Source organism: Kitasatospora sp. NPDC002551, from assembly GCF_040296005.1.
In the GTDB taxonomy this organism is placed as follows: Bacteria; Actinomycetota; Actinomycetes; order Streptomycetales; family Streptomycetaceae; genus Kitasatospora.
Genome location: NZ_JBEOWI010000048.1, coordinates 1 through 57,671, shown reverse-complemented (window position 1 = coordinate 57,671; position 57,671 = coordinate 1). Strand labels below are relative to the sequence as shown.

At 73.0% G+C, this 57,671-nt stretch carries 41 protein-coding genes, 2 pseudogenes and 1 riboswitch; of the genes and pseudogenes, 10 read left to right on the top strand and 33 right to left on the bottom strand.

Annotated elements, in window-relative coordinates; translation table 11 throughout:
* Positions 1-135: 135 nt before the first annotated feature.
* The 17 genes and pseudogenes from ABT093_RS31230 to ABT093_RS31150 form a co-directional block, all read right to left on the bottom strand.
* Positions 136-297: a hypothetical protein gene (locus ABT093_RS31230; RefSeq protein WP_350570152.1), complete on the bottom strand. Its 162-nt coding sequence runs from the start codon at positions 295-297 to the stop codon at positions 136-138.
* A 319-nt stretch (positions 298-616) separates the two neighbouring features.
* Positions 617-2,200 (bottom strand): phosphoglycerate dehydrogenase, encoded by a 1,584-nt coding sequence (gene serA / locus ABT093_RS31225; protein WP_350570151.1) that lies wholly within the window; start codon positions 2,198-2,200, stop codon positions 617-619.
* A 239-nt stretch (positions 2,201-2,439) separates the two neighbouring features.
* The gene (ilvC, locus tag ABT093_RS31220; protein WP_350550163.1) at positions 2,440-3,438 is read right to left on the bottom strand and encodes a ketol-acid reductoisomerase; all 999 of its coding nucleotides are present in this window, start codon (positions 3,436-3,438) and stop codon (positions 2,440-2,442) included.
* Positions 3,439-3,594: 156 nt separating this feature from the next.
* Entirely contained in the window at positions 3,595-4,119 is a 525-nt protein-coding gene (ilvN, locus tag ABT093_RS31215) for an acetolactate synthase small subunit (RefSeq protein WP_030302941.1), read from the bottom strand.
* 35 nt (positions 4,120-4,154) lie between these two features.
* On the bottom strand, positions 4,155-6,008 hold the full coding sequence (locus ABT093_RS31210) for an acetolactate synthase large subunit (RefSeq protein ID WP_350570149.1): 1,854 nt from the start codon (positions 6,006-6,008) through the stop codon (positions 4,155-4,157).
* A 308-nt stretch (positions 6,009-6,316) separates the two neighbouring features.
* Positions 6,317-9,226: a putative bifunctional diguanylate cyclase/phosphodiesterase gene (locus ABT093_RS31205; RefSeq protein WP_350570165.1), complete on the bottom strand. Its 2,910-nt coding sequence runs from the start codon at positions 9,224-9,226 to the stop codon at positions 6,317-6,319.
* Positions 9,227-9,845: 619 nt separating this feature from the next.
* Positions 9,846-12,893 carry a helix-turn-helix transcriptional regulator gene (locus ABT093_RS31200; RefSeq protein ID WP_350570148.1) on the bottom strand — a complete coding sequence of 1,016 codons (3,048 nt, stop codon included), beginning with the start codon at positions 12,891-12,893 and terminating at the stop codon, positions 9,846-9,848.
* Positions 12,894-13,012: 119 nt separating this feature from the next.
* Entirely contained in the window at positions 13,013-13,174 is a 162-nt protein-coding gene (locus ABT093_RS31195) for a hypothetical protein (RefSeq protein WP_350570147.1), read from the bottom strand.
* A gap of 222 nt (positions 13,175-13,396) precedes the next feature.
* Complete coding sequence (gene gatB, locus ABT093_RS31190; RefSeq protein ID WP_350570145.1) at positions 13,397-14,905, bottom strand: Asp-tRNA(Asn)/Glu-tRNA(Gln) amidotransferase subunit GatB; 1,509 nt, start codon at positions 14,903-14,905, stop codon at positions 13,397-13,399.
* Between the two features lie 92 nt (positions 14,906-14,997).
* Positions 14,998-15,258 (bottom strand): hypothetical protein, encoded by a 261-nt coding sequence (locus ABT093_RS31185; RefSeq protein WP_350570143.1) that lies wholly within the window; start codon positions 15,256-15,258, stop codon positions 14,998-15,000.
* On the bottom strand, positions 15,255-16,748 hold the full coding sequence (gene gatA, locus ABT093_RS31180; RefSeq protein ID WP_350570141.1) for an Asp-tRNA(Asn)/Glu-tRNA(Gln) amidotransferase subunit GatA: 1,494 nt from the start codon (positions 16,746-16,748) through the stop codon (positions 15,255-15,257). Before gatA ends, ABT093_RS31185 begins: the two co-directional genes overlap by 4 nt.
* 5 nt (positions 16,749-16,753) lie before the next feature.
* Positions 16,754-17,050, bottom strand: a complete 297-nt coding sequence (gene gatC / locus ABT093_RS31175; RefSeq protein WP_035845952.1) for an Asp-tRNA(Asn)/Glu-tRNA(Gln) amidotransferase subunit GatC — start codon at positions 17,048-17,050, stop codon at positions 16,754-16,756.
* Positions 17,051-17,259: 209 nt separating this feature from the next.
* Positions 17,260-18,912, bottom strand: a pseudogene (locus tag ABT093_RS31170) (putative bifunctional diguanylate cyclase/phosphodiesterase); the annotation flags it as partial.
* Positions 18,913-19,286: 374 nt separating this feature from the next.
* A complete protein-coding gene (gene ligA / locus ABT093_RS31165) occupies positions 19,287-21,668 on the bottom strand; it encodes an NAD-dependent DNA ligase LigA (RefSeq protein ID WP_350570163.1) in 2,382 nt (793 codons plus the stop codon).
* A 25-nt stretch (positions 21,669-21,693) separates the two neighbouring features.
* Complete coding sequence (locus ABT093_RS31160; RefSeq protein ID WP_350570137.1) at positions 21,694-22,722, bottom strand: methionine synthase; 1,029 nt, start codon at positions 22,720-22,722, stop codon at positions 21,694-21,696.
* 36 nt (positions 22,723-22,758) lie between these two features.
* Complete coding sequence (locus ABT093_RS31155) at positions 22,759-23,448, bottom strand: SDR family oxidoreductase (protein ID WP_350570135.1); 690 nt, start codon at positions 23,446-23,448, stop codon at positions 22,759-22,761.
* A 13-nt stretch (positions 23,449-23,461) separates the two neighbouring features.
* Positions 23,462-23,986 (bottom strand): LOG family protein, encoded by a 525-nt coding sequence (locus ABT093_RS31150; RefSeq protein WP_350570134.1) that lies wholly within the window; start codon positions 23,984-23,986, stop codon positions 23,462-23,464.
* A 109-nt stretch (positions 23,987-24,095) separates the two neighbouring features.
* Between ABT093_RS31150 and ABT093_RS31145 the strand changes: the two genes are divergently transcribed.
* On the top strand, positions 24,096-24,476 hold the full coding sequence (locus tag ABT093_RS31145) for a hypothetical protein (RefSeq protein ID WP_350570132.1): 381 nt from the start codon (positions 24,096-24,098) through the stop codon (positions 24,474-24,476).
* A 127-nt stretch (positions 24,477-24,603) separates the two neighbouring features.
* Here ABT093_RS31145 and mnmA read toward each other — a convergent pair whose 3' ends face one another.
* Together mnmA and ABT093_RS31135 are read right to left on the bottom strand one after the other, a co-directional pair.
* Positions 24,604-25,743 (bottom strand): tRNA 2-thiouridine(34) synthase MnmA, encoded by a 1,140-nt coding sequence (gene mnmA, locus ABT093_RS31140; protein WP_350570130.1) that lies wholly within the window; start codon positions 25,741-25,743, stop codon positions 24,604-24,606.
* A gap of 62 nt (positions 25,744-25,805) precedes the next feature.
* Entirely contained in the window at positions 25,806-26,987 is a 1,182-nt protein-coding gene (locus ABT093_RS31135) for a cysteine desulfurase family protein (RefSeq protein ID WP_350570128.1), read from the bottom strand.
* Positions 26,988-27,210: 223 nt separating this feature from the next.
* On the opposite strand from ABT093_RS31135, the gene ABT093_RS31130 reads away from it, so the two are divergent.
* Complete coding sequence (locus ABT093_RS31130) at positions 27,211-27,966, top strand: IclR family transcriptional regulator (protein ID WP_350570126.1); 756 nt, start codon at positions 27,211-27,213, stop codon at positions 27,964-27,966.
* Here the strand turns inward: ABT093_RS31130 and ABT093_RS31125 are convergent.
* The 8 genes from ABT093_RS31125 to ABT093_RS31090 all read right to left on the bottom strand — a co-directional run bounded on the left by ABT093_RS31125 (position 27,902) and on the right by ABT093_RS31090 (position 37,180).
* A complete protein-coding gene (locus tag ABT093_RS31125) occupies positions 27,902-28,561 on the bottom strand; it encodes a trimeric intracellular cation channel family protein (protein ID WP_350570125.1) in 660 nt (219 codons plus the stop codon). The two genes, ABT093_RS31130 and ABT093_RS31125, sit on opposite strands and share 65 nt — an antisense overlap.
* Before the next feature lie 94 nt (positions 28,562-28,655).
* Positions 28,656-29,729 carry an ABC transporter ATP-binding protein gene (locus ABT093_RS31120; RefSeq protein WP_350570124.1) on the bottom strand — a complete coding sequence of 358 codons (1,074 nt, stop codon included), beginning with the start codon at positions 29,727-29,729 and terminating at the stop codon, positions 28,656-28,658.
* Between the two features lie 34 nt (positions 29,730-29,763).
* Entirely contained in the window at positions 29,764-30,834 is a 1,071-nt protein-coding gene (locus ABT093_RS31115) for an ABC transporter ATP-binding protein (RefSeq protein WP_350570123.1), read from the bottom strand.
* Entirely contained in the window at positions 30,831-31,841 is a 1,011-nt protein-coding gene (locus tag ABT093_RS31110) for an ABC transporter permease (protein ID WP_350570121.1), read from the bottom strand. The genes ABT093_RS31115 and ABT093_RS31110 overlap by 4 nt, the downstream gene beginning before the upstream one ends.
* Positions 31,842-31,939: 98 nt before the next feature.
* Positions 31,940-33,718, bottom strand: coding sequence for an ABC transporter substrate-binding protein (locus tag ABT093_RS31105; protein ID WP_350570120.1), 1,779 nt, complete (start codon positions 33,716-33,718; stop codon positions 31,940-31,942).
* A 56-nt stretch (positions 33,719-33,774) separates the two neighbouring features.
* Positions 33,775-34,764 carry an ABC transporter permease gene (locus ABT093_RS31100; RefSeq protein WP_350570118.1) on the bottom strand — a complete coding sequence of 330 codons (990 nt, stop codon included), beginning with the start codon at positions 34,762-34,764 and terminating at the stop codon, positions 33,775-33,777.
* 489 nt (positions 34,765-35,253) lie between these two features.
* Complete coding sequence (locus tag ABT093_RS31095) at positions 35,254-36,201, bottom strand: enhanced serine sensitivity protein SseB (RefSeq protein ID WP_502884354.1); 948 nt, start codon at positions 36,199-36,201, stop codon at positions 35,254-35,256.
* A 175-nt stretch (positions 36,202-36,376) separates the two neighbouring features.
* Positions 36,377-37,180: an enhanced serine sensitivity protein SseB gene (locus tag ABT093_RS31090; RefSeq protein WP_350570117.1), complete on the bottom strand. Its 804-nt coding sequence runs from the start codon at positions 37,178-37,180 to the stop codon at positions 36,377-36,379.
* 178 nt (positions 37,181-37,358) lie between these two features.
* Positions 37,359-37,465: riboswitch (glycine riboswitch) on the top strand.
* Between the two features lie 216 nt (positions 37,466-37,681).
* Here ABT093_RS31090 and gcvT point away from each other — a divergent pair.
* The 5 genes from gcvT to ABT093_RS31065 all read left to right on the top strand — a co-directional run bounded on the left by gcvT (position 37,682) and on the right by ABT093_RS31065 (position 42,957).
* Positions 37,682-38,803, top strand: coding sequence for a glycine cleavage system aminomethyltransferase GcvT (gene gcvT / locus ABT093_RS31085; protein ID WP_350570116.1), 1,122 nt, complete (start codon positions 37,682-37,684; stop codon positions 38,801-38,803).
* A gap of 86 nt (positions 38,804-38,889) precedes the next feature.
* Positions 38,890-39,273: a glycine cleavage system protein GcvH gene (gene gcvH / locus ABT093_RS31080; protein WP_350570114.1), complete on the top strand. Its 384-nt coding sequence runs from the start codon at positions 38,890-38,892 to the stop codon at positions 39,271-39,273.
* 125 nt (positions 39,274-39,398) lie between these two features.
* A complete protein-coding gene (gene glyA / locus ABT093_RS31075) occupies positions 39,399-40,667 on the top strand; it encodes a serine hydroxymethyltransferase (protein WP_350570112.1) in 1,269 nt (422 codons plus the stop codon).
* A gap of 186 nt (positions 40,668-40,853) precedes the next feature.
* Positions 40,854-42,221: an L-serine ammonia-lyase gene (locus ABT093_RS31070; RefSeq protein WP_350570110.1), complete on the top strand. Its 1,368-nt coding sequence runs from the start codon at positions 40,854-40,856 to the stop codon at positions 42,219-42,221.
* 157 nt (positions 42,222-42,378) lie between these two features.
* Positions 42,379-42,957, top strand: coding sequence for a CAP family protein (locus tag ABT093_RS31065; RefSeq protein WP_350570109.1), 579 nt, complete (start codon positions 42,379-42,381; stop codon positions 42,955-42,957).
* Here ABT093_RS31065 and ABT093_RS31060 read toward each other — a convergent pair whose 3' ends face one another.
* The 6 genes from ABT093_RS31060 to ABT093_RS31035 all read right to left on the bottom strand — a co-directional run bounded on the left by ABT093_RS31060 (position 42,958) and on the right by ABT093_RS31035 (position 52,698).
* Positions 42,958-46,749, bottom strand: a complete 3,792-nt coding sequence (locus ABT093_RS31060; protein WP_350570108.1) for an nSTAND1 domain-containing NTPase — start codon at positions 46,747-46,749, stop codon at positions 42,958-42,960.
* Between the two features lie 201 nt (positions 46,750-46,950).
* Positions 46,951-47,415, bottom strand: a complete 465-nt coding sequence (locus ABT093_RS31055) for a VOC family protein (RefSeq protein WP_350570106.1) — start codon at positions 47,413-47,415, stop codon at positions 46,951-46,953.
* A gap of 466 nt (positions 47,416-47,881) precedes the next feature.
* Positions 47,882-48,379 carry an ATP-binding protein gene (locus ABT093_RS31050; protein ID WP_350570104.1) on the bottom strand — a complete coding sequence of 166 codons (498 nt, stop codon included), beginning with the start codon at positions 48,377-48,379 and terminating at the stop codon, positions 47,882-47,884.
* A gap of 183 nt (positions 48,380-48,562) precedes the next feature.
* Positions 48,563-49,831, bottom strand: coding sequence for a L,D-transpeptidase (locus ABT093_RS31045; RefSeq protein ID WP_350570103.1), 1,269 nt, complete (start codon positions 49,829-49,831; stop codon positions 48,563-48,565).
* Between the two features lie 173 nt (positions 49,832-50,004).
* Complete coding sequence (locus tag ABT093_RS31040; protein ID WP_350570102.1) at positions 50,005-51,294, bottom strand: L,D-transpeptidase; 1,290 nt, start codon at positions 51,292-51,294, stop codon at positions 50,005-50,007.
* Positions 51,295-51,471: 177 nt separating this feature from the next.
* On the bottom strand, positions 51,472-52,698 hold the full coding sequence (locus ABT093_RS31035; RefSeq protein WP_350570100.1) for a L,D-transpeptidase: 1,227 nt from the start codon (positions 52,696-52,698) through the stop codon (positions 51,472-51,474).
* Between the two features lie 611 nt (positions 52,699-53,309).
* On the opposite strand from ABT093_RS31035, the gene glgX reads away from it, so the two are divergent.
* The 3 genes and pseudogenes from glgX to ABT093_RS31020 form a co-directional block, all read left to right on the top strand.
* The gene (gene glgX, locus ABT093_RS31030; protein WP_350570098.1) at positions 53,310-55,565 is read left to right on the top strand and encodes a glycogen debranching protein GlgX; all 2,256 of its coding nucleotides are present in this window, start codon (positions 53,310-53,312) and stop codon (positions 55,563-55,565) included.
* A gap of 84 nt (positions 55,566-55,649) precedes the next feature.
* Complete coding sequence (locus tag ABT093_RS31025; protein WP_502884353.1) at positions 55,650-57,572, top strand: ABC transporter ATP-binding protein; 1,923 nt, start codon at positions 55,650-55,652, stop codon at positions 57,570-57,572.
* 5 nt (positions 57,573-57,577) lie between these two features.
* Positions 57,578-57,671, top strand: a pseudogene (locus ABT093_RS31020) (ATP-binding protein); the annotation flags it as partial.

The following is a 57,671-nucleotide window of genomic DNA, read 5'->3' as shown; positions in this document are numbered from 1 at the left end:
AATATCGCGCCGGTCGGGGCGAGCAACCTCCCCCGAACGGTGGCAAGTTGCACCCTTCAGGGTGATGCTCCGTCAGCCCGTTCGGCCCATTCGGCGGATGAACGCCACCGTGCGCGGCGGCCCGGCGGCGACCGGTCAGTGGTGGCCGGTCACGCCGCCGTTGTCGCGGCGGTCCAGCGCCCGCTGGAGCGCGGCGGCGGCGAAGGGGTTCCGCTCGGCGGCCCGGCGGCGGCGCGGGACGCGGGTCTGCGGGGTCGCGGGGGCGGAAGCGGCGTGGCGGTCGGCAGTCGGGGGCATACCGGGGCTCCTTGGTGCGATACGCGCCGTGGGAACGGACGCGGCGGTTGGGGAGGAGGGAGGGGTACACCGGGCGGGGGTCGCCTGCCCATCGGGCGTACGCGCACGCACGGGCCGCTCACCCTGGCTACAGGGGCGGCGCACCGTACGGCTTCCACCACCGTACGGCCCCGGCCCGGCGGTGTCTGCACGAATACTTGGATTTCCTACTATCTGAGACGGCCGTCACCCGGAGGAACGCAAATGTCCGACACGCCCAAAGGCCCGGACCGCCGTGGGGACGGCGGTCCGGGCCCTGGTCAGGGGCCTTGCGGGGCGGTCAGGCGCCCAGGTCGACCGAGCGGGCGAAGCGGGCGCCGATCTCGGCGGCGATGGCCGACAGCACCTCCTGCGGGATCTCGCTGTCCACCGTGAGGGAGGCCAGCGCGCCGCTGCCGTCGCGGGCGACCTGCATGCCGGCGATGTTGATGCCGGCGTCGCCGAGGTGGCGGCCGAGGACGCCGACCACGCCCGGGCGGTCCTCGTACTTGAAGAAGGCCATGTGGTCGGTGAGCGCCACGTCCACGTCGAAGGCGTCCACGCCGACGATCTTCTGGACCTGCTTGGGGCCGGCCAGCGTGCCGGAGATGGCGATCTCCTCACCGTTCGCGAGGGTGCCGCGCACGGTGATGACGTTGCGGTGCTCGGGGCTCTCGCTGGAGGTGGTCAGCCGGACCTCGACGCCGCGCTCCTGGGCGAACAGCGGGGCGTTGACGTAGGACACCGTCTCCGCCACGACGTCCTCGAACACGCCCTTGAGCGCGGACAGTTCGAGCACCTTGACGTCGTGCTGGGTGATCTCGCCGCGCACCTCGACGTCGAGCCGCACGGCCACCTCGCCGGCCAGCGCGGTGAAGATCCGGCCGAGCTTCTCGGCCAGCGGCAGGCCCGGGCGGACGTCCTCGGCGATCACGCCGCCCTGGACGTTGACCGCGTCCGGCACCAGCTCGCCGGCCAGCGCCAGGCGCACCGAGCGGGCGACGGCGATGCCGGCCTTCTCCTGGGCCTCGTCGGTCGAGGCGCCCAGGTGCGGGGTGGCCACCACGTTGTCGAGGGCGAACAGCGGGGAGTCGGTGCACGGCTCCTTGGCGTACACGTCCAGGCCGGCGCCGGCCACCCGGCCGTCGCGCAGGGCACTGAGCAGCGCGTCCTCGTCGACGATGCCGCCGCGGGCGGCGTTGACGATCCGGACCGACGGCTTGACCTTGTGCAGCGCCTCGTCGCCGATCAGGCCGATGGTCTCCGGGGTCTTCGGGAGGTGGACGGTGATGAAGTCCGAGACCTCCAGCAGCTCCTCCAGCGAGACCAGCTTGACGCCCATCTGCGCGGCGCGGGCGGCCTGGATGTAGGGGTCGTACGCGACGATCTTCATGCCGAACGCGGACATCCGCTGGGCGACCAGCACGCCGATCCGGCCGAGGCCGACCACACCGAGGGTCTTCTCGCTCAGCTCGACGCCGGTGTACTTGTTGCGCTTCCACTCGCCGCCCTTGAGCGCGGCGTTGGCCGGCGCGATGTTGCGGGCGACGGAGATCAGCAGGCCGCAGGCCAGCTCGGCGGCGGTGACGATGTTGGAGGTCGGGGCGTTCACGACCATGACGCCGGCCTTGGTGGCGGCGGAGACGTCGACGTTGTCGAGGCCGACGCCGGCCCGGGCGACGACCTTGAGCCTGCGGGCGGCGGCCAGCGCCTCGGCGTCGACCTTGGTGGCGGAGCGGATCAGGACGGCGTCGACGTCCGCGATGGCGGTCAGCAGTTCGGTGCGGTCCGCGCCGTTGCAGTGGCGGATCTCGAAGTCGGGGCCAAGGGCGTCGACCGTGGCGGGCGAGAGCTCTTCGGCGATCAGAACTACGGATTTGCTCACGACAGTGGTCCTTAACTGTCCGGTTCCCCCGGGCACGAAGGTGGCGTGGAGGGCGGGGGAAGGTGGCATGCCGCGTAGGTAGACGCACGACGCTGTGGGCCTGACGCGCACTCGGAAGTGTATCGACGGGCTGGGTACCGGGCTGCTCCCGTCCGGCGAAATCACCCGGACGGGAGCAGCCTAGTTGTACAAGGGCGTTACAAAATCGAGAGGGTCCGATTCCGCGCGCCCGGCGTGGATCAGGCCTCTTCCTTGACCCAGCTCATCAGCTTGCGCAGCTTCTTGCCGGTGGTCTCCAGCAGGTGGTCCTCGTCGGCCTTCTTGTACTCGTTGTACTTGGGCAGACCGGCCTTGTACTCGGCGATCCAGGTGTTGGCGAAGGTGCCGTCCTGGATCTCGGCGAGGACCTTCTTCATCTCGGCCTTGGTGGCGTCGGTGATGATCCGCGGGCCGGTGACGTAGTCGCCCCACTCGGCGGTCTCGGAGACCGACCAGCGCATCTTCTCCAGGCCGCCCTCGTACATCAGGTCGACGATGAGCTTCAGCTCGTGCAGGCACTCGAAGTAGGCGATCTCCGGCTGGTAGCCGGCCTCGACCAGGGTCTCGAAACCGGCCTTCACCAGGGCGGCGGTGCCACCGCAGAGGACGGCCTGCTCACCGAACAGGTCGGTCTCGGTCTCCTCGGTGAAGGTGGTCTTGATGACGCCGGCCTTGGTGGCACCCAGGCCCTTGGCGTAGGACAGCGCCAGGTCGAAGGCCTTGCCGGAGGCGTCCTGCTCGACGGCGACGATCGCCGGGACGCCGCGGCCCTCCTCGTACTGGCGGCGGACCAGGTGGCCCGGGCCCTTCGGGGCGACCATGCAGACGTCGACGTCGGCCGGCGGCTTGATGAAGCCGAAGCGGATGTTCAGGCCGTGGCCGAAGAACAGGGCGTCGCCGGCCTTCAGGTGCGGGGCGATGTCCGCCTCGTAGACGTCGGCCTGGATCGGGTCCGGGACCAGGATCATGATGACGTCGGCCTCGGCCGCGGCCTCGGCGGGGGTGACCACGCGCAGGCCGGCCTCCTCGGCCTTCTGGCGGGACTTGGACTCCGGCTTCAGGCCGACCCGGACGTCCGCGCCCGAGTCGCGCAGGGACAGCGCGTGGGCGTGGCCCTGGCTGCCGTAGCCGATGACCGCGACCTTGCGGCCCTGGATGATGGACAGGTCGGCGTCGTCTTCGTAGAACAGCTCGGCCACGGGGGCACATCTCCTTGCGAGTGGTTTGCCTGGGTCTGCGTCGGTTCCTACCGTATGCGGACCCGGTGAAGGGGTGGAGCGGTGATTCGGAAAGGGGTGCCGCGCACCAGCGCGCCGTTGGAAGGGCGGTGGTGGGCGACGGGTGGGCGGCGGCTGCTAGGCGCTGCGGTCGAGGGCGCGCAGCGAGCGGTCCGTGATCGAACGGGCGCCGCGTCCGATGGCGACCAGGCCGGACTGGACCAACTCCTTGATGCCGTAAGGCTCCAGCATCCGGAGCATGGCCTCCAGCTTGTCCGAGCTGCCGGTGGCCTCGATGGTCACCGCGTCCGGGGACACGTCGACCGTCTTGGCGCGGAACAGCTGGACGATCTCGACGATCTGCGACCGGGTCTCGTTGTCGGCGCGGACCTTCACCAGGACCAGTTCCCGCTGGATCGCAGCGGACTGGTCGAGTTCGACGATCTTTATCACGTTGACGAGCTTGTTGAGCTGCTTGGTGACCTGTTCCAGCGGGAGGTCCTCGACGTTGACCACGATGGTCATCCGGGACACGTCCGGATGCTCGGTGGGGCCGACGGCGAGGGAGTCGATGTTGAAGCCCCGACGGGAGAACAGCGCGGCGATCCGGGCGAGCACGCCGGGCTTGTTCTCGACCAGGACGGAGAGGGTGTGCTTGGACATGGGGCGTGGGTTCCCTTGGTCGTTCCGGAAGGGGCTCAGTCGAGGTCGTCGCCGAAGTCGGGGCGCACCCCGCGGGCGAACTGGATCTCGTCGTTGCTGGTGCCGGCCGCGACCATCGGCCAGACCATGGCGTCCTGGTGGACGATGAAGTCGATGACCACCGGGCGGTCGTCGATCGCCATCGCCTGCTCGATCACCGCGTCGAGGTCCTCGGGGCGCTCGCAGCGCAGGCCGACGCAGCCCATCGCCTCGGCGAGCAGGACGAAGTCGGGGATCCGGGTGCCCTGGGCGGGCGGCTCGATGCCGTCGTGGCCGGGGCCCGCGTGCAGCACGGTGTTGGAGTAGCGCTGGTTGTAGAACAGCGTCTGCCACTGCCGGACCATGCCCAGCGAACCGTTGTTGATGACCGCGACCTTGATCGGGATGCCGTTCAGGGCGCAGGTGACCAGCTCCTGGTTGGTCATCTGGAAGCAGCCGTCGCCGTCGATCGCCCAGACCGCGGCGTCCGGGCGGCCCGCCTTGGCGCCCATCGCGGCCGGCACGGCGTAGCCCATGGTCCCGGCGCCGCCGGAGTTGAGCCAGGTGCCCGGCTTCTCGAAGCGGATGAACTGCGAGCTCCACATCTGGTGCTGGCCGACGCCCGCCGCGTAGATGGCGTCCGGGCCGACCAGCCGGCCGATCCGCTCGATGACCTGCTGCGGGGAGAGCTGGCCGCCCGCCGCGGGGTCGTAGCCCAGCGGGTAGGTCCGCTTCCACTCGTCGAGCCGCTCCCACCAGTCGCTGTAGTCGCCCTTGTGGCCGGCGTCGAACTCGGCCTGGACCGCGACGATCAGGTCGGCCAGCACCTCGCGGGCGTCGCCGACGATCGGCACGTCGGCCGGGCGGTTCTTGCCGATCTCGGCCGGGTCGATGTCGGCGTGGACGACCTTGGCGTACGGCGCGAAGCTGTCCAGCTTGCCGGTGACCCGGTCGTCGAAGCGGGCGCCGAGGGTGAAGAGCAGGTCCGCCTTCTGCAGCGCGGTGACGGCCGGGACGGAGCCGTGCATGCCGGGCATGCCCAGGTGCTGCGGGTGGCTGTCCGGGAACGCGCCGAGCGCCATCAGGGTGGTGACCACCGGGGCGCCGGTCAGCTCGGCGAGGATCCGCAGCTCGGCCGTGGCGCCGGCCTTGATGACGCCGCCGCCGACGTACAGCACCGGGCGCTTGGCGGTGACCAGCATCTTCGCGGCCTCGCGGATCTGCTTGGCGTGCGGCTTGGTCACCGGGCGGTAGCCGGGCAGCGAGGTCTCGACCGGCCAGCGGAAGGTGGTGGTGGCCTGCAGGGCGTCCTTGGCGATGTCGACCAGGACCGGGCCCGGGCGGCCGGTGGCGGCGATGTGGAACGCCTCGGCGATCACCCGGGGGATCTCGGCCGGGTCGGTGACCAGGTAGTTGTGCTTGGTGATCGGCATCGTGATGCCGCAGATGTCCGCCTCCTGGAAGGCGTCCGTGCCGATCGCCTGGGAGGAGACCTGGCCGGTGATCGCGACGATCGGCACCGAGTCCATGTACGCGTCGGCGATCGGGGTGACCAGGTTGGTCGCGCCCGGGCCCGAGGTCGCCATGCAGACGCCGACCCGGCCGGTGGCCTGCGCGTACCCGGTGGCGGCGTGGCCGGCGCCCTGCTCGTGACGGACCAGGATGTGGCGCACCTTGGTGGAGTCCATCAGCGGGTCGTACGCGGGAAGGATGGCCCCGCCGGGGATGCCGAAGACGGTGTCCGCGCCGACGGCCTCCAGCGAGCGGATGAGCGACTGCGCGCCGGTCATGGTCTCGACGACGTGCTGCGGAGCGGGAGCGTGGGCGGCCGGGGTGTCCCCGCGGCGGGGGGCTGCGGCGTGCTCAGTCATCTGCCTGTCTCTTCTCGGTTCTGGCCGGCCCGGAGGTTGCGGGCCCCGGGGTCGAGGGATGGGGTCCCGCTTGCGGGCCGATCGCCGGCTCTGCCCCAATCGTCCCTTTCGAGGGGCCACGGGGCCAGGGGTATTGCAGTGGTGGAACGGCGTCAGTGCAACAAAAAACCCCTCGTGCCCAAGGGCATGCGAGGGGTGGCGCGTCGGTCTGTCACAAGCGGGGCATGGCCCGCTCAGCCGACGCGCCCGCCAAGTACGAGAATTCGGGTGCGCATGGCAACGACCTTCCTCCCGTCAAGGCCCGGCTGTCAAGCAGGTGGGACGACCGTCTCGCCATGCGGACCCGCTCCCGGACCGCTCACGGCCTGGTGTTCGGGCAGGTCGGAGGGGTTGTGGTGAGCTGCGACACGTCCCTGCCCGGCCTCGGCGCGCCCACTCGTCCGGGTGTCCGCGGCCGGATAGGCTCGCCGGGCCGGCGGCGGGCCGGGCGGTCGCGGCACGGGGTAGGCGCGGCGGGCCAGGGCGCGCCGCAGCCTGGTCTCGTCCAGTGGCGCGGAGAAGGCCGAGCCCTGCACCTGGCGGCAGCCCAACTCCTGCAGCACGGCCACCTGTCGCGGCAGGTCGACGCCCTCGGCGCCGGTGACCAGGCCGAGGTCCCGGCCGAGCCGCAGGGCGTGCCCGGCGAGCGTGCGGGCGAGCGCGGAGTCGCCCAGGTCGTGCACCAGCGAGCGGTCCAGCTTCAGGCCGTCGAAGGGCAGCCGGGCGAGCGCGCCGAGCGAGCCGCCGCCGGCCCCGAAGCCGGCCAGCGCGGTGGAGACGCCGAGCCGGCGCAGCGCGGCGAGCCGGCGGCCGAGTTCGTCGGCGAACTCGTCCGGGCCCATCCGGGCCACCTCGACGATCAGTTGGCCGCCGGGCAGCCCGCTGTCGCGCAGCGCGGCGGCGACCGTCTCGTACAGGCCGGGCGCGCAGAGCCGTTCGGCGGAGAGCCGGACGGACACCGGGACCGGCGGCGGGGCGGGGCGGCCGCGGGCGGGCATGCCTCGGCGCAGGGCGGCGGCGGAGACCGCCTCGCGGACCAGCCAGCGGGAGAACCGGGCGGCGGCGTCGCCGTGTTCGGTGGAGCGCAGGAACTCGGCGGGGGTGAGCAGCAGCCCCTGCGCGGAGCGCCAGCGGGCCTGCGCCTCGACGGCGGTGACCGCGCCGCTCGCGAGGTCCACCACGGGCTGGTGGAGCAGCGCGAAGCCGCCCTCCCGGACGGCCGCCCGCAGCCGCTCGTCCAGTTCGGTACGGCGCTCCAGGTCGGCGCGCATGGCGGGGGTGTAGAGCATCACCCGGCCCTTGCCCTCGGACTTGGCGCGGTACATCGCGAGGTCGGCGTTGCGCATCAGCTCGTCGGCGGCGGCGCGCGGGTCGGCGGCGGGGCCGCGTTCGGGGCTGCCGAAGGCGATGCCGATGCTGGCGGCGACGCTGAGCTCACTGCCGCCGATCCAGTACGGCTCGGAGAGCGCGGTGCGCAGCCGTTCGGCGAGCTCCTGGACCTGGAGGCGGCCGAGCGGGCCGCAGACCAGGGCGGCGAACTCGTCGCCGCCGAACCGGGCCACGGTGTCGCCGCAGCGGACGGCGGCCTGGAGCCGGCGGGCGGCCTGGACCAGCAGTTCGTCGCCGACCTGGTGGCCGGCGGAGTCGTTGACCGCCTTGAAGCCGTCCAGGTCGAGGAAGAGCACGGCGACCCCGGTGCCGGCCTCCTCCTGCGGGCCGCGGGCGGCCAGGGCCGCCCGCAGCCGCTGGGTGAACAGCGCCCGGTTGGGCAGGTCGGTGAGCGGGTCGTGGAAGGCGTTGTGCTGCAACTGGGCCTGCAGCATGACCCGTTCGGTGACGTCGCGGCTGTTCAGGATGAGGCCGTCGCGGTACCGGTCGACGGTCGACTCGACGTGCAGCCACTCGCCGGCGCCGGAGCCGATCCGGCACTCCACCCGGGCGGCGGGCAGCGGTTCGGCGCCCGGGTCGCGGTGGGCGGCCAGCCGGCCGCGGGCCAGGAAGCGGCGGACTTCCAGCAGCACCCGGTCGACGTCCTCGGGGTGGATGAGGTCCAGCAGGTTGCCGCCGACCAGTTCCTCCGGGTCGCGCCCGTAGACGCCGAGCGCGGCCGGGGAGACGTAGGAGAGCACGCCGTTGGCGCCGGCGATCATGATGACGTCGCTGGAGCCCTGCACCAGGGAGCGGAAGTGCGCCTCCTTGTGGGCGAGTTCCTGGGCCAGCGAGAGGTTGTCGAGCAGCATGATGCCCTGGCGCAGGATCAGCGCGAGGCCGACGGTGCAGGCCGCGGCGGCCACCACCCGGTCCAGCGAGCGCCCGCCGAGGGCGTTGTAGAGGATCCCGGCGGTGCAGACGGCGGCGGCCGCGTACGGGGTGAGCGCGCTGAAGGTGGTGGCGACCCGGCGGCGCGGCAGGCCGCCGAGCGCGGGGTGCTCGCGCAGCGGGCGGCGCCAGCGCGGGGACCACGGCGCCCAGGCGAGCAGCAGGCTGCCCGCGAACCAGCCGGCGTCCAGCAGTTCGCCGGAGTGGTAGCTGCTGCGCAGTTCGGGCGAGGTGAACAGGGCGTCGCAGAGCACGGTGACGGCGAGGCCGACCATGGCGGTGTGGACGGCCGCCCGGTTGCCGTCCCGGCCTCCGAAGCGCAGGCCGACGACCAGCGAGACCAGCAGGATGTCCAGCACCGGGTAGGCCAGGTTGAGGGCCAGCCGCAGCGGGGAGCCGGCCTCGCCGGCGGCGGTGCGGCCGAGCGCGAGGCTCCAGCTGAGGGTGAACAGCGAGCCGGCCACCAGCCAGCCGTCGAGCAGCAGGCAGAGCCAGCCGGCGGCGGTGCGCGGGCGCTGGGCGAGCACCAGGACGCCGGTGATGGCGAGCGGGGCGAACAGCAGGAAGGCGTACTCGGCGAGCGAGTCGGGCGGCAGCGGCTTGCGTTCGACCAGCTCGTACCAGCCCCAGGTGCCGTTGCCGAAGGCGACCATGAGCGAGGAGAGGCCGAACAGCAGCCAGGCCGGGCGGGCGTGGCCGCCGACCGTGCAGCCGTACGCGAGACAGGAGAGCGCGGCGGCGAGGGCGGCCGCGGCCAGGCCGAAGTCGCCCATGAAAACCGCCACTTGGCGCGATCCCCAGCCGAGCGCCGCGCCGAGGACGTAGGCCAGGCAGAGCACTCCGAGGACGGCTCCGGGCAGCTTGCGGCTGTAGAGCGCGCGGCGGAGCGGCCCGGGTCTGCCGCCGCCGGACGGCGGGGCGGGTACGCGGTCGGCGGGGCGGGACGGGCCGCGCGGGAAGGGGCCCGGCGGGCGCGGGGTGTCGGCGGGCGGACCGGCCACGGGCGGCGGTCCGCCCGCGAGCAGGTCGGTGTCCGGCGCCTGCGGCCGTCCGGCTCCGGGCAGCACCGCGTCGGTGGAGCTCACTCGGCCTCTCCCCCTCCGGCCCGGGACCTCGCGCCCCGGTCACGGACCACCGGCCGCGCGCCTGGTGGCCGTACGCGGTGACCTGGCGCCCCGTCGGGGCGGTGGCCCAGGGGGCGGGGGGCCTGCCGGCCGTCCCGCCACACCGATGTTCCCGCTCGGGACCCTACACCACTTCGGTCACTCAATGACACGCACACTCAACTTAGAGTAATGGCCTTGAGGTGGGGAATTGCGCCCGATTCCACCGGAACGGGCCGGTTGGCGGGGGCGCGCGGGCGGGGGCTCACGCGGCGCGCACGGGAGCACGGGGCGGCGCCCGGGCGGCGCCGGCCGGACCGGCGGCGCGGCGGCCGGCCCCGCGGCGCCACGCGGCCGGCCGGCGGGCGGCGGGCGCTCAGCGGCCGGCCGGGGCCAGATCCTCGGGGAACAGCCGCAGACGGTGGGCCAGCGCGGCGGCTTCGCCCCGGCCGGCGACCGCGAGCTTGCCCAGGATGTTGGAGACGTGCACGCTCGCCGTCTTCGGCGAGATGTACAACTCCTCGGCGATCTGCCGGTTGGTGCGCCCCCGCGCGAGCAATCGGAGCACGTCCCGCTCACGGGGGGTGAGGCCGAAGGAGTCCCCGGCCGGCGCCCCCGCGGCGGGGGCGGGACGGCCCGCGACGAGGGCCAGGCCCGCCCGCTCGGCCAGCGCGTCCACCTCGGCGCGCAGCCCGGCGTCGCCCCGGACGGACGCCAGTTCCCGGGCCTCGCGCAGCAGTTCCACCCCCGCCTCGCGCCGTCCGGCCAGCACCTCGGCCTCGCCCGCCCGCAGCAGGGCGAGCGCCAGCGGGTACGGCAGCCCGGTCGGGCGCAGCCACTCGATCGCGGCGGCCCAGTGCGCCGGGGTGTCCGCCCCCTCGGCCCGGGCCAGTTCGCCCTCCAGCAGCCGGGCCCAGCCGTGGTGCAGCGGTACCGTCGGGGTCAGCCCGGCCGCCACCTCGACGATCCTGGCCAGCACCGCGGCCCGGCCCGCCTCGGCCTCCGGCAGGCCCCGGCTGTCCGCCTCGGCCCCCGCGCCGTCGACCAGCAGCGGGAAGAAGTCGGCCAGGTAGCCGCAGGGGAACTCCCCCGCCAGGGCGGCGAGCAGTTCGGCGCGGGCCTCCAGCGGCCGGCCGGCCAGGGCGGCGGTGCGCACCGCGAGCCGGCTGATCGGCACCGAGTGCTGGATCTGGCCGACCCGGTTGGCCGCCCGGGCCTGGGCGAGCAGCGCGGCGGCGCCGGCCAGGTCGCCGCGCAGCAGGGCCAGCTCCCCGCGCAGGCGGTCCAGGAACTCGGCGTGGGTGCCGGTCGGGCTGGTCAGGTCGCCCTCGGCGAGCACCTGTTCGGCCTCGCCGATCCGCCCGAGGTCGATCAGCGCCTCGGCGAGGTTCCCGGTCAGGATGGTGCCGATGTTGCGCTGCAGGCCGTTGCGGCGGGCCGAGTCCAGCCCCTCGCGGGCCAGTTCCGCGGCCTGCTCGGCCCGGCCGAGGCCGCGCAGCAGCGAGGAGAGGTTGTTGAGGCCGCGCAGCAGCAGGTCCGTGGCGCCGAGCCGGCGGGTGGCCGCCACCGCCGCGGTCAGCTGGGCCACCGCCGCCTCCGGGTCGGCGTCCAGGTCGTTGCGCAGCCCGCCGAGGGTCATCAGGGCGTGCTGCTCGACCGCGTGCGCACCCACCTCACGGGCGATCCGGGCGGCCCGCTCGGCGAGCACCACCAGCTCGGGGCGGGGGTTGGCGAGCATGCCGGCGCCGGCCCCGAGGGCGAACACCTCGGCCTGCACCGCGGACGGCGGCAGGTGCTCGACCAGCCGGTGCGCGTAGGCGATCTCCTCCTCGTCACCGGAGCGGCGCAGGTGTCCGAGCATCCGGGCGCGGTTGATCCGGAACCAGGCGGCGCGGGCCGGGTGCTCGGTCTCGTCGACGAGCTTGAGCGCCCGCTTGGCCAGGCTCAGCCCGCGCTCCCGGTCACCGCTGCGGCGGGCCGCGACCACCGCCTCGGCGAGCACGTCGATCAGGCAGAGCCGGTGACAGTCCTCGCCGTGCCGGTCGTCGTCGCAGGAGCAGGGCGGATAGGTCTCGGCCCAGTCGTACGGGCGCAGGGTGCCGGCCAGCTGCTCGGCGGGCACCTCGTCCCACAGTTCCAGGGCCCGCTCCAGCATGCGCAGTTGCTCGGCGAAGGCGTTGCGGCGACGGGCGGCGCGGGCGGCGTCCAGCGCGGTCGGCAGGGCCCGGGCCGGGTCGTGCGCGTGGTACCAGTAGTTGGCCAGCCGGGCCGGCCGGACGTCCGCGCCGACCAGCTGCGGCTCGGCCTCCAGGGCCTCGGCGAACCGGCGGTTGATCCGGTGCCGTTCGCCGGGCAGCAGGTCGTCCGAGACGGCCTCGCGGACCAGGGCGTGCCGGAACCGGTAGCCGTCGCCGTCGGGGTCCGGGCGCAGGATGTTGGCGCCGACGGCGGCGCGCAGCGAGGCGATCAGCTGCTCCTCGTCCTCCAGGACGGCGGCGAGCAGGGCGTGTTCGACGAGCGAGCCGCCCTCGGCGGCGATCCGCAGCACCCGCTGGGTCTCCTCGTCCAGCGCCTCGACCCGGACCAGCAGGATGTCCCGCAGGGAGTCGGTCAGCCCGGTCGAGCAGCCCTCCCGCAGGGCGGTGGCCAGCTCCTCGACGAAGAACGGGTTGCCCTCGGAGCGGCGGTGGATGCGCTCGACCAGCTGCCGGTCGGGAGTGGCGGTGCCGAGGATGCCGGCCAGCTGGGCGGCCACCTCGCCGGGGCCGAAGCGCTCCAGCTCGATCCGGCGCACGGTGCGCAGCCGCTCCAGCTCGGCCAGGAAGGGCCGCAGCGGGTGGCGGCGGTGCAGGTCGTCGCTGCGGTAGGTGGCGACCAGCAGGACCCGGGCCCGGTGCAGGGTGCGGACCAGGTAGGCGAACAGCTCCCGGGTGGAGCGGTCGGACCAGTGCAGGTCCTCGACGGCGAGCACGAAAGTACGGTCCGTGCCGAGCCGTTCGAACAGCCTCGCGGTGTGCTCGAACAGCCGGGCCCGGCCGTACTCGTCGTTGGGTTCGCCGTCGGCCTCGCCGATGTCGGGCAGCAGCCGGGCGAGATGGCCCTCCATCCCGGCGGCGGCGGTCTCCAGCCCGGTGCCCAGGCAGCGGTGCAGCCGGCGCAGCGCGGTGGCCAGCGGCGCGTACGGCAGCCCCTCGGCGCCGACCTCCAGGCAGCCCCCGTCGGTGGTGAGCACGCCCTGGGCGTCCGCCATCCGCAGGAACTCCTCCAGCAGCCGGGTCTTGCCGACGCCCGCCTCGCCGCCGATCAGCACGGTCTGCGGCTCGCCGCGCCCGGCGCGGTGCAGCGCGTCCGTCAGGTCGGTGAGCTCCGGGTCGCGGCCGACGAAGACGGGACTCACCGAGGTCTGCTGCATGGAGGCGAGCATGCCACAAAGGTCCGGCGCCCTCCGAGGGGTTATCGCCGCCGGCGAACGCCCGGAGGGGGAGGCGCTCCCCCGTCGCGCCTCCCCCTCCGTTCCCCGCACGGCACCGTGGTGCCGGTCCGTCAGCATTCGCCGGGACGCACGGCGCGGCGCTGGGTGCGCAGGCCCACGTCGGGGCGCCATCCGGTGCGCTTGGCGGTCCTCGCCGCGCGGACCAGGCGCTGGTGCTCGGCCTGGGCCTGGAGTTCCCGTCCCTGCTGCTTGATGAGCTCGTACTCGATCACGGTGGTTCCCCTCGTGGGTTTCGGTGTCTCTCTCGTTCTGAGTAGAGACTCCTCTCCCAGGGGGGTGGGCGGCATCGGCAGCCTGCCGGATCTTCCCGGGCCGGTGGACCTTAGGCACCCGGGCCCGGGAACGACGAAGGCCCGATCCCACCCCTTATCAAGGGTGAGACCGGGCCTCAGACGACTAAGTAGGCCTTAGATCGCCTTAGACGCCTTGGAAATTCAGGCGGAGACGCCCAGCTTCTCCAGGATCAGATCCTTCACGCGGGCCGCGTCGGCCTGGCCGCGGGTGGCCTTCATGACCGCGCCGACCAGCGCGCCGACGGCCGCGACCTTGCCGTCGCGGATCTTGGCCGCGATCGCCTCGTTCTCGGCGATGGCCTGGTCGACGGCGGCGCCCAGCGCGGAGTCGTCCGAGACGACGGCCAGGCCGCGCTTCTCGACGATCTCGTCCGGCTCGCCCTCGCCGGCCAGCACGCCCTCGATGACCTGGCGGGCCAGCTTGTCGTTCAGCTTGCCCTCGGCGACCAGCGCGGTGACCCGGGCGACCTGCGCCGGGGTGATCGGCTGCTCGGTCAGCTCGGTGCCGGTCTCGTTGGCGCGGCGGGCCAGCTCGCCCATCCACCACTTGCGGGCCTGGTCGGCCGGGGCGCCGGCGGCGATGGTCTCCTGGATCGGCTCGACGGCGCCGGCGTTCAGCACCGCCTGCATGTCCTTGTCCGACAGGCCCCACTCGGCCTGCAGCCGGGCCCGGCGCACCCGCGGCAGCTCGGGCAGCGCGGCGCGCAGCTCCTCGACCCACGCGCGGGACGGCGCGACCGGGACCAGGTCCGGCTCCGGGAAGTACCGGTAGTCCTCGGCGTTGTCCTTGATCCGGCCGCTGGTGGTGCTGCCGTCGTCCTCGTGGAAGTGCCGGGTCTCCTGGACGATCGTGCCGCCGTCGGTCAGCACCGTGGCGTGCCGCTGGATCTCGAACCGGGCGGCCCGCTCGACGCTGCGCAGCGAGTTGACGTTCTTGGTCTCCGAGCGGGTGCCGAAGGTCTCGGTGCCGTTCGGGCGCAGCGACAGGTTGACGTCGCAGCGCATCTGACCCTTGTCCATCCGGGCCTCGGAGACGCCCAGCGAACGGATCAGCTCGCGCAGCTCGGCGACGTACGCGCGGGCGACCTCGGGGGCCCGCTCGCCGGCGCCGGTGATCGGCTTGGTGACGATCTCGATCAGCGGGATGCCGGCCCGGTTGTAGTCCAGCAGCGAGTGGGTCGCGCCGTGGATGCGGCCGGTGGCGCCGCCGACGTGGCTGGACTTGCCGGTGTCCTCCTCCATGTGGGCGCGCTCGATCTCCACGCGGAAGGTCGAGCCGTCCTCCAGCTGCACGTCGAGGTAGCCGTTGAAGGCGATCGGCTCGTCGTACTGCGAGGTCTGGAAGTTCTTCGGCATGTCCGGGTAGAAGTAGTTCTTCCGCGCGAACCGGCACCACTCGGCGATCTCGCAGTTCAGTGCCAGGCCGATCTTGACGGCCGACTCCACGCCCACCGCGTTGACCACCGGCAGCGAGCCCGGCAGCCCCAGGCAGGTCGGGCAGACCTGGCTGTTCGGCTCGGCACCCAGCTCGGTCGAACAACCGCAGAACATCTTGGTCTTGGTACCCAGCTCGACGTGGACCTCCAGGCCCATCACCGGGTCGTACGACGCGAGAGCGTCCTCGTAGGAGACCAGGTTCTTGACGCTCACAGCGTCCCCTTCACTCAAAAAGTCTTCGGTGGTGCGGGCCCGGCCCGTACCCCTTCGTACGGCGGGTACAGGCCGGGGCCCCACAGGCTGGGTCAGCCCAGCAGGACGTCGTCGTCGCCGAGGCGGCGCAGCTCGCGCACCAGCAGGGCGGTGCCGGTGACCAGGGCGGCGGCGCCGACCAGGGCGTTGACCAGCTTGAGGGTGTCGCTCTCGTCGCGGGCCTTGCGGACGTCCTTGACGATGGAGATCGCGCCGAACGCGCTGGTCCCGATGGACAGCCAGAGCCCGGGCTTGGAGTGCTTCCACCCCTTCAAAGAAGTGGACTGGGCCTTCGCCTTGTCGATCTTGCTCACAGTGCCGGTGCCTCCTCCAGCAGGGTGTGCCCCCACTTGTCGTTGAGCGCGGCCTCGACGGCGCCGCCCACGCGGTACAGGCGGTCGTCCGCCATCGCGGGTGCGATGATCTGCAGGCCGACCGGGAGATTGTCCTCCGGGGCCAGGCCGCACGGCAGCGACATGGCCGCGTTGCCCGCCAGGTTGGACGGAATCGTGCAGAGGTCGGCCAGATACATCGCCATCGGGTCGTCGGCGCGCTCGCCGATCGCGAAGGCGGTGGTCGGGGTGGTCGGCGACACCAGGACGTCCACGCCGGCGAAGGCGGCGTCGAAGTCGCGGGAGATCAGCGTGCGCACCTTCTGGGCCGAGCCGTAGTAGGCGTCGTAGTAGCCCGAGGAGAGCGCGTAGGTGCCCAGGATGATGCGGCGCTTGACCTCGGGGCCGAAGCCGGCCTCACGGGTCAGCGCGGTGACCTCCTCGGCGGAGCGGGTGCCGTCGTCGCCGACCCGCAGGCCGTAGCGCATCGCGTCGAAGCGGGCCAGGTTGGACGAGGCCTCGCTGGGCGCGATCAGGTAGTACGCGGGCAGCGCCAGGGTGAACGACGGGCAGGAGACCTCGACGACCTCGGCGCCCAGCTCGCGCAGCAGCTCCACCGACTCGTTGAAGCGCTGCATCACGCCGGCCTGGTAACCCTCGCCGGCGAACTCCTTGACCACGCCGATCCGCATGCCGCGGATGTCGCGCATCCGGGCGGCCTCGACCACGGCCGGGACCGGCGCGTCGATCGAGGTGGAGTCCAGCGGGTCGTGGCCGGCGATGGCCTCGTGCAGCAGCGCCGCGTCCAGCACGGTGCGGGCGCACGGGCCGCCCTGGTCCAGGCTGCTGGAGAAGGCCACCAGGCCGTAGCGGGAGACCGAGCCGTAGGTCGGCTTCACGCCGACGGTGCCGGTGACGGCGCCGGGCTGGCGGATCGAGCCGCCGGTGTCGGTGCCGATCGCCAGCGGGGCCTCGAAGGCGGCCAGCGCGGCCGCCGAGCCGCCGCCGGAGCCGCCGGGGATCCGGGAGAGGTCCCACGGGTTGCCGGTGGTGCCGTAGGCGGAGTTCTCGGTGGAGGAGCCCATCGCGAACTCGTCCATGTTGGTCTTGCCGAGGATGACGACGCCGGCGTCCTTGAGCCGCGAGGTCAGGGTGGCGTCGTACGGCGGGATCCAGCCCTCAAGGATCTTCGAGCCGCAGGTGGTCGGCACGCCCTTGGTGGTGAAGACGTCCTTGAGCGCCAGCGGGACACCGGCCAGCGGGCCCAGCTCCTCGCCCTTGGCGCGCTTCTCGTCGACGGCCCGGGCCGCGCTCAGCGCGCCCTCGGTGTCGACGTGCAGGAAGGCGTTGACCTTCTGGTCGACGGCCTCGATGCGGTCCAGGTGCGCCTGCGCGACCTCGACGGCGGAGACCTCGCCCTTCGCGATGGCGGTGGCCGTCTCGGCGGCGGTGTAACGGATCAGGTCGGTCATCTCGGTCAGTCCTCCCCGAGGATCTGCGGCACACGGAAACGCTGCTCCTCGGCGGCCGGGGCGCCGGCCAGCGCCTGCTCCGGGGTGAGCGACGGCCGGACCTCGTCCGCGCGCATGACGTTGGTCAGCGGCAGCGGGTGGGAGGTGGGCGGGACGTCCTGTCCGGCGACCTCGGAAACGCGGGCGACCGCGCCGATGATCACGTCGAGCTGCTCGGCGAAGTGGTCCAGCTCTTCGGCCTGCAACTCAAGACGCGACAGCCGAGCGAGGTGGGCGACCTCCTCGCGCGTGATGCCAGGCATGCAGCGATCCTCAGGGTGAGTTCTGGTGAGGCCCGGCTCCGCCTTCCGGCGGCACCGGGCCCGGGCCGGGAGCGGCCGGTCCGGCACTCCCGTCCTCGTGGTCTGTGGTCCCCATCCTATGGGGCGCGGCCCGGCCACCGGCCAACGACCAGCGGCGGCCCGGGGTCACCCCCGCCGCACGGCCCGGTCCGCGGCGGCCCGCGGCCGTCCTACTGCGGGCGGGTCGGCGCCCAACTCTGCTGCGGGGACGCCTGGATCTCCAGCGCGGCGGCCTGCACCGCCTGGACCACCGGCGGCAGGGCGGGCTTGATCACCGGCGGCAGCCGGTCGGCGGTGGCGGCGAGCCGCTCCACCGGCGGGGCGCCGGTGCGGTGCACCCGCAGCCAGGCGGTGGCCTGCTCGGCCGGCAGCGCGGCGGAGACCAGCCAGCCCTGCACCGCGTCCACGCCCATGCAGTTCAGCCGCTCCCAGGTCTCGTCGTCCTCGACGCCCTCGGCGACCACGGTCAGGCCGAGCGAGTGCGCCAGCTCGACCGAGCAGCGGACCACCGCCGCGTCGTGGTCGTCGGCGACCATCCGGGAGACGAAGGAGCGGTCGATCTTCAGCTCGCCCACCGGCAGGCTGCGCAGCCGTACCAGCGAGGAATGACCGGTCCCGAAGTCGTCCAGGGACATCCCGACCCCGTAGCCGCGCAGCTCGGCGAGGGTGTCGGCGGCCCGCCGGGAGTCGTCCAGCAGCAGCCGCTCGGTGATCTCCAGCTGGAGCGCGTGGGCCGGCACCTGGTGGCGCACGAGGTGGCCGGCGACCCGCTGGGCGAAGCCGGGGTTGAGCACGTCGCGCGGCGAGACGTTCACCGCGACCTGCACCTGCAGGCCCTGCTCGCGCCAGTGGGCGAGCTGGCCGACGGCGGCCTCCAGTACGTAGTCGGTCAGCCGGGGCATCAGCCCGCTGGACTCGGCGAGGCCGACGAACTCGTCCGGCGAGACCCGGCCCTGGCCGGGGCGCTCCCAGCGCAGCAGCGCCTCCAGCCCGACCACCCGGCCGTCGAAGGCGACCTTGGGCTGGTAGTGCAGCTGCACCTCGCCGGTCTCCAGGGCCCGCCGCAGGTCGCCCAGCAGGCCGATCCGGTACGGGGTGTCGGCGTCCTGCGCCTCGTCGTACTGCTCGACCGAGGTGCGGCCGCGCTGCGCGTGACCCATCGCGACGTCGGCGCGGCGCAGCAGCGACTCGGCGTCCTGGGCGTGCTGGGGGAAGACGCAGACGCCCGCGCTGGCCTCCAGGACGAGCAGCAGGCCGTCGAGCCGGATCGGCGCGGCCAGTTCGGCGATCAGCGCCTTGGCCACCTTCTCCAGCGAGTCCGGGCAGCCGATGCCGGGCAGCAGGACGGCGAACTCGTCGCCGCCCATCCGGGCCACCATCGGGCGGCCTCGGTAGTGCCGGGGCAGGCCGGCGAAGACGTCGTCGATGGACTCGCGGGTGGCGCTGCCCGCGGCCCCGCCGGAGCGCAGGGCGCGGTGCAGCCGGCGGGCGATGTGGACGAGCAGCCGGTCGCCGGCGGTATGGCCGAGGGTGTCGTTGAGCGACCGGAAGCGGTCGAGGTCGAGCAGGATCAGACCGACGCTGTACCCCTCGGAGTGCTCGGCGATCGACTCCTGGGCGGCGAGGAGTAACGCCTGGCGGTTGGGCAGGTCGGTCAGCGGGTCGGTGAGCTGGTCGCGCGCCCGGTCCCGGGCGATCCGCCAGGCGGCGACCAGGACGGCCAGCGGCACCGCGAACAGCGGCAGCAGTTCCGCCTCGTAGCGGTAGACCAGCACGGCCAGCGGGATGAGCGGCGCCGCGCCGGCCAGCAGCACGCCGAGCAGCAGGACGGCCCCCGCCACCCCCTGCGGCGGGCGAGTGGGCGCGCCGCCGGTCGTACGATCCATAAGCCCTGTCCTCCGTCGGGCCCGCCCCGTCAGGCCGCCTAGCGGTGAGGCACCGTACCGGTACCGGCAGCCTGCCGGGCATGGAGCGGCCCCGCGAAGTCCGGCTCGGCCGGTACCCCCACCCCTGCTGACACTCTGTTGCGCTCCAGGGTATGCGCGGCTTCACCCGACGGGCAGACTTTCGGACAACCGGACGGACGCCACCGTGCCCCGGTACCGCACCGTGGCACGATGCCCGGTACCACTGTGCGGCACCCGGTGACGTTGCATCAGGACGATAACAAGCCGGATTCGGGGCTTCCGCGCGCGGGTCAGTCCTCGGCGGGCTCCTCGGGGGCCGTTCCGGCGGCGGGCTCCTCGGCGGGCTCCGTCACGGGAGCCTCCCCCTCCGCGGCCTTCCCGGCGGCGGCCTTCTTGCGCGCGGGCGCCTTCTTCACCGGCTCCTCCTCCGGCTCCGGCGGCAGCCCCAGGTGGACCCGGGCGGCGGCCGGTCCCTGCTCCAGCAGGATCGCGAAGCCCGCGTCGTCGAGGACCGGCAGCCCCAGCTGGACGGCCTTGTCGTACTTGGACCCGGGGTTGTCACCGGCGACCACGAAGTGGGTCTTCTTCGACACCGAACCGGTCACCTTCGCACCCCGCGAGGTCAGCGCCTCCTTGGCGCCGTCCCGGGTGTGCCCGGCCAGCGTGCCGGTGACGACGACCGTCAGCCCCTCCAGCGGACGCTCGCCCTCGTCCTCGGCCGCCTCCTCGGTGAAGCGGACGCCGGCGGCGCGCCACTTCTCGACGATCTCCCGGTGCCAGTCCACCTGGTACCACTCGATGATCGACCGCGCGGTGCCCGCGCCGACGCCCTCGGTGGCGGCCAGCCGCTCCTCGCTCGCCGCGAAGATCGCGTCCAGGTCGCGGAACTCGCGGGCGAGGTCCTGGGCGGCCACCGGGCCGACGTGCCGGATGGAGAGGCCGTTGAGGAAGCGCCAGAGCGGGCGGTCCTTGGCCTTCTCGATGTTCTCCAGCATCAGCCCGGTGTTCTTCTTCGGCGCACCGGTGGTGGTGGCGAAGAAGAACACCTCCTTCTCCTCGCCGGTCTCGTCGTCGAGCTTCGGCATGCCGGTCTTCTGGTCGCGCACCAGCACCTTGATCGGGAGCAGTTGCTCGACGGTGAGGCCGAAGATGTCGCCCTCGTTGCCCACCGGTGCCTCGGCCGGCTCCAGCGGCTGGGTCAGCGCGGTCGCCGCGACGTAGCCGAGGCCCTCGATGTCCAGCGCCGAACGGCCGCCGAGGAAGGCGATCCGCTCGCGGATCTGGGCCGGACAGAACTGCGCGTTGGGACAGCGCAGGTCGATGTCCCCCTCCGCCATCGCCCGCAGTTCGCTGCCGCACTCGGGGCAGTGCGAGGGCATCACGAAGGCCTGCTCGGTGCCGTCGCGCAGGTCGTACACCGGGCCGAGGATCTCCGGGATCACGTCGCCGGCCTTGCGCAGCACCACGGTGTCGCCGAGCAGGACGTCCTTGGCCTTGACGACCTCCTGGTTGTGCAGCGTCGCGTACTGCACCATCGAGCCGGCCACCTTCACCGGCTCGGCGAGCACCGCGTACGGGGTGGCCCGGCCGGTGCGGCCGATGCCGACCTTGATCGCGGCCAGCCTGCCGGTGACCTCCTCCGGCGGGTACTTCCAGGCGACCGCCCAGCGCGGGGACTTCGAGGTGGAGCCGAGCCGGCCCTGCAGGGCGATCTCGTCCACCTTGACGACCACGCCGTCGATCTCGTGCTCGACCGAGTGCCGCTGCTCGCCGAAGTGCTCGATGAACGCCCGCACCTCGTCCAGCGTGCCGACCACCCTGTTGTGCCGGGCGGTGGGCAGCCCCCACTCGCGCAGCAGGTCGTAGGCGTGCGACTGGTTGTCGATGTCGAAGCCGGAGCGCGCGCCGATGCCGTGCACCACCATGTGCAGCGGGCGGGAGGCGGTGACGTGCGGGTCCTTCTGGCGCAGCGAGCCGGCGGCGGCGTTGCGCGGGTTCATGAAGAGCCGGATCATCGCCCGGGGCCGCTTGCCCTCCTTGGCGCGCTCCTCGTTCTCCACCCGGCGGCGCTCGTTCTCCTCCGAGAAGGAGGCGTTGAGCGCCTCGAAGGCCTCGGTCGGGAAGTAGACCTCGCCGCGGATCTCCACCAGCTCCGGGACGTCGTCGCCCTTGAGCCGGTGCGGGATCTCCTTGATGGTGCGGACGTTGGCGGTGATGTCCTCGCCGACCCGGCCGTCGCCGCGGGTCGCCGCCTGCACCAACTGGCCGTTCTCGTAGGTGAGGTTGACGGCCAGGCCGTCCACCTTGAGCTCGCACAGGTAGTGGTACTCGATGCCGGCCAGCTCGGTGGCGACCCGCTCGGCCCAGGCGGCCAGCTCCTCGTCGTCCATCGCGTTGTCCAGGCTGAGCAGGCGCTCGCGGTGCTCGACCGGGGCGAACAGCGGGGTCGGCGCGCCGCCGACCTTCTGCGAGGGGGACTCCGGGGTGACCAGCGCGGGGTGCTCGGCCTCCAGCCCCTCCAGCTCGCGCATCAGCGCGTCGAACTCGGCGTCGCTGACGACCGGCGCGTCCTGCTCGTAGTAGCGGGCCCGGTGGTCGGTGATCTCGGCCGCCAGCTCCGCGTGCCGCTTGCGCACCTCCGCGGGGACGTCCTCCCAGCCCTCGACAGCCACCACCGCAAGCTCCTCCGTCAATCTCTCATTCCGGGTTGTCCACCAGGCTCTGGCCCGCCCTCACGCTGAGTGACAGCGCCTTGCGCGCATGGGCCGGGGAGGCCCCGGCCAGCCCGCAGGTGGGCGTCACCAGCACGCGGCGGCCCAGCAGCTCCGGGGCGAACCCGAGCCTGCGCCACAACGTCCTGACACCCTGGACACTACCGGCCGGGTCCGACAGTGCCCTTGATTGAGCAGGGGCGCTGTCCGTGGGGGGAACGACGCCGGCGAGGATCACGAGGCCCGCCTCGACCGCCTCGCCGAGGTCGTCGTCCTCACGCTCGGTCAGCAGCGAGAAGTCCAGCGAGACACCCGCCACCCCGGCCCGGCGCAGCAGCGCCAGCGGCACCCGGGGGGCGCAACTGTGCACCACGACGGGCGCGTCGAGCCCGCGGATCACCTCGCGCAGCGTCTCCTCCGCCACCTGCCGGTCCACGGCGCGCAGCCGCTGGAAGCCGCTGGCGGTCTTCACCTCGCCGGCCAGCACGGCGGGCAGCGAGGGCTCGTCCAGCTGCAGCACCACCTCGGCGCCGGGCACCCGCTTGCGGACGTCGGCGAGGTGGCGGCGCAGGCCCTCGGTGAGCGAGCCGGCGATGTCCCGGCAGGCGCCGGGGTCGGCGAGCGCCTTCTCGCCGTGCTTGAGCTCGACGGACGCGGCCAGCGTCCACGGGCCGACCGCCTGCACCTTCAGCGCGCCCCGGTAGTCCTGGGTGAACTCCTCCAGCGCGTCGAGGTCCTCGCCGAGCCAGGAGTGGGCGCGCCGGGTGTCCCGGCCGGGGCGGTCGGTGAACCGCCAGCCGCTCGGCTCGGTCTGCGCGAACAGCTCGACCAGCAGGCCGGCGGAACGCCCGATCATGTCGGCGCCCGGCCCGCGGGCGGGCAGCTCCGGGAGGAACGGCAGGTGCTCCAGCGCACCGGTGGACGTCTTGGCGGCCTCCCGGGCGTCGGTGCCGGGCAGCGAGCCGACGCCGGTGGCGGCGCCGACCAGGTCGGGGAAAAGGTGTCCGTTGCTCACCCGCCCGAGCCTAGTGCGCGCGCCGCCCCTCCTCGCTCAGCGTCCCGGGCGGACCGTGATGTCGGTGATCTCCGCGTCCCGGGAGGCGTCCAGCGCCGCCAGGACGGCCTTGGCCACCGACTCGGGCTCGATCCACTGCCCGGCGTCGTACTGCTTGCCCTCCTGCTGGTGGACCTTGACCTGCATCGCGGTGGCGGTGCGGCCCGGGTACACCGAGGTGACCCGCACGCCGTTGCCGTGCTCCTCCAGCCGCAGCGAGTCCGCGAGCGCCTTCAGCCCGTGCTTGCTGGCCGCGTACGCCGACCAGTCGGCGCTCGCGCGCAGCCCGGCGCCGGAGTTCACGAACACCACGTGCCCCTTCACCAGCCGCACCGAGGGCAGCAGCAGCCGGGTCAGCTCGGCGGGGGCGACCAGGTTGACGTTCAGGGTGTCCTGCCAGGCCTTGACCGGCAGCTCGCCGACCGGGCCCAGCTCGACCACGCCGGCCACGTGCAGCAGGGAGTCCAGCTCGACCGGCAGCGCCTGGTGCCCGAAGGCCCAGGAGAGCTTCGCCGGGTCGCCGAGGTCGCCGACCAGGGTCCTCGCGCCGGGGAACCGCTCGCGCAGCTCGGCGGCGCGGCGGGCGTCGCGGGCGAGCAGCCAGAGTTCGTCGCCGCGCGCGGCGAGACGTTCGGCGAGGACGGCGCCGATGCCGGAGCCGGCGCCGGTGATCAGATGAGTGGCCATGGTCCCGATCCTCTCAGGCCTTCAGCTGCTCGAAGACCCGGGCCGGGGTGTCGGCGAAGGTGATCAGCTCGGCGAGCGGGCGCGGGAGGAAGCCCTCCGTCTCCATCCGCTCCATCTGGGTGCGCAGGCCCGCGTAGAACCCCTCGGTGTCCAGCACGACGACCGGCTTGTCGTGCAGCGCGTGCTTCTTGAGCTCCAGCACCTCGGTGACCTCGTCCAGCGTGCCCAGCCCGCCGACCAGTACGACCACCGCGTCCGCGCGCGAGAGCAGCATCGCCTTGCGCTCCGCGAGGTCGGCGGTGACGACCAGCTCGTCGGCCCCCTCGTACCCCTTGTGCCGCAGGAACTCGACGGAGATCCCGACCAGCCGGCCCCCGGCCGCCTTGACCCCGTCCGCCAGCTCGCCCATCAGCCCGGTGTTCGATCCGCCCCACACCAGCGTGTGCCCACCCTCCCCGAGGAGCCGGGCGAACTCGGCGGCGGGCACGGAGTAGCGGTCGTCGAGCGAGTACGCGGAGCAGAAGACGCAGATATTCATAGTGGGAACCGGTCTATCACGATGGCCGATTCGCCCACTACCCAATTGGTCCAGTCCTCCCGCTTACTTGTCATAGACACATCATGTCCTGCCGACTTGAAAGGACCGCATGATGAAGCGTTTCAAGGCCATGCTCGGGACCGCCGCCGCCACCGCCACCCTCGCCGTCGGCCTGCTGGGCACCGCCGGCACCGCCGAGGCGGCCACGACGGGCAGCTGGCTCGGCTGTGACGACGGCTGGGTCTGCGTCTACGCCGAGGGGCAGGAGCCCACCGCCGGCACGGTGACCTCCGGCTACTACACCTACGGAGCGCACAACTTCGTCAACGAGCTCAACTTCCACTGGGTCACCAACAACCAGACCGGCGGCGCGACCGCCACCCTGTGCTACGGCTACGACGGCACCAACTGCACGGGCCCGACCATCCCGGCGGGCGTCGCCATCAACGTGAACCTGACCGACTTCAACTCGATCGTCCTCAACCCGTAGCACCCGGGCCCTCGGCGGACGGCATCGTCGTCCGCCGGGGGCCGGTCCTCGTAGGGCACGAGTGCCGCGGTGCTGCCCGTAGCAGCTCGTGCCGCCCCCTCCGGGCCTTTCACACCGCCCGCTGCGGTCAGGCGGTGACGGCGGGGCGGTGGGTGGTGGCGATGGTGGCGGAGCCGACGACGCGGGGGCCGTCGTAGAGGACGACGGCCTGGCCGGGGGCGATGCCGCGGGCGGGGGTGTCGAGGGTGACGTGGAGGGTGCCGTCGACGACGGCGGCGGAGACGGGGACCTCCTCGCCGTGCGCGCGGAGCTGGGCGGTGTAGCGGCCGTCGGCCAGCGGCTCGGTGCCGCACCAGCGGGGGCGGATGGCGGTGAGGCCGGTGACGTCCAGGCCCTCGACCGGGCCGACGGTGACGGTGTTGTTCACCGGGGAGATGTCCAGCACGTACCGCGGCTTGCCGTCGGGGGCCGGGCGGCCGATCCGCAGGCCCTTGCGCTGGCCGATGGTGAAGCCGTACGCGCCGTCGTGCTCGCCGAGCTTGGTGCCGTCGACGTCCAGGATGTCGCCGGTCGCGGTGCCCAGGTGCCGGGCCAGGAACCCCTGGGTGTCGCCGTCCGCGATGAAGCAGATGTCGTGCGAGTCCGGCTTCCTGGCGACGGCCAGGCCGCGCCGCCCGGCCTCCTCGCGGATCACGTCCTTGGTGGTGTCGCCCAGCGGGAACAGCGAGTGGGCGAGCTGCTCGGCGTCCAGCACGCCGAGCACGTAGGACTGGTCCTTGGCCGCGTCCACCGCGCGGTGCAGCTCGCGCGAGCCGTCCGGCAGGTCGACGATCCGGGCGTAGTGGCCGGTGCAGACGGCGTCGAAGCCGAGGGCGATCGCCTTGTCCAGCAGGGCGGCGAACTTGATCTTCTCGTTGCAGCGCAGGCACGGGTTGGGCGTGCGGCCGGCCGCGTACTCGGCGACGAAGTCGTCGATGACGTCCTCGCGGAAGCGCTCGGCGAGGTCCCAGACGTAGAACGGGATGCCGATCACGTCGGCCGCGCGGCGCGCGTCCCGGGAGTCCTCCAGGGTGCAGCAGCCGCGCGCGCCGGTCCGGAAGGACTGCGGGTTGCTCGACAGCGCCAGGTGCACGCCGGTCACCTCGTGCCCGGCTTCGACGGCGCGGGCGGCGGCGACGGCGGAGTCCACCCCGCCGGACATCGCCGCGAGCACGCGCAGGCGGCCAGTGGCGGACGGAGCGGTCGGGGCACCCGGGAAGTCAGTCATGATGCGTCCAAGCGTACGTGGTGCCGCCCGGCATTCCGCCGGGGTTTCCCCGCGGCCCGCGCTCAGCGCCGGACGGCCGCCAGACCCGCGTTGCGGGCCCGCTGCACGGCCGGGGCGATGGCCTCGGCGAGGGCGGTGACGTCGGCCCGGACGGAGGTGTGGCCGAGCGAGAAGCGCAGCGACGCGCGGGCCAGCAGCGGGTCGACGCCCATCGCCAGCAGCACGTGGCTGGGCTGCGGGACGCCGGCCGAGCAGGCCGAGCCGGTGGAGCACTCGATGCCCCTGGCGTCGAGCAGCATCAGCAGCGCGTCGCCCTCGCAGCCGGGGAAGGAGAAGTGCGCGTTGGCGGGCAGCCGCCCCTCCCCCGCCGGGTCGCCGTTGAGCACCGCGTCCGGGACGCCGGCGAGCACCGCCGCGACCAGCTCGTCGCGCAGCGCGCCCAGCGTGACGGCGTGCTCGGCCCGCCGCTCGACGGCGACGGCCGCCGCCGCGGCGAAGCCGGCCGCGCCGGGGGCGTCCAGGGTGCCGGAGCGGACGTCGCGCTCCTGGCCGCCGCCGTGCAGCAGCGGGACGGGCGTCGCGCCGCGCGACAGCAGCAGCGCGCCGATGCCGAACGGGCCGCCGATCTTGTGGCCGGTGACGGTGAGCGCGGTCAGCCCGGAGTCGGCGAAGGAGACCGGGACCTGGCCGAGCGCCTGCACCGCGTCGGCGTGCACCGGGATGCCGTACTCGGCGGCCACGGCGGCGAGTTCGGTGACCGGCTGGACGGTGCCGACCTCGTTGTTCGCCCACATCACGGTGACCAGCGCGACCGAGGCCGGGTCGCGCTCGATCGCCTCGCGCAGCGCCGCCGGGTGGACCCGGCCGAACGCGTCCACCGGCAGGTAGTCGACGGTGGCGCCCTCGTGCTCGGCCAGCCAGTGCACCGCGTCCAGCACCGCGTGGTGCTCGACCGGGCTGCACAGCACCCGGGTGCGCGCAGGGTCGGCGCCGCGGCGGGCCCAGTACAGGCCCTTGACGGCCAGGTTGTCGGACTCGGTGCCGCCGCCGGTGAGGACGATCTCGCTGGGCCGGGCGCCGAGCGACTCGGCCAGCGACTCGCGGGCCTCCTCGACCACGCGCCGGGCCCGGCGGCCGGACGCGTGCAGGGAGGAGGCGTTGCCGACGACCCCCAGGTGCGCCGTCATCGCGGCGATCGCCTCGGGCAGCATCGGCGTGGTCGCCGCATGGTCCAGGTATGGCATAACCATCCGATTGTAGAGGTCCCCCGGGCCGCACCCCACCGGCACGGACGGACGCGGTCCACCGCACCGAACCGATCCGGCCAGCGCCCGCACGTGATCCGGCCAGCGGACGCGGTGCACCGGCCCGCTGCCCGTCCGGGCAACCCCGGTACGGCGTGCCGCCCGCGAGCGGTTAGCCTGACGGCCACCACCACGCGGCCGGAACCACGAGTTGGGGGGCGGAATGTCACAGTCGGTCGATCGCGCGCTGACCCTGCTCGGCTCGCTCGGCGACGGCCCGGTCACCCTGGAGCGGGCCGCCGGCTCGATCGGCGTGCACAAGTCCACCGCGCTGCGCCTGCTGCGCACGCTGGAGGAGCACGGGTTCGTCCACCGGCTGTCCGACCGCCGCTACCGGCTGGGCGGCCGGGTGCTGTCGCTGGCGCAGCAGGCCCTGCAGGAGATCGACGTCCGGCAGGTCGCCGCGCCGTACCTGGCCTCGCTGCACGAGCGCTGCGGCTGCACGGTGCAGCTGGCGGTGCTGCAGGACGACGAGGTGCTCTACCTGGACGAGCTGACCGGGCGGTGGAGCGCCGCGGCGCGCCGGCCGACCCGGATCGGGCGGCGGGCGGCGGCGGCCGGGACGGCGATCGGCCGGGTGCTGCTGGCCGGGCTGCCGCAGGACGGCCGGGCGGAGGAGGAGCTGCCGGCCGAGCTGGCGGCGGTGCGCCGGCGGGGCTGGGCGGCGGAGTCGGCCGAGCACCCGGAGGCGGTGATCTCGGTGGCGGCGCCGGTGGCGGGCAGCGACCGGCGGACGGTCGCGGCGTGCGCGATCTCGGCGCCGGCGGACCGGGTGTCGCCGGCCGAGCTGGTGAAGCTGGTGCCGGAGCTGCTCTGCACGGCGGAGGCGATCTCGCTCGCGTACGGCGGCTCGCCTACTCCTCGCTGGTGCGAGAACCGTTGCGGTGCCAGGCCCGCGGTGCGCGCCAGCCGTACCTGAGGGCGCACATCCGCAGGCCGAAGGCGGTCAGGGCGGCGGCGGTGCCGGTGGCGGCGGTGAGGCTGTCGAGGGCGATCAGGAGCGCCACCAGCGCGGCGCCGACCAGGGCGGGCACGGCGTAGATCTCGCGGTCCCAGCGCAGCAGCGAGGGGATCTCGCCGGCCAGGACGTCGCGCATGACGCCGCCGCCGGCGGCGGTGACCATGCCGAGGGCGACGGCGGCGACGGCGCCGAGGCCGAAGTCGTGGGCCTTGGCGGTGCCGGTGACGCAGAACAGGCCGAGGCCGAGGGCGTCGAGGGTCTGCACGGCGCGGTTGATCCGTTCGACCTCGGGGTGCAGGAAGAAGACGACCAGGGCGGCGACCATCGGGGTGACGAAGTAGCCCAGGTTGGTGAAGGCGGCGACCGGGGTGGCCCCGATGACGAGGTCGCGCATCACACCGCCGCCGAGCGCGGTGACCTCGGCGAGCACACAGATGCCGAAGATGTCCATGTTCTTGCGGACGGCGAGCAGCCCCCCGGAGAGGGCGAAGACGAAGATGCCGACGAGGTCCAGCGACTGCTGCACGTCGGAGGGGAAGATCTGCGAGGTCACCGCACCAGTGTGACCCGGCCGAGCCTCCCCTCCGGTCCAGCGGTCACGCGGTGGCGAGCGTCTCCTCTCCCGCGACGGCGTCCTCCGGGCCGTGCTAGTCGTTGCCCTCGTTGCCCTCGTTGCCCTCGGGGAAGTGGCACGCGACCTGGTGCCCCGCCGAGGCGGCGGCGAGCGGCGGCTCCTGGCTCGCGCAGATCTCCTGGGCCTTCCAGCAGCGGGTGCGGAAGCGGCAGCCGCTGGGCGGGTTGATCGGCGAGGGCACGTCGCCCTTGAGCAGGATCCGCTCGCGCCCGGCGCGCTGGCGCCGGCGCGGGTCGGGCACCGGCACCGCGGACATCAGCGCGGTGGTGTACGGGTGCATCGGGCTGCGGTAGAGCGAGTCCCGGTCGGCGATCTCGACGATCTTGCCGAGGTACATCACCGCGACCCGGTCGGAGACGTGCCGGACCACCGAGAGGTCGTGCGCGATGATCAGGTAGGTCAGCCCGAGCTCCTTCTGGAGGTCGTCGAGCAGGTTGACCACCTGGGCCTGGATGGAGACGTCGAGCGCGGAGACCGGCTCGTCCGCGACGATCATCTTGGGCCGCAGGGCGAGCGCCCGGGCGATGCCGATGCGCTGGCGCTGGCCACCGGAGAACTCGTGCGGGTAGCGGTTGTAGTGCTCGGGGCTGAGCCCGCACAGCTCCAGCAGCTCCTGGACGGCCTTCTTGATCCCGCCCGCGGGCTCCGCCTTCTGCAGCTTGAACGGCGCGCCGACGATGGTGCCGACGGTGTGCCGGGGGTTCAGCGAGGAGTACGGGTCCTGGAAGATCATCTGGATGTCGCGGCGCAGCGGCCGCATCGCCCCGGTGCCCAGGTGGGTGATGTCGGTGCCCTCGAACTCGACCGTGCCGCCGGTGGGTTCGTCGAGGCGGGTGACCAGCCGGCCCATCGTCGACTTGCCGCAGCCGGACTCGCCGACGACGCCCAGGGTCTCGCCGGCGTGGACGGCGAAGTCGATGCCGTCGACCGCCCGGACGGCGCCGGTCTGGCGCCGCAGCAGGCCGCTGTGGATGGGGAAGTGCCGGGTCAGCCCGGTCACCTTGAGCAGCGGCTCGCGGTCGGAGGCGGGCGCCGGCGCGGGCACCTTCTTCAGAGGTTCGGGGCTCGCCGCCCGGGTGTCCGTCATCGGTTCTCTCCAGAATGGTGGTACGAGGCCGGGCTCACAGCCGGGGCGCGATCTCTTCGGCGAAGATGCGGTGCCGCTCGGCGAGCGCGAGGTGACAGGCTGCGTGGTGTCCGGGCGTGACCTCGGTGAGCTTCGGGGTCTCCTCGGCCGAGCGCCCGCCGGTCAGCGCGGCGTAGGGGCAGCGCGGGTGGAAGGCGCAGCCGGACGGCACGTTGATCAGGCTGGGCGGGGTGCCCTTGACCGGGACGAGGCGGTCCTGCAGCTCGCGGTCCAGGCGCGGCATCGAGCCCAGCAGGCCCCAGGTGTAGGGGTGCTCGGGCGCGTCGAAGAGGGTCTCGGCCGGGCCGCGCTCGACGCACTTGCCGCCGTACATCACCAGGATGTCGTCGGCGAGTTCGGCGACCACCCCGAGGTCGTGGGTGATGATGATGACGGCCGAGCCGAACTCCTCCTGGAGGTCCCGGATGAGGTCCAGGATCTGCGCCTGGACGGTGACGTCCAGGGCGGTGGTGGGCTCGTCGGCGATCAGCAGGGAGGGGTCGTTGACCAGCGCCATGGCGATCATGGCGCGCTGGCGCATGCCGCCGGAGAACTGGTGCGGGTAGTCGTCGACCCGGCGGTCGGGCTGCGGGATGCCGACCCGGTCGAGCATCTCGACGGCGCGGGCGCGGGCCTGCTTCTTGTTCGCCTGCGGGTGGTGCACCCGGTAGGCCTCGACGATCTGCTGCCCCACCGTGTAGTAGGGGTGCATCGCGGTGAGCGGGTCCTGGAAGATCATCGCCATCTGCCGGCCGCGCAGTTCGCGCACCCGGTCCGGCCCGGCCGCGATCAGGTCCTCGCCGTCGAGCCGGATCTCGCCGCTGATCCGGGCCCGCTTGGAGCGGTGCAGGCCCATGATGCCGAGCGAGGTGACGGACTTGCCGGAACCGGACTCGCCGACGATGCCCAGGGTGCGGCCCTTGGCGAGGTCGAAGCTGACCCCGTCGACGGAACGGACCAGGCCGTCGTCGGTGTCGAAGTGGATCCGCAGGTCCCGCACGGAGAGGAAGGCGTCCTGGCCGCCCAGGGCGGCCGCGCGGGCCGGGGTCTTCTGGAGCTCGGTCACGACAGCCTCACCCGGGGGTCGACAGCGGCGTACAGGAGGTCAACCACGAGGTTGCAGAGGACGATGAAGAAGGCGGCGAGCAGGGTGACGCCGAGGATCTTCGGCAGGTCGTTGTCGGAGATCGCCTGGACGGCGAACTGGCCGACGCCCTGCAGCGAGAAGACCTGCTCGGTGATCAGCGCGCCGCCGAGCAGCAGGCCGAGGTCCATGCCGAAGATGGTGACGATCGGGGTGAGCGCGGCCCGCAGTCCGTGCCGGGTGACGACCTTGGACTCGGCCAGGCCCTTGGCCCGGGCGGTGCGGATGTAGTCCTCGCTCATCGTCTCCAGCATTCCGGCGCGGGTGAGCCGGGCGTAGAGCGCGGAGTAGAGGAAGGCCAGCGAGATCCACGGCAGGATCAGGTTGCGGGCCCACATCACCGGGTTGTCGGTGAAGTTGACGTACTGGAGGTTGTCCAGGATCGGCCACTCGTAGCTGAACACCGTGAGCAGCAGCGCGCCGGTGAAGAAGACCGGCAGCGAGACGCCGGCGAGCGCGATGCCCATGGAGAGCCGGTCGAAGATCGAGCGCGGCTTGAGGGCCGAGATCACACCGGTGGTGACGCCGGAGGTCAGCCAGATCACGGCGGCGCCGATGGCCAGCGAGATGGTCACCGGGATGCGCTTGGTCAGCTCGGGCCAGACCTCCAGGTGGTTCTTGAAGGAGTAGCCGAAGCAGGGCACGTGGCAGGTGGCCGGCTCGGGGCCGAACTTGTACTCGGCGCCGCTGACCAGCGCCTTGAGGAAGTTCCAGTACTGCGTGTACAGCGGCTGGTCGAGGCCGAGGTTCTGCTTGACCGCCTTGATCGCGTCCGGGGAGGGGTTCTTCCCGATGTACTGGGTGGCCAGCTGGTCGGCCGTCTGTCCGGCGAGGCGCGGGAGCAGGAAGAAGATCGCGAAGGTGACCGCGCTGACGACCAGTAGCAGCACCACGGCCGCGAGGATCCTGCGGATGATGTAGGCAAACACAGTTGGTCGGCTCCGGCCGCCCGCCGCCGTCCGGGGTCCTCCGGACGGCGGCGGGCGCCGCTGCCTTCACCTGCCTTCAGGGATGCGGAGCCAGGCTCTTACTTGGTGGTGCCGATGTTCAGGTAGTCGTACTCACCCGAGAAGGCCGCCGTGGACACGAGGTTGGTGGCGCTGTCCGGGCGGTACAGGAAGACCTTGAAGTCGGTCAGCGGGACGTAGACCGCCTGCTCCATGACCTTCTTGTCGATGTCGCCGTAGATCTTCTCGCGGGCCGCCCGGTCCGGGTTGGTGGCGGCGTCGTCGAGCAGCTTGTTGACCGCGGGGTCGTTCAGCGAGGGCAGGTTGCTGTTGCCGGAGGCCTTGATCGCGCGGCCGTCGACGATCTGCTGCAGGAAGCCGTAGCCGGTCGGCCAGTCGGCGCCCCACTGCATCATCATCAGGCCGATGTTGTGGTCCTTGGCGAACTGCGGGGCGCCGGCGCTGTCGGCCAGGTACTTGCCCTGCGGGAACTGCTGGATCTCGGCGTTGATGCCGACCTTCTTCAGCGCGGCCTGGATCGAGGTGGCGGCGGCGACCTCGGTGGCGCGCTCGGTGCGGGCGGAGAGCACGGTGGTGATGCTGTCCTTGCCGCAGGCCTTCAGGGCTTCCTTGGCCTTGGCCTCGTCACCCTTGTTGTCCTTGGTCTCCCAGACGTTGAAGTCCTGGTGGCCCGGGATGTCCGGCGGGAGCATGGTGTTGGCGACCTGGCCGCGGATCGGACCGCCGAGCGCGGTCTGCACCGAGACCTTGTCGACCGCGAACTGGACGGCCTTGCGGCACTCGATGTTGTCGAACGGCGCGACCTGGGTGTTGATCGCCATGTAGACCTTGCGGCCGCCGTAGGCGTTGTCGGTGTTGGCCTTCAGCTTCGGGTTCTGCAGGATCTGCGCCTGGGTCTGCGGGTCGACACCGCCGCCCACCAGGTCGACCTGGGCGTTGCCGGCCAGCAGGTCCTTGTCGATGGTGGCCTGGTCGATGTTCATCCGCAGCACGATCTTGTCCGGCAGCTGCTTGCGGATCGGGTCGGTGGCCGGGTCCCAGTTGGTGTTCGGGACCAGGACGGCCTGCTTGCCGTCCTCGTAGGACTCGAACTTGAAGGAGCCGGAGGAGACGATCTTCTTGACGTACTCGGAGCCGGTGTCCTTGGCCTGCGGGACCGGAGCCGTCTGCGGGGCGCTGACCAGGTAGTCGAAGTCGGCGAAGGCGTGCTTCAGGTGGAAGACGATCGTGGTGTCGTCGGGCGTCTCGATCGACTTCAGGTCGCCGGTCTTGTCCTTGTACGGACCCGCGTACGGCGCGTCCGGGTTGTCGACCAGCAGCTCCTTGAAGTACGTCGGGCCGTTGGAGTTGACCTCCGGCGCGAAGTTGGAGCGCTCGACGGCGTACTTGACGTCCTTCGAGGTGATCGGGGTGCCGTCGTCGTACTTCAGGCCCTTGCGCAGCTTGTACGTCCAGGTCAGGCCGTCCGGGCTGACCTGGCCGAGCGACTCGGCGAGGTCCGGGACGAGCTTGTTGCCCGCCTCGCCGGCGCCCGGCTGGAAGGTGGTGAGCGGACGGCCGTACAGGCGCGAGAAGTTGTAGATGTAGGCGTAGTACGTGTTGCCCGGGTCGAGCGAGTCCGGGGCGCCCTTCATCTCGAAGGTGACCGTCCCGCCCTTCTTGTCCGAGGCGTTGACGATGTTCTTGGTGGCCGCGTTGGCCCCGGAGCCGCCGGCGGCCTCGGTGCCGGTGGCGGTGGACTTGGCGTCGTCGCTCTTCGTGCTCGACGAGCAGCCGGTGACGACCAGGACCGCGGAAGCGGCCATGGCGGTCAGCGCGACGGTACGGGACCTACGCATGGGTGAGATCAACCCCTTGAGGAAGTTGTGGCTGTACGAGGGATCCTGACGCTTTGTCAGTTGCTCTTGGGATCGAGGGCGTCACGCAGCCCGTCGCCGAGCAGGTTGAAGGCGAGCACGGTGAGGAAGATCGCCAGACCGGGGACCACCATGTACTGGGGGTCCACCTGGTAGTACCGGATCGCGTCCTGGAGCATGCCGCCCCAGGAGGCCTGCGGGGGCTGGATGCCGACGCCGAGGAAGCTCAGCCCGGCCTCGAAGAGGATGTTGGTCGGGATCAGCAGGGTCGAGTAGACCAGGATCGGACCGACCAGGTTGGGCAGCAGTTCCCTGAACAGGATGAACGGCCCCCGGGCGCCCAGGCTGCGGGCCGCGTAGACGAACTCGCGCTCGCGCAGCGAGAGGGTCTGTCCGCGCACGATCCGGCCGATGTAGGGCCAGTTGAAGAAGCCGATCACGAAGATCAGCACCATGATGTGCAGCGGCAGGCCGTGCAGGCCGAACGCGCCGCCCTGCAGCGACGTGGAGATCGCGATGGCGAAGAGCAGCAGCGGGAAGGCGAGGAAGACGTCCATCACCCGGCTGATCACGGTGTCCACCCAGCCGCCGTAGTAGCCGGCCATGATGCCGAGCACGGTGCCGATGGTGTTGGACAGCACGGTCGCGCCGAAGGCGACCAGCAGGGAGACCCAGGAGCCCTCGATCACGCGGGTGAGCAGGTCACGGCCCTGCAGAGGGTCGACGCCGAGCGGGTGGTCCCAGCTCATGCCGCCCCAGTCGCCCAGGGGCAGGCCGCCGAGGTCGGCGTCCAGCAGGTCCTGGTGGAGGGCGTCGGGGTCGAGGCCGAAAACCGATTCGATCGGCTTGGCCAGCACGGCGAGCAGGATCAGCAGGATCACCACGACGCCGCCGGCGACGGCGGCCTTGTCCCGCTTGAAGCGGGTCCAGGCGATCCGGCCGAGCGAGCGGCCCTCGATCTTCTTGGCCGGGCTCGCGGCGGCGTCTGCCTCCGGTGCGCTGCCGGCGGTCTTGATGGGTGCGGTCATGGTCAGTTCGGTCCCCTCGCCGACGGTGGCCGGCCCACGGGTGCCGGACGCCGGGATCGGCGGCTCGGCTGGTGCGGACGTGCTTGGGTGCGGACGTGCGGAGGTACAGGGTGCGGGGGTGCTTCCCAGCGGTACGACGTGCTCAGTACTGCTGCCACGCGGGATGGGCGTCACGTGGATCATGCGGTCCGCCAGCGCGTTCGCCTTTGTGGGGCGCCAACCACGCGCGGTGGGCTGTTGCAGAACTCTCTGCCATCCGAACTGGCTTGCGCCAGCCCTGCCAACCGACAGATGCCCAACTGTGATCTGTGCGCATGCACCTCCCGGATCTTCGGCATATCCCTCTTCACACAGCTGTAACAGCCATGTCAAGATGTCTGCCACCCACTCCGGGGAGAACGTCCGGAAAGACGCCGGAACCGGCCTGACATGGAGTCAAGCCGGTTCCGGTGATCGGACTTTGATGTTGTACGACGATTTCCGTCCGGGTCAGCGCCCGGGGTAGCCGGGCCACGGCTGCTGCGGCGGCGGCTGCTGCCCCGGCCAGCCCTGCGCCGGCGGATGCGTGCCGTAGCCGTAACCCGGCCCCTGGGCCGGACCCTGCTGCGAGGCGTACGGCGGCGGGGGCACCGGCGGGTAGGGCCCCGTCGACGGCCGGCCGTGGCCGCCCGCCTCCCGGTCGTAGAACGGGCGCGCGTTGGCCCGCATCCACAGCGCCACCGGGTCGTACTCGTCCGCCATCGCCACCGTCGAGACCGCGAGCCCCTCCGGCGCCACCGCGATCGCCCGCTGCATCAGCGCCCGCACCGCCTCCACCGTGGGCGGCGAACTCTCGTACAGGTCAAGACCGATGGCCAGGTACGGCTCGCCCACCGACGGCCGCACCCAGGCCCGGCGCAGCGCCTTCACCGCGCGCACCTCGACCGCCTGGCGCTCCAGCAGCGCGAAGAACTGCTGGGCCGGCACCTGCGGCTCGCTCAGCTTCAACGGACCGGCCGGCAGCCGGTCCAGGCCCGCGGCGACCCGCCGCAGGTCCGCCCAGGGCACGCCCACCCCGCCGCCCGGTGCGTGCGGGTTCAGCCAGAGCCCCCACCGGGTCCGGTACAGCGAGGCCGCGATCTCCCGGCCGGAGATCACCTCGTGCGCCCGCGCCCAGCCGGACGCCGCCAGCTGCTCGGGCGAGGTGACCGCCGGCGCGTACCCGTGGCCGCTGATCTCCATGTTCCCGTACTGGGCGTCCGGACTGCCCGGCGTGCCGTGCCAGAGCAGCATCCAGACCCGGCCCTCGGCGAGCGCGTGCAGCATCGTCTCGTAGGCCTCGTAGCGCTCCGGCGCCACCTCGCGCAGCGCGCGCTCCAGCGCGCCCGGATCCGGGCGTCCGGTGGGCGCCTGGCCCCAGGGCCCCGGTGCACCGCCAGCTACCGATCCCGCACTCATGCGCCCACCTCGCTGCGCTTCTTCGATCCTCGTCCGTCACCGGCGGCCCGGCGGCCGTCAGCACGCACCCTATGGGGAGGCCGCCGACCGCCGCCACGCCGACGTGCCAGGGCCCGTACCGCCGTCCCGCCCGCACCCTGTCCGGCGGATGCCGGACGGACGGCCGGAGGCCGGGTCAGCCCCGTACGTAGAAGGGCGCGACCCGGTTCACCAACCAGTCGACCACCGGATCGTCCGCGAGGTCGAGCAGTACGAGGTGGACGCCTCCGGGCAGCGGCGCGGTTCCCAGCGCTCGCCCGAGCGCCTCGTTCACCGCGCCCGGGTCGGCCGGGGCCCGCGGGTCCAGCTGGACGCCCACGAGCATCACGGTCGGCTCGCCCTCGACGCTCGCCAGCGCCCGCCGCGCGCTCAGCACCCCGGGCAGGGCGGCGAGTTCTCCGCGGCAGGCGGCCAGGAACGCCTCCGGGTCCTCCCCCGGCACCGGCTCGCGCAGCGCCACCCGGCCGCCGCCGGGAGCGTCCGGCGCGTCCGGGGCGGTGTCCCAGCGGTCCTCGCGCGGCCCGCGGCGCAGCTCGGCCACGCCCTCCGGCGGCACCGGGATGCCCACCGCCGCCTCCGGGTTGACCGCGATGCCCACGCCCAGCGGCAGACCGCGGGCGAACTCCCACACCGGCGCGACCGCGAACGGCATCCCCGGCGCCTGCTGGAGGAACACCTCCTGCGAGGAGAACACCGGGACATAGGGGTCGCCGGCCAGTTCGATCGTCGGAATGTCCAGCGACTGCCCCTGCGGGTCGCCGCCGGACGGCAGCGGGATCCACACCTGGCTGCGCGCCAGCACCTCGATCACCCGGGGGGTCGCGCCCGGGTCGCCGAGCGCGGCGGCGAGCACCTGCTCCAGCTCGTTGGCCGGCCACCCGCCGCCCGGCGGCGCCGCGTCCGCCCCGCCCCACCCCTGCTGCTCCACCGGGTACCCCATGCGCCGCCGTACCGCCCTCTGCTCGCCGATGCCCGCAGCCTAGCGTTTCGGCGCCCCCTCCCGGCCCGGCGGACCGAACGTGACGGAGGCCCCTCTCCCCTCATTCCCGTGGACGTGCCATGATGTGCGCGTCTGCGGTGGCATCCACCCAGGCCCCTCCAACTCCATACCGGCCGCTCGAACCCGCGCGGGAGAGTCCGGAGTGCCACCGTCAGGCGGCACAGCCGGCGCCGAAGGAGCAAGTCCTCCCCGGAATCTCTCAGGCACCCCTACCGCACGGGTTAGGCACATCTGGAAAGCGGTGCACGGCCCTGCCGTCCGCCCACCCACGGTGCAAGCCGCCATGCTGTTCCTACAGGGCAGTGGACGGTGAAGCTCTCAGGTTCGACGACAGATGGGGAGACCCAGCCGCCGCATGCCCGCGTGCAGGGTCCGCCGCCCCGAGCAGGGCCGGTCCCGGCGCGCGCACCCCTGAGTGCCCCGACCGAGGAGTTCCTGGCCATGTCGTCCCTCCGCCTCACCGCGCTCGACGCGCTGCACCGCGCCCTCGGCGCCACCATGACCGACTTCGCCGGCTGGGACATGCCGCTGCGCTACGGCAGCGAGCGCGAGGAGCACCTCGCCGTCCGCACCAAGGCGGGTCTGTTCGACCTCTCCCACATGGGCGAGATCACCGTCGCCGGCCCGCAGGCCGGCGAGATGCTGGACCACGCCCTGGTCGGCTTCGTCTCCGCGCTCGGCGTGCTGCGCGCCCGCTACACCATGATCTGCGCCGAGGACGGCGGCATCCTGGACGACCTGATCGTCTACCGCCTGCGCGAGGACGCCTTCCTGGTCGTCGCCAACGCCTCCAACGCCCAGCTGGTGCTGGACGAGCTGATCGCCCGCGCCAAGGGCTACAACGCCGTCGTCTCCGACGACCGCGACGCCTACGCGCTGATCGCCGTCCAGGGCCCGGAGTCCACCGAGATCCTGGCCGGCACCACCGAGGCCGACCTGCCCGGCCTGAAGTACTACGCGATCCTCCCGGCCCAGGTGGCCGGCCGCGACGTGCTGCTCGCCCGCACCGGCTACACCGGCGAGGACGGCTTCGAGATCTTCTGCAACCCGGGCGACGCCGAGCAGATCTGGCAGGCGCTCACCGAGGCCGGCGCCGACCGCGGCCTCATCCCCTGCGGCCTGTCCTGCCGCGACACGCTGCGCCTGGAGGCCGGCATGCCGCTGTACGGCCACGAGCTGTCCACCGACCTGACCCCGTTCGACGCGGGCCTCGGCCGGGTCGTCCGCTTCGACAAGACCACCAACGACGGCGCCTTCGTCGGCCGCAAGGCCCTGGAGCGGGCCGCCGCCGAGGCCGAGGCCAACCCGCCGCGGGTGCTGGTCGGCCTGGTCTCCGAGGGCAAGCGCGTGCCGCGCGCCGAGTACACCGTGGTCTCCACCGACGGTGAGCCGATCGGCCGGATCACCTCCGGCTCGCCCTCCCCCACCCTGGAGAAGCCGATCGCGATGGCCTACGTGGACGCGGCCCACGCCACCCCGGGCACCACCGTCGCGGTGGACGTGCGCGGCAAGCACGAGCCGGTCCAGGTCGTGGCGCTGCCGTTCTACAAGCGCGCCCGCTGACCCTCCCCCCACCTGTTTCCCCGCGAGGAACGTCCGCGCGCCGGGCCGCTTCGTCGTACCCGCTTCCCATCCTGGAGAATGACGCCATGAGCAACCCCCAGCACCTGCAGTACACCGAGGAGCACGAGTGGCTGACCGCCGCCGACGCCGACGGTGTGTCCACGATCGGCATCACCCAGCACGCCGCCGACGCCCTCGGTGACATCGTCTACGTGGAGCTCCCCGAGGTCGGCTCCACCGTGACGGCCGGCGAGACCTGTGGCGAGCTGGAGTCGACCAAGTCGGTCAGCGACCTGTTCTCGCCGGTGACCGGTGAGGTCACCGAGGTCAACGAGGACGTCAAGAACGACAACGGCCTGGTCAACAGCGAGCCGTTCGAGGGTGGCTGGCTGTTCAAGGTCCGCGTCGAGGCGACCGGCGCCGTGCTGACCGCCGACGAGTACACCGCGCTCACCAACCCCTCGGCCTGAGCCACCGCCGGGGCGGCCGCCGCACCGCGGCCGCCCCGCGCCGTCCCACCCGTCGCCCGCCGCCACCCTTCCGGCGACGCGCGGGGCGCGGCCCCTCCTGACTCTCCTCCCGGGAAGACTCCACCATGACGGTTCTGAACCAGTCCCTGCACGCCCTCGACCCGGAGATCGCCGCCGCGGTCGACGCCGAGCTGCACCGCCAGCAGACCACCCTGGAGATGATCGCCTCCGAGAACTTCGCCCCGGTGGCGGTCATGGAGGCCCAGGGCTCGGTGCTGACCAACAAGTACGCCGAGGGCTACCCCGGCCGCCGCTACTACGGCGGCTGCGAGCACGTCGACGTGGTCGAGCAGATCGCCATCGACCGGATCAAGGCCCTGTTCGGCGCCGAGCACGCCAACGTCCAGCCGCACTCCGGCGCGCAGGCCAACGCCGCCGCGATGTTCGCGCTGATCAAGCCGGGCGACACCATCCTGGGCCTGAGCCTGGCCCACGGCGGTCACCTGACCCACGGCATGAAGATCAACTTCTCCGGCAAGCTCTACAACGTGGTGCCGTACCACGTGGACGACAAGAGCGGCCAGGTCGACATGGACGAGGTCGAGCGCCTCGCCAAGGAGCACCGGCCGCAGCTGATCATCGCCGGCTGGTCCGCCTACCCGCGCCAGCTCGACTTCGCCGCGTTCCGCCGGATCGCCGACGAGGTCGGCGCGCTGCTGATGGTCGACATGGCCCACTTCGCCGGCCTGGTCGCCGCGGGCCTGCACCCCAACCCGGTGCCGTTCGCGGACGTGGTCACCACCACCACCCACAAGACCCTGGGCGGCCCGCGCGGCGGCGTCATCCTCTCCAAGGCCGAGCACGCCAAGAAGATCAACTCCGCGGTCTTCCCCGGCCAGCAGGGCGGCCCGCTGGAGCACGTCATCGCCGGCAAGGCCGTCGCCTTCAAGGTCGCCGCCTCGGAGGAGTTCAAGGAGCGCCAGCAGCGCACCCTGGACGGCGCCCGGATCCTGGCCGAGCGCCTGCTGCAGGCCGACGTCACCGAGGCCGGCGTCTCCGTGCTGTCCGGCGGCACCGACGTCCACCTGGTCCTGGTCGACCTGCGCAACAGCCAGCTCGACGGCCAGCAGGCCGAGGACCGGCTGCACGAGGTCGGCATCACCGTCAACCGCAACGCCATCCCGAACGACCCGCGCCCGCCGATGGTCACCTCCGGCCTGCGGATCGGCACCCCGGCGCTCGCCACCCGCGGCTTCCAGGCCGAGGACTTCCGCGAGGTCGCCGACATCATCGCCGAGGCCCTGAAGCCGGCCTTCGACGAGGGCACCGCCGAGGCGCTGAAGGCCCGGGTCACCGCCCTGGCCGAGAAGTACCCGCTCTACCCGAACCTGTAGAGCCTCCCGTTCGGCCGCGGGTGACCGGGCTCACCCCGCCCGGACACCGGGGATTCCGGGGCACCGCGCACACTGGAGAGTGCGCGCGGTGCCCCGTCCCGTGTCACCGCCCGACCGACCCTCCCGCCACCGCCGTCCTCCCTCCCCGCCGGCACCACCCACGAGACCAGACAAGGACGTCCCTCCGTGGCCATCAGCGTCTTCGACCTCTTCTCCATCGGCATCGGCCCGTCCAGCTCCCACACCGTCGGCCCGATGCGCGCCGCCCGGATGTTCGCCCGCCGCCTGAAGTCGGAGGGCCTGCTGACCGGGGTGACGGCCGTCCGCGCCGAGCTCTACGGCTCGCTGGGCGCCACCGGCCACGGCCACGGCACCCCCAAGGCGGTGCTGCTCGGCCTGGAGAACAACTCCCCGCGCGGCGTCGACGTCGACCAGGCCGACCGCGACGTCGAGCGGATCACCGCCGAGAAGCGGATCAACCTGCTCGGCGTCCACGCCATCGACTTCGACCCGGACACCCAGCTGGTGCTGCACCGGCGCCGCTCGCTGCCGTACCACGCCAACGGCATGACCCTGTGGGCCTACCGGGCCGACGGCTCCACCGCGCTGGAGAAGACCTACTACTCGGTCGGCGGCGGCTTCGTCGTCGACGAGGACGCGATCGGCGCGGACCGGGTCAAGCCCGACGACACCGTGCTGAAGTACCCCTTCCGCACCGGCGAGGAGCTGCTGCGGCTGACCCGGGAGACCGGCCTGTCCATCTCCGGCCTGATGCTGGAGAACGAGAAGGCCTGGCGCTCCGAGGAGGAGATCCGCGCCGGGCTGCTGGAGATCTGGCGGGTCATGCAGGAGTGCGTGCGGGCCGGCATGTCCCGCGAGGGCATCCTCCCCGGCGGCCTCAAGGTGCGCCGCCGCGCCGCCGCTGCCGCCCGCGCGCTGCGCGCCGAGGGCATCGGCCCGGCCAACGCGATGGAGTGGGTGACCCTCTACGCGATGGCGGTCAACGAGGAGAACGCCTCCGGCCGCCGGGTGGTCACCGCCCCGACCAACGGCGCGGCCGGCATCATCCCCGCCGTCCTGCACTACTACCTGAACTTCATCCCGGGCGCCGACGAGGACGGCATCGTCCGCTTCCTGCTCGCCGCGGGCGCGATCGGCATGCTCTTCAAGGAGAACGCCTCCATCTCCGGCGCCGAGGTCGGCTGCCAGGGCGAGGTCGGCTCCGCCTGCTCGATGGCCGCCGGCGGCCTCGCCGAGGTCCTCGGCGGCAGCCCGGAGCAGGTCGAGAACGCCGCCGAGATCGGCATCGAGCACAACCTCGGCCTCACCTGCGACCCGGTCGGCGGCCTGGTCCAGATCCCCTGCATCGAGCGCAACGGCATGGCCTCCGTCAAGGCCGTCACCGCCGCCCGGATGGCCCTGCGCGGCGACGGCCGCCACCACGTCTCCCTCGACAAGGCGATCAAGACCATGAAGGAGACCGGCGCCGACATGAAGATCAAGTACAAGGAGACCTCGCGCGGCGGCCTCGCCGTCAACGTCATCGAGTGCTGACCTGACACCCGCCGGCGCCCCCGCCCTTCGCGGCGGGGGCGCCGCCGTGCTCCGGCCCTCTCACTCGCCCGGGTGAACCCGCCGCATTCGGCCACCCGGGTGGTCCGGCGGCTGCCATCGTGACGGGACAACACCCCCACGAGCCCCCGGAGCGCGGATGAAGCACACCCGAACCGGTGTCCGCACCCTCACCACCCTGCTGCTGGCCGCCCTCCTCGCCGCCGCCGGCGCCGCCCCCGCGGCGGCCCGCGCCGCGCTGCCGGACGCCACCGACGCGGCCTTCGCAGACGACTGCCTGCGCGCCCACAACGAGTACCGCGCCCGCCACGGCGTCCCGGCGCTGGCGCTGGACCCCGCCGCCCAGGAGTACGCCAGGAGCCGCGCCGCCCGGCTCTCGACCTTCGAGCGCCTCTCCGGCGGCCACGCCGGCCTCGACCCCGCGTACGGCGAGAACCAGTCCTGGTTCGCCTCCACCGCCCCCGACAGGGCCGGCTGCCGCCGGGCCGTCGACGCCTGGTACGCCCAGGCCGGGGCCTACGACTACACCCGCCCCGGCTTCTCCGCCGCCACCGGCCTGTTCACCCAGGTGGTCTGGAAGTCCTCCACCCGCCTCGGCTGCGCCCGCGCCCACGGCCGGGGCGACACCTGGTACGAGACCTACGTCGTCTGCGACTACGGCCCCCCGGGCAACGTCTCCCCCCAGTACGCCGAGAACGTCCTGCCCCCGCTCCGCTGATCAGCAGGTCTCCCGGTACGGGACGCCGGGCAGGTGGGTGCGCCACTCCGCCCGGCCCAACCCGCCGCCCGCCCGGCGGCACACGCCCGCCGCGGCGGCGGCCGGGGCGACCTCGATCCGCTGCCGCACCTGCCCCCCGGCGACGTACAGGGCGGCCGAGTCCGGCGAGAACGCGAGGTCCTGCACCGTGTCGCCGGCGGTGGGGAAGGGGGCGCCGACCGGAAGGTGCGAGTCGAGGTCCCAGAGCTGGACGGTGCTGTCCAGGTACGCGACGGCGAGCGTGCGGCCGTCCGGCGAGAAGGCGAGGGCGAGGACCATCGACGCACCGAGGTCGGCCCGGGTCAGGATGCCGAGCCGGCGTTCCAGGCCGCCGTCCCACAGGGTGACCCGGCCGGCCGACTCACCGGCCGCGAGGTACCGGCCGTCGGCGCTGAACTCCAGCGCCTCCGCGGCCGCGAGGTGCCGCGGGTGCGGCATGGCCGTCAGGCGCGGCAGGTCGACGACGTCGCCGGAGGACGTGACCAGCAGCCGGCCGTCGGGACGGATGGCGAACTCCTCCCCCTGCGGCCCCGGGACGGTCGCGGTCACCCGGCCGGCGCCGGGGTCCCAGAGTTCGAGCCCCGCCGTCCCGGCCCGCAGCACCACCCGGCCGTCCGGGGCGAGCGCCATGCCCGACCAGCGCTCCGGCGGATCGCCCGCCGGAACCACCGGCCCGCCCCGCCGGGCGTCCCAGAACCCGATGCTCCGCGCGAGGCCCGGCCCCCAGGTGCTGTAGCCGAGCCCGCTCCCGTCCGGACGGAACGCCAGCGACACGGCGCAGGGCGGCGTGAACCGTGCGAAGGGACCTCGGGACGGCTCCCGCCGGCAGGGCTGCCCGGGCAGCCCGGCGACCGGTGCACCGGTACGGCCGTCGACGAGCGCGAAGCGGGCGAGCCCGTCCGCGCCGGGCAGGCCCGCGGTGGCGAGCAGGGACCCGTCCGGGCTGAACCTCGCCTTCAGCAGCTCCGGCTGCCAGTCGGCCCGGACCGTCCCGCTCACGTCCAGGGTGCGGACCACGGAGCCGGTACCGTCGCCCGGACCGGCCAGATAGCGGAGCAGCCCGGTCCGCGGGTCGATCCGGGGGTCGACGGCGATCTCGCCGTCGGTCGGATAGAGGAGGGCCGGCGAGTTCGGGCTGTCCAGCCGCCAGAGGAGCACCTCCGTGCCGGTCATCGCGACCAGGTAGCGGTCGTCCGCGCTGCTCCCCAGCTCCCTCATCCGGCGGAACTCCAGCGGCAGGCCCTCGGTGCCGGTGGAGGTGTCCCAGGTCCGGACGGTGCCGTCGGTGACGTGGGCCAGCACCCGGCCGCCCGCGACGAACCGGTACGGCTCCCGGTAGCAGTCCCGGTCGGCGGTCCAGGGCACCGCCAGCTGCCGGCGCTCGGCGACGTCCCAGAGCTGGAGCGGGCGCCCGGGCACGCAGTAGGCGAGCAGCCTGCCGTCGGGGCCGAGCGTCACGTCCGGAGCGTCCGGGTCGAACAGGCGGTGGTCCCGCGCGTACCGGGCCGTCGTCGAGGCCGGCATGCTGCCGCCCGTCGGGTCGGCGGCCGGATCGCGGGGCGCCCGGAACTCCATGAGCGCCCCGCCGCCGCCCGCGTCCCACAGCGTGACCACGTACTCGGTGGGCGTGCGGTCGTACCCGACCACCTGCCGGCCGCTCGGGCCCATCTCGGCACCGCCCGACGCCGGGCCGAGGACCAGGTCGGGGGTGCGGCCGGTCAGGTCCCGTACCGCGACCCGGCCGGCGTTCTCCGGGGCCGGCTCGTCCGGGAAGAAGGTCACCAGGTCCCCGTCCCCCTCCTTCCACCCCACCCGGCCGACATCCCCGCCCAGCCCGGGGAGGGTGCGCACGGGCGCGCCGGTCTCCAGGTCGCGGACGGTGACCCGGTCGGGGCCGATGCTGGTCAGCGTCCGGCCGTCGGAGCCGAGGTGGCGGACGGTGCCCGGGTCGCCGTCGGGGTCGGCGTAGGCGTCCAGTTCCCGCTGCGCCGCGGCGCCCAGCACGGCGGACCTGGTCTCCGGCAGGTCGGCGAGCCGCCAGGCGGCGAGGGCGAGCCGCATGGCGGTGCGGGGGTCGGACAGCCGCAGGACGGCGGCGACGCCGGCGGCCCGGCGCGCGTCCGCCTCGACGCGGCGCCGCTCGCCGGTCCGGTTCTGCTGCCACGCCGCCAGGCCCGCCGTCAGGGCGAGCGCCAGCACCGCGCAGAGCACGCCGGTGAGCGCCCGCCGCCGGCGGCGCTCGCGGCCCTGCGCGGCGGTGCTGGCGGCGAGGAACTCCCGCTCCAGCGGGGTGAGTTCGTCCGGCCCGTCGGGCCGGGCCGGGAACCGGTCCGCCGCGACGGACAGCCGCACCCCCCGGTACAGCGCGCCGGTGTCCCGGTCCAGCGCCGCCCAGGCCTGCGCGGCCTCGGTGAGGCGGCGCTGGGTGTGCAGGCGTTCGCGGTCCTCGTCGATCCAGCCGCGCAGCCGCGGCCAGCCGGTGAGCAACGCCTCGTGGGCGAGGTCCACGGTGGAGCCGGTCAGGGTGATCAGCCGGGCGCGGGCCAGCTGTTCGAGGACGGGCGCGGCGCCGGGGCCCGCCGCGGCGCGCTCGGCGAACTCGGCGCGGTCAGCGGGCCGCCGGGTGTCATGGGTGCCCTGACCCGGTGCGACCAGCCGCAGCAGCACCCTGCGGGCGACCGCGGCCTGCGCGGGGGTGAGGCCGGCGTGGAACTCCTCGGCGGTGCGGGCGAGCGCGCCGTGCAGTCCGCCCGCCGCCTCGTACGCGCTCTCCGCGAGGGTGCGGCCGCGGCGGCGGCGCCAGGTCTCCAGCAGGGCGTGCGAGAGCAGCGGCAGGCCGCCGGGCTCGTCGGCGAGGTCGCGGACGATCCGGGCGGTGAGCGAGCGTTCGACGACCAGCCCGCGGGCGGCGGCGGGCCGCACGACGGCGTCGCGCAGTTCCTCGGGGCTCATCGGGGTGACCAGCTGGGTGGTCTCCCGGACGGCCTCGGCGAGCGGGCCGTGGGCGGCGCAGTGGCCGAAGAAGTCGGCCCGTACGGCGAGCACCACGCGGGCGCCCCGGTCGGGCCCGGCGGCGGCGAGCAGCAGGCCGACGAAGCGGGCGCGCTCGGCGGCGTCGGCGCAGAGCGTGAACACCTCCTCGAACTGGTCGACGAGCAGCACCACGCCCCGGCCGGTGTTCTCCGGCGCGAGCAGTCCGGCGTGGCTGCGGACGGGGTGCGGGCCGGGCGTCAGGATGCGGATCGCGGTCGGCCGGTGCGGGCCGGCCTCCTCGCGCAGGGCGGGCACCAGGCCGGCCCGCAGCAGCGAGGACTTGCCGCTGCCGGAGGGCCCGACCAGCGCGACGACCCGTCGTTCGCGCACCAGCGCGACGAGCCGGGCGACCAGGTTCGCGCGGCCGAAGAACAGCTCCCGGTCGCCGGGCTCGAACCGGGCCAGCCCGAGGTACGGCGCGCCGGCCGGGTCGTCGCCCGCGGCCGCCCGCTCGGCGAGCTCCCGGCTCGCCCGCTGCCAGCGCCCGGTCCAGTCGTCGGCGTCGCCCCCGCACGCGCCGACGTAGGCGAGGACGACGGGCAGGGTCGGCAGCCGGTCCCCGGAGGCGGCCTGGGCGAGCGCGGCCGGCGAGTAGTGCGCGCGGGCGGCCATGGCCCGGTAGGTGAGGCCGCCGGCCTCCTGTCTGAGCTCGCGCAACTCGTGGGCGAACCGCTCCACCGGCCCGTCCGCCGGATCCACCGGCCGTTCACGGCGTCCCATCCCGTTCCCCTCGCCCCCCGACGTCGGCCCGGGCCACGGTAGGTGCGGGGATCCCCGGCCCACAAGGCGCCCGGGCGGCGGGGCGGGCTTTGTCCACGGCGGTCCGGAGGGCCTTCTGGACAACGCCCGGACGGCGAAGACTGCGGTCATGGCGCCGGGCCTCCCCGACGGGGGTGGGGAGGCCCGGGGCCCGGCCGGCCGTCAGCCGGTGGGCAGGCGGCGGTGGAGCTCCTCCGGCGAGAGGTCCTCCAGGCGGGTGAGGAAGATCCACACATGGCCCGAGGGGTCCTTGAGGACGGTGGTGCGGTCGCCGTGGAACATGTCGGTCGGCGGCTGGAGGACCTCCGCGCCGGCCGCCTCGGCGCGCGCGGCGAGGGCGTCCACGTCGGGCACGTAGACGTGCAGGGCGACGCTGGTGCCGCCGAGCACGGACGGGGCGGTGAACGGCGCGCCGTCCCCGCCGGCGTCCCCCAGCATCAGCACGGACCGCCCGATGCTGATCTCCGCGTGCAGGACCCCGCCCCCGGGCGCGTCGATCCGGATGTCCTCGCGGGCCCCGAAGGCCCGCTCGTAGAAGTCGATCGCCGCAGCGGCGTCCGCGACCATGATGTGCGGGACGGCCGCGTAGCGGTACCGGTCGGGAACGACGCCGTCGGTGGCGGTCATGGGCGGATCCCCCTCGGAGAGTGCCGCCGGCCGTTCACCGGCGGTCCGGGAGGACGGTAGGAGGTGAAGCCGACTTGAGGTCAAGCGCCACGCGGTGGCGGGCCGCCCGGGAAGCCCCGGACGCGGGCACGGAATAGTGTCGATCATGAATAATCTCAGGCCACGGCGTGAACCTATGCAAATTCCCAAGGTGAACTAAGTTACAAACCTTGAAATCGAAGCCACCTGGTTTGCCCACATGCTGAGATCCATGCGATAGTCGAGATGTCCGAGGGCGGACGCCAGCGACTGGCACGCCCCTGGGCGCGAGAAGACTTCGGCTGGCCCGACCTGGCGCGGCCGACGCCCATCGCGCGGCACGCACCCCCTTGGCCGGCGCGATGACCTGCAGGGGCCCCCAGCCACCGGACCACGGTGAAGTCGGGGGCCCCGCGTGTTTTCCCGGCCGGACGGCCGCCCTCCGGAGTCAGGCCCGCTCACGGACCTTCAGCTCGAACCAGACGCCCTTGCCGCGCGGCAGCAGGTCGGCGCCCCAGCGGTCCGCCAGGTCGTCGACCACCTGCAGGCCGCGCCCGCGCTCGTTCACCGGGAGCGGCTCCGCCACGACCATGCACGGCAGGGCCCGCGAGGAGTCCCGCACTTCCACCCGGACCCAGCCCGGCTTGCGCATCACGGCCAGTCCGATCGTCCGGCCGGCAGCGTGCCGCACCGCATTGGCGACGAGTTCACTGGTGAGTAACTCGCCGACCTCCAGGTGCTGGTGCAGGTCCCAGGTCTCCAGGGCCGCGAGCACCAGCCGGCGCGCCAGCGGGCCGGTCGCCGGCCGGGACGGCAACCGCACCTCGCGCGGCGCCTCCCGGTCGCACAGCTTCCCGACGTACAGCTGTTCCAGCTCCTCGGAGCTGAGCCGTTCCAGGGCCGCGAGGGCGTCCTGGAACGGAGCCCACGACGCGTCAGCGACCAAGCTGGCACCCGGAAGTGATGACTGATCTGTTTCGCCCCAACCCGCCATGCGACCCATCATTGCGGAACGCAAGCGGCCGCGTACGGACAATGAGCAAACGATCACGGGTGTTTCGGCATATGCCGCGTGCAACCCGAACCCGCGTTCGGGCAGGTCCGGGGCAGGGTCGCGACGGGCCGCGGGCTACCAGGCACTCCAGTCGAGGTTCCAGCCGCTGAGGCCGTTGTCCGGCGCGACCCGGCCGCGGGCGGAGTTCTGCACGGTGACCACGTCCCCGATCAGCGAGCCGTCGTAGAACCGGCCCGCCGAGGTGCCCGGGCCGCCGCCCTTGACGTCCTTGAGGCCCACGCAGCCGTGGCTGACGTTGTCCTCGCCGAAGGCGTTGCTCCAGTAGTTGCCGTGCACGTAGGTGCCGGAGTCGGTGAGCCGCATGGAGTGCGGGACCTGGAGGTCGTAGGGCTCGCCGGTCATCCCGGGCAGGGTGCTGGACTGCATCCGCACCACGCCCTCCTTGGACATGACCACCATGGTGCCGTTCCAGGTCGGGTGCTCGGGCGAGCCGGAGGTGATCTCGACGACCGAGCTCTGACCGTCCCGGACCACCGTCATCCGGTGCGCCCCGGCGTCAACCGTCGAGATCTGGGATCGCCCGATAGTGAAGGGCTCGTCCCGGTCGACTCCCCCGTAGACGCCCGGGGCGATCTCCACGCTCTTCAGCCGGTACCGGACGGTGACCCGCGTCCCCGGGTTCCAGTACTTCTCGGGACGGAAGTCCAGCCGGCGGTTGCCGAACCAGTGGCCCCGCACCACGGTGCCGTCGCTGGTGTTGAAGGTGATGCCCTTCGCCACCGCGTCCTTGTTCTTCACGTCCTTGTCGAAGGTGACCGAGACGATCATGCCCACGCCGTAGGTGGCGCCGTCCTCCAGGTTGTCGCCCGCCTTCGCCTCGCGCTCGGGGGTGAGCGTGGTGAAGCTGCTGTCCGCCGAGGCGACCACGCCGCCCGCGTCCGCCGCCAGGGCGCTCACCTGGTACGCGGTGCCGACGGCCAGCGGGCCGGACGGGGTCCAGCTCGACCCGTCGGCGGCGATGGTGCCGGCCACCTCCTTGCCGGCCCTGTCGCTCACCTTGACGGTGGTGAGCCTGCCGCCGGAGACCGCGACCTTGAGCGCGCCGTCCGGAGCGACGTCCACCGCGCCGGCCCCGGGCTGGATGTCCACCACGGCCTGCGAGACCCTGGGGGCGGCGCCGGTGGCGGGCGCCCCCGCGGCCGTCGTGGGGGCCGCGGGCGCCGCGCCGGCCGCCGACGGGACCCCCGCGGTCCCGCCCGCGCCCAGCTCGGCCTTGGCCGCGCTGCCGCTCCCGCCCCCGCTTCCCCCGCCGCCGCAGGCGCTGGTCAGCACCAGCGCTCCCCCGACCAGACCGGCGGCCATCACCCTGCGTATCGACTTCACCGTCGACTCCCTCCCTCGTACTCGCACGACCAATACACGCACCACCCAGCGGAAAGGTTGCGCCGTTCGGGGACCCGTCCACGCGGAAACGACGACCGGCCCGACCCCGGCGAGTGGGGATCGGGCCGGTCCGTGCCGTACCGGGCCTGGCGGCGGCTACCGCCGGGTAGGACCTACCAGTTCGCCCAGCCGATGTTCCAGCCGCTCAGGCCGTTGTCGGGGGCGACGGTCTTCTCCTTGGAGTTCTTCACGATGACGACGTCGCCGATGATCGAGTCGTTGAAGAACTTGCCCGCCTGCGAGGTGTCGCTGCCGCCCTTCTCGTCCTGCAGCGAGATGCAGCCGTGGCTGGCGTTGGTCTTGCCGAACGGGTTGGCCCAGTAGTTGCCGTGCACGAAGGTGCCGGAGGTGGTCAGGCGCATCGCGTGCGGCACGTCCGGGATGTCGTACTCGCCGCCGAGACCGACGGTCTGCGAGTTCATCCGGGTGACCTTCTCCTTGGACATCACCACCATGGTGCCGTTCCAGGAGGGGTTCTTCTCGTCGCCGAGGGTCACCGGCACGGTGTGGCTCGCGCCGTCCCGGGTCACCGTCATCTGGTGGCTGGCCGAGTCGGCCACGGAGACCTGGGAGCGGCCGATGGTGAACGGCTCGTCCTTCTCCACGTCGCCGTAGACGCCCGGGGCTACCTCGACGTTCTTCAGCCGGTACTTGATGGTGACCTTGGTGCCCGGCGCCCAGTACTTCTCGGGGCGGAAGTCGATGCGCTTCGAGCCGAACCAGTGGCCCTTCACGGTGGTGCCGTTGTTGGTCTCGAAGGTGATGCCGCCCAGGACCGCGTCCTTGTTCTTGATCTCCTTGTTGAAGACCACCGAGACGATCATGCCGACGCCGTAGGTGGCGTTGTCGGCGATGTTGTCGTTGGTGGAGACCTTCTTCTCGGGCGTCAGCGTGGTGAACGAGGTGGTGGACGCGGCCACCAGGCCCTCGGCGTCGGTGGCCTGGGCGTTCACCTTGTACGCCATGCCGACGGCCAGCGGGGAGGTGGGCTTCCAGCCGCTGCCGTCCGCGGCGATGGTGCCCGCGACCGGCTTGCCCTCCTTGTCGGTCACCTCGACCGCGGTGAGCTTGCCGTTGGCCACGGCGACCTTGAGCGCGCCGTCCGGGGCGACGTCCTGGGCGCCGTCCTTGGGCTCGACGGTCACCACGGCGGCCGAGGTCTTCGGCGTGGCCGCGGACTGGCCCGGCGCCGGAGTGCCGTTGCCGGAGTCCCCCGTACCGTTGGCGCCGGCCGTGGCGGCCGCTTCGCCGCCCCCGGTGGTCTTGTTGTCGCCGCCGCTGCTGCTGCAGGCCGCGGTGAGCAGCAGCACCCCGCCCATCGCCAACGCCACCGCACTGCTGCGCAGACGGCGGCGGGTGACGGTGGTGCGTATCGCGGCGTCGGCCGCCCTAACCGGCTTCACGGTCTCTCCCCTCCCGGTGTACATCCTGATGGACGCATTGTTCGCCCGGACGGGTTGCACCGGACCGGCGATCTTTCGCGCCGGGCTTCGGCGCGGCAAGCAGGATAGCTGGGCCGAATGGGTGAATCCTGGGGAGGCTACCGGTGAACGCCGGTGAAGATCATCCGCACATGATCATCAGGGGGTGACCGTCGGGGACGGGCTCCCGGACGGGGGCGGGGAGGCGGTCCCGGAGGGGCTCGGGGACGGGGCCGGGGACGGGTTCAGTGACGGGGCCGGAGACGGGCTCGGGGGCACGTTCACCACCGGTCCGGCGGGCGGGGTGGCGGAGGGGCTCGCGGCGGAGCGGAAGGCGCTTCCGGCCACCCACTGCGCCCAGGACAGGTTCCAGCCGTTCAGACCGTTGTTCGGCGGCACCACGTCGCCCGTCGCGGCCTTCACCTCGAACACGTCCCCCGGGAGCGTGTGCTCGAAGAGCCAGCCCGCCGGCGTCTCGCCGCTCGACCCGCCCTTGACGTCGGCCAGGCCGATGCAGCCGTGACTGGTGTTGGCGGTGCCGAACACCGACGGGCTGGCCCAGTAGTTGCCGTGCACGAAGGTGCCCGAGTTGGTCAGCCGCATCGCGTGCGGGACGTCCTTGATGTCGTACTCGTCGCCCATCCCGACGGTCTGCGAGTTCATCCGGGTGACCTTGTACTTCTCGGACACCACGAGCACGCCCCGGTACGTCGTGTGCCTGGCGTCCCCGCCGGACACCTTGAGCGTGCGCACCGCCTTGCCGCCCTGGCCGGCCCGGACGGTGAGGGTGTGGGCGTCCAGGTCGACGGTGGACACCTGGGCCCGGCCGATGGTGAACCGGACGTCCTTGCTCTGGGTGCCGAACTCGCCCGGCGCGCCCTGCACGTCCTTGAGCCGCAGCGCGACGGTGACCCTGGTGCCCGGCGCCCAGTAGTCCCGGGGGCGGAAGTCCAGGCGCTGGCCGCCGAACCAGTGCGCGGCCACCTCCACCGGCGGGTCGGCGGTCACCGCGATCGCGCGCTCCACCACGGCCCGGTCGGTGATCGGGCGGCTGAACCGCAGCGAGACCGGCATGCCGACGCCGACGGTGGAACCGTCCTCGGGGGTGAAGAAGGCGACGAAGGTGTGCGCCGGGGGCATCGTCGAGAAGTCGGTGTGCTGGACCGCCCGTTGGCCCTGGTCGTCCTCGGCGACGGCGTCCAGGGTGAACGCGGTGGCCGGCGGCAGCGTGCCGTTCGGGGTCCAGCTGGCGCCGTCGGGGGAGAGCGTGCCGGGGACCTCGCCGCCCCGGGTGTCGGCGAGCCGCACGGAGACCAGTCGGCCCTGGGCGACCGTCACCCCGACCGGGCCCTCGGGCGGCAGGTTCTGGGTGTCGTCGGCGGGCACCGCGGTGATCGACGCCCGCGAGGGCGGAGGCGGAGCGCCCGGACCACCGGACGGAGCGGCGTCCCCGCTCGACGTCCCCGACCCACCGCCACCGGCACAGCCGACCAGCACCGCCAGGCAGCAGCCCAGCGCCGCCAGCCGCCCTACCCACATCTCGCGGCCTCCCGCCGTCTCCGTCCGTTACCCCCACAACGAGGCCACCCCCACCAGGACACGCCGACACGCCGCCCCACCACCCCGAAAGCCCCACCCCATCCACCCTTTTTATGTAGACCGGTCTACTGATGGCCGCCGCCCACCCGGAGCGAAAAGTCGGCCCGGCCGACTTCCCACTCCCCGCGCGCCCGCTCGGAGCAAGAAGTCGGCGGGACCGACTTTCCCCTCCGGGAGCACCCTGCGAATCTGTAGACCGACCGACATATTCCACGGCGGGGCGCAGACGGCACGCAGGGGTGGGTGGGGTGGAGTGGGAAGTCGGGCCGGCCGACTTTTCGGGTGCGCGCCCGGGCGCCATCTGCCGGTAAGACGGTGTTCAGCCGCTTCCGTCCGGCGTGAACAGGGAATGAGAGACCGCACGGGGTCCGGGACACCCCGTCAGGGAGGGCACCGCCATGGCGTCAGGGCAGGAGTCGGCGACCGCCGTACGCGCGCACGCCCCCGGAACCGCGGACGGGGCCGGCGGTGCGGTGCCGTGGCCGGGCAGCCGGCTGCCGCTCGGCGCCCGCTTCCACCCAGGCCCGGACGGCCGCCCCGGCACCAACTTCGCGCTCTGGGCCGGCGGCGCCGAGGCCGTCGACCTCTGCCTCTTCGACGAGGACGGCCGCGAGACCCGCCTGCGCCTCACCGAGCAGGACGCCCACACCTGGCACGGCTTCGTCCCCGGCGTCCTCCCCGGCACCCGCTACGGCTACCGCGTGCACGGCCGCTGGGACCCGTGGACCGGCGCCCGCTGGAACCCCGCCAAGCTGCTGCTCGACCCCTACGCCCGCGCCGTCGACGGCGCCTACACCTCCCACGACGCCACCTGCGCCGCCGTCCGCGGCTGGCCCGAGGCGGACGTCGCCGACACCGTCCGCGACAACCGCGACTCGGCCCCGTACGTCCCCAGATCCGTCGTCGTCCGGGACGACGACGACTGGTCCGACGACCACCGCCCCAAGACCCCCTGGGCCGAGACGGTCCTCTACGAACTGCACGTCCGCGGTTTCACCCTGCGCCACCCCGACGTCCCGCCCGCCCTGCGCGGCACCTACGCCGGCCTCGCCCACCCCGCCGCCCTCGCCCACCTCACCGGGCTCGGCGTCACCGCGGTCGAACTGCTCCCGGTCCACCACCACGTCAGCGAGGACCACCTCCAGGCCCGCGGCCTGGTCAACTACTGGGGCTACAACACCGTCGGCTACTTCGCCCCGCACGCCGGCTACTCCGCCTCCGGCTCACGCGGCGGCCAGGTCGGCGAGTTCAAGCGGATGGTCCGCGCGCTGCACGCCGCCGGCATCGAGGTGATCCTCGACGTGGTCTACAACCACACCGCCGAGGGCTCCGAGATGGGCCCCTCGCTGTTCCTGCGCGGCATCGACAACGCCGGCCACTACCGCCTGCCGCCCCACCACCCGCGCGGTTACGCCGACTTCACCGGCTGCGGCAACACCCTGGACACCCGCCGCCCCCAGGTGATCCGGCTGATCACCGACTCGCTGCGGTACTGGGTGCACGAGATGGGCGTGGACGGCTTCCGCTTCGACCTCGCCGCCGCCCTCGCCCGCGGCGGCGCCGCCACCGGCAACGGCCACGGCGGCGGCCACGACGTCACCAGGGAGCACCCGCTGCTCGCCGCCATCGCCCAGGACCCGCTGCTCAGCCGGGTGAAGCTGATCGCCGAGCCCTGGGACGTCGGCCCGGGCGGCTACCAGGTGGGCGGCTTCCCCCCGCCGTGGGCCGAGTGGAACGACCGCTACCGCGACACCGTACGCGACTTCTGGCGCGGTGCCCGCCCCGACGTCCGGGAGCTCGGCTACCGCCTCTCCGGCTCCTCCGACCTCTACCAGCACGCCGGACGCCGCCCGTACGCCTCCGTCAACTACGTGACGGCGCACGACGGTTTCACCCTGCGCGACCTCGTCTCCTACGACCGCAAGCACAACGAGGCCAACGGCGAGGCCAACCGGGACGGCACCGACGACAACCGCTCCTGGAACCACGGCGCCGAGGGCGAGAGCACCGACCCCGCCGTCACCGCCCTGCGCCGCCGCCAACTGCGCAACCTCATCGCCACCCTGCTGCTCTCCGCCGGCGTCCCGATGCTCACCGCCGGGGACGAGTTCGGCCGCACCCAGGGCGGCAACAACAACGCCTACTGCCAGGACAACGAGGTGAGTTGGCTCGACTGGTCGCTGCTCGACGACCCGGCCTGGCGCGCCCTGTCCGCGTTCACCGCCGCACTGGTCCGGCTCCGCCGCCACCACCCCGTGCTGCGGCAGCGGGCGTTCTTCTCCGGCCGCGCCACCACTCCGGGCGGTCGGCCCGATCTACTGTGGTTCACACCTCTTGGCCGGGACATGACCGAGACCGACTGGTTTGCGCCGACCGCGTCACTGGGCATGCTCCTGTCGGGAACCGCGATGTCCGAACGCGACGCCCACGGCCGTCCGTTGCTCGACGACAGCTTCCTGCTGCTCCTCAACGCCGGTCCGCGACCCCTTCCCTTCACCCTGCCGGGCACCCCCTGGACGGCCGAAGGTACCCGCTTCGAGACCGTCGTCGACACCGCCGCCGAGGACGGCACCGGCCCAGCCGGTCTATACCTCCCGGGGGATGCGGTGCTGCTCACCGGGCATACGCTGCACCTTCTGCGGGCGACGCCCTGATCCAGCCGTGCACATGGCCGGTAATCGACGGTGCGTTCGATACCTGGCTGAGCGATAGAGAGTATCCGGCCTATTCTCGCCGCGATGGCCAAGAACCAAGTCCTTGACACCGCCACCGATTCCGTCGCAGTGCCCGGCACCGCGCCTCCCGCGCCCCGCCGTTCGACAGTGCGCTCGCTCCTTCGGATGTGGCCCTACGTTCGTCCGGTCCGCACGCGCCTGGTCGTCTCGACGACCGCCGCGATGCTCGCTTCCCTCAGCACCCTGCTCGTACCGATCGTCCTCGGAAGGATCGTCGACGGCCCGATCGCCGAGCACGACCTCCAAGCCCTCTGGCCCCTCGCGGCCCTCCTGCTCCTGCTCGGCCTCTCCGAAGCCGCCTTCTTCCACGCCCGCCGGGTGGTGGTGGCCAGGCCGCTCGCCGAGGTCGAGACGACCCTGCGCGGCGAGCTCTTCGGCAAGCTGCAGCGCCTGCCGGTCTCCTTCCACGACCGTTGGGGCTCCGGCCAGTTGCTCTCCCGCGCGATGTCCGACCTGCACGTCATGCGGACGTTCCTGTCGTTCCCGCTGGTCTTCCTCGTCGTCAACACGCTGACCTTCCTGGCCGGCATCGCGCTGATGTTCACCCAGGACTGGCGGCTCGCCCTCATCACCCTCGGCCCGACCGTCCCGCTCTTCCTGCTCACCCGCCGCTTCGAGTCCCGCTACTCCCGCGCCACCCGCCTGACGCAGGACCGCAACGGCGACCTCACCACCCTCATCGAGGAGTCCGTCCTCGGCATCCGGATCCTCAAGGCCTTCGGCCGCCACCGCTCGATGGCGGAGCGGTTCCACGGTCAGTCCTCCGAGCTCCGCCGCACCGAGCTGGACAAGGCCGGCATGCTCGCCAACCTCTGGTCGATCGTCATCGGCCTGCCCGAACTCGCCCTCGGCTGCGCCCTCGCGGTCGGCGCCTACCTGGTCGCCCACGACGAGCTGAGCGCCGGCTCCCTGGTCGCCTTCCTCTCCACCGCGCTCACCGTGCGCTGGCCGATCGAGTCGCTCGGCTGGCTGATGGCCTACTCCAACGAGGCCGCCACCGCCACCGACCGCTTCTTCGAGGTGCTGGACGAGCCCGACGCCGAGCCGGCCGACACCGACGCCGCCCCCACGGCCACGACCACCGCCACGAAGACCACCCCGCAGAGCACCACGAAGAGCACCACGACGACCACCCCGAAGACCACCGCGACGACCGTCACCACCCCCGACGGCATCCGGCTCACCGGCGTCCGCTTCCGCTACCCCGACGCTCCCGCGGGCACCCCCGATCTGCTCCGCGGCGTCGACCTGCACATCCGCAGCGGCGAGACGATGGCCCTGGTCGGCGCCACCGGCAGCGGCAAGACCACCCTCACCGCCCTGCTCCCCCGCCTCTACGAGACCACCGCCGGCACCATCACCCTGGACGGCCGGGACATCCGCGAGCTGGACCGCTCGCACCTGCGCGAGATGGTCGCGGTCGCCTTCGAGGACCCCACCCTGTTCTCCACCACCATCCGCGAGAACGTGCTGATGGGCGCCCCCGGCGCGGACGACGACCAGCTGCACGCGGCCCTCGCCACCGCCCAGGCCGGCTTCGTCGACCACCTGCCCGAGGGCGTCGACACCGAGGTCGGCGAGCAGGGCCTCGGCCTGTCCGGCGGCCAGCGCCAGCGGCTCGCCCTGGCCCGCGCCGTGGTCGGCGACCCGGCCTTCCTGGTGCTCGACGACCCGCTCTCCGCGCTGGACGTGCACACCGAGGCGCTGGTCGAGCGCGCCCTGCGCGCGGTCCTCGTCTCCACCACCGCCCTGGTGGTCGCCCACCGCCCGAGCACCGTGCTGCTCGCCGACCGGGTCGCCGTCCTCGCCGACGGCCGGATCGAGGCGGTCGGCACCCACCAGGAACTCCTGCAGAGCTCGGCGCGCTACCGCGCACTCATGTCGGGCGAGGCCGGCCTCGCCCCCGAGGGGAGCACCGCCCGATGACCACCACCTGCGAGTTCCTGGTGGCGGTGGACGGCACGATCTCCTTCCTGGAGGTCAACACCCGTCTGCAGGTGGAGCACCCGGTCACCGAGGAGGTCA

Coding starts and splice junctions, on each gene's coding strand:
- gatA (WP_350570141.1), bottom strand. CDS start 16,748: ATGACCGACCTGATCCGTTACACCGCCGCCGAGACGGCCACCGCCATC.
- ABT093_RS31155 (WP_350570135.1), bottom strand. CDS start 23,448: ATGGCCACTCATCTGATCACCGGCGCCGGCTCCGGCATCGGCGCCGTC.
- glgX (WP_350570098.1), top strand. CDS start 53,310: ATGGCGTCAGGGCAGGAGTCGGCGACCGCCGTACGCGCGCACGCCCCC.
- gcvH (WP_350570114.1), top strand. CDS start 38,890: ATGAGCAACCCCCAGCACCTGCAGTACACCGAGGAGCACGAGTGGCTG.
- mnmA (WP_350570130.1), bottom strand. CDS start 25,743: ATGACTGACTTCCCGGGTGCCCCGACCGCTCCGTCCGCCACTGGCCGC.
- ABT093_RS31145 (WP_350570132.1), top strand. CDS start 24,096: ATGATGAAGCGTTTCAAGGCCATGCTCGGGACCGCCGCCGCCACCGCC.
- ABT093_RS31210 (WP_350570149.1), bottom strand. CDS start 6,008: ATGACTGAGCACGCCGCAGCCCCCCGCCGCGGGGACACCCCGGCCGCC.
- ABT093_RS31230 (WP_350570152.1), bottom strand. CDS start 297: ATGCCCCCGACTGCCGACCGCCACGCCGCTTCCGCCCCCGCGACCCCG.
- ABT093_RS31100 (WP_350570118.1), bottom strand. CDS start 34,764: ATGACCGCACCCATCAAGACCGCCGGCAGCGCACCGGAGGCAGACGCC.
- glyA (WP_350570112.1), top strand. CDS start 39,399: ATGACGGTTCTGAACCAGTCCCTGCACGCCCTCGACCCGGAGATCGCC.
- ABT093_RS31130 (WP_350570126.1), top strand. CDS start 27,211: ATGTCACAGTCGGTCGATCGCGCGCTGACCCTGCTCGGCTCGCTCGGC.
- ABT093_RS31150 (WP_350570134.1), bottom strand. CDS start 23,986: ATGAATATCTGCGTCTTCTGCTCCGCGTACTCGCTCGACGACCGCTAC.
- ABT093_RS31090 (WP_350570117.1), bottom strand. CDS start 37,180: ATGGGGTACCCGGTGGAGCAGCAGGGGTGGGGCGGGGCGGACGCGGCG.
- ABT093_RS31060 (WP_350570108.1), bottom strand. CDS start 46,749: ATGGGACGCCGTGAACGGCCGGTGGATCCGGCGGACGGGCCGGTGGAG.
- ABT093_RS31105 (WP_350570120.1), bottom strand. CDS start 33,718: ATGCGTAGGTCCCGTACCGTCGCGCTGACCGCCATGGCCGCTTCCGCG.
- gatC (WP_035845952.1), bottom strand. CDS start 17,050: ATGCCTGGCATCACGCGCGAGGAGGTCGCCCACCTCGCTCGGCTGTCG.
- gcvT (WP_350570116.1), top strand. CDS start 37,682: ATGTCGTCCCTCCGCCTCACCGCGCTCGACGCGCTGCACCGCGCCCTC.
- ABT093_RS31055 (WP_350570106.1), bottom strand. CDS start 47,415: ATGACCGCCACCGACGGCGTCGTTCCCGACCGGTACCGCTACGCGGCC.
- ilvN (WP_030302941.1), bottom strand. CDS start 4,119: ATGTCCAAGCACACCCTCTCCGTCCTGGTCGAGAACAAGCCCGGCGTG.
- ABT093_RS31120 (WP_350570124.1), bottom strand. CDS start 29,729: ATGACGGACACCCGGGCGGCGAGCCCCGAACCTCTGAAGAAGGTGCCC.
- ABT093_RS31025 (WP_502884353.1), top strand. CDS start 55,650: ATGGCCAAGAACCAAGTCCTTGACACCGCCACCGATTCCGTCGCAGTG.
- ABT093_RS31135 (WP_350570128.1), bottom strand. CDS start 26,987: ATGCCATACCTGGACCATGCGGCGACCACGCCGATGCTGCCCGAGGCG.
- ABT093_RS31200 (WP_350570148.1), bottom strand. CDS start 12,893: ATGCTCGCCTCCATGCAGCAGACCTCGGTGAGTCCCGTCTTCGTCGGC.
- ABT093_RS31095 (WP_502884354.1), bottom strand. CDS start 36,201: ATGAGTGCGGGATCGGTAGCTGGCGGTGCACCGGGGCCCTGGGGCCAG.
- ABT093_RS31065 (WP_350570109.1), top strand. CDS start 42,379: ATGAAGCACACCCGAACCGGTGTCCGCACCCTCACCACCCTGCTGCTG.